The organism is Streptomyces sp. NPDC021100, assembly GCF_044333095.1.
GTDB lineage: Bacteria > Actinomycetota > Actinomycetes > Streptomycetales > Streptomycetaceae > Streptomyces.
On sequence record NZ_JBIRQH010000001.1, the window covers coordinates 322,833 to 379,591 of the forward strand.

Sequence of the window (56,759 nt, forward strand, 5' to 3'; positions counted from 1 at the left end):
CGTCCGAGTCGCGGCCCATCAGGGTCGGCATGTCGAACGCCACCGAGAGGCCGCCGCCGCCCGCGGCCAGGATCATCTTGTAGCGCTCGTTGGTCTGCTCGGCGTTGCCGAAGCCGGCGAACTGGCGGATGGTCCAGGTGCGGCCCCGGTAGCCGGTGGGGTGGAGGCCGCGGGTGAAGGGGTACTCGCCGGGCCAGCCGATGCGCTCGAAGCCCTCGTAGGTGTCGCCGGGCCGGGGGCCGTAGACCGGCTCCACCGAGTCGCCGGACAGGGTGGTGAAGTCGGCGTCCCGCTTGCGCGCCGCGTCGTAACGGGCCTGCCAGCGACCGCGTCCCGCTTCGATCGATGCTGCGTCCATGGTGGTGCTGTCCGCCTCTCCGCGCTCCCGCGCGACCCCGCGCGGGCCTACGACCGCCGGGCGGCCCCCGTCGTCGCGGGCCGTCCCGGGGACGCCGAACCACTACTAGAAGCCTTGAGAAACTACTAGGACGTCCTAATAAATCGTCGCGCAAGAAGACCCCGGACACAAGGGGCGTCCGGGGTCGTTCGTTCTCGGGGTGCCGCCCCGCCGGGCGGGGGTCGGGCGGCGGTGTCAGGCGACGGGCGACGCGGCGGGGGCGGGCTCGGCGAAGAGGGGCTCCAGCTCGCGGGTGACCTTGCGCTCGACGAAGAACGCGGCCGTGGGGATGGTGCCCGCCAGCAGGATCCAGGCCAGCCGGCCGAAGGGCCACTTGGCCTTGGAGCCCATGTCGAAGGCGAAGACCAGGTAGAGGACGTAGAGCCAGCCGTGGGCGATGGCGACGACCCGGAGGGGGCCGGCCACCCCGTCCATGTCCAGTCCGTACTTGGCGATCACGCCGATCGTCAGCAGGACCAGCAGCACGCCGGTGATGTAGGCCAGGGCACGGTAGCGGGTCAGGACGGAGCGCTTCATGGGGAGAGCGTAACGGCACCTTCCGGGGCGATCTTCGCCGCCCCTGGCGTGCGCGAAGGGTGCCTGGTGGGACGGGTGGTGGCGTGTCGCGCGGCGCCGCGGAGGCACCGCCGCGGCATCAGCCGGCCGCCGGCTCGTCCTCCGTGAAGTCCGACGCCGCCACCCGCAGCGGCCGCAGGATCCTGAAGATCTCCGCGCACTCCTCCGCGCCGTACACGCCCAGCCCGAAGTCCATCGCCATCAGGTCCCGCGTCGCCGCCTCGACGACCTCGCGCCCCTTGTCGGTGATCGACGCGAGGGTGCCGCGCCCGTCCCTCGGGTTGGGGCGCTTGTCCACGAAACCGGCCGTGACCAGGCGGTCCACCGTGTTGGTCACCGACGTGGGGTGCACCATCAGCCGCTCCCCGATCTTGGACATCGGGAGCTCGCCGGCCTTGGAGAAGGTGAGCAGCACCAGCGCCTCGTAGCGCGCGAACGTCAGCCCGTACGGCTTGACGACGGCGTCGACCTGGCCGAGCAGGATCTGGTGCGCCCGCATGATCGAGGTGATCGCGGCCATGGACGGCACCGCGCCCCAGCGCCGCTCCCAGAGTTCGTCGGCGCGGGCGATGGGGTCGAAGGGGAGGCTGAGCGGCTTGGACACGGCATGAGCCTATCGCCCGCCCTTATGGCGGGCGCCGGCGTTCCGCACTTCGGACGGCCCCCTCAGAGATGGGCCGCAGGCGACGGCGGCCTCCCCGGCGGTACGGGACGAGGCCGCCGCGCCGCCGCCGTCAGGACGCCAGGTGGCGTTCCACCGTCTCGACCTTGCTGGTGAGGCCGTCGGTGACGCCCTGCCGGATGTCCGCCTTCAGGACGAGGGAGACCCGGCCGCAGCGGGCCTCGACGGCCTGGACGGCGCGCTTGACGACGTCCATGACCTCGTCCCACTCGCCTTCCAGGGAGGTGAACATGGCGTCGGTGCGGTTCGGCAGGCCGGAGGAGCGGACGACGCGCACCGCTTCCGCGACGTACGCGCCGACGTCCTCGCCGGCCCCGATGGGGGTGACGGAAAATGCGACGATCACGCGCCGACCACGCCTTCCTTGCGGGCCCGGGCGGCCATGACGCTCGCCTCGGCCTCGCGGCGGAGCTTGCGGTCGGCGAAGAAGCCGCCGAGCGGGAGGACGGAGAGGACGAAGTAGAGGACGGCGGTCTTCGTCTCCCACTTGGCCCGTTTCCAGGCGTCGACCCAGAAGATCACGTAAGTGAGGAAGAGGAAGCCGTGCACCATGCCCATGGCCGGGACGGCGTTGAAGTCGGTGGTCCGCTTGAGGATCGAGCACGTGATCAGCAGCAGGAACGACGTGGCCTCGGGCGCGGAGATCAGCCGGAGCCGGCGCAGAGCGGAGGCGGTCTTGAGGTCCACGGGTGAGCACCCTTTCCGTCGGGAGTGGCGGGACGGTCACGCACTGCAGCGATCTTGTGAGTGCGTTCACAAGTTCCGACCATTGTTGCAGTTACCGCCGACACCCCCGGCTCCGGGTGGTGTTCGAGCCCATACCAGGGGTCTTATCAGGGACGATTCCGGGGTCTCTCCGGGGCCGGGGGCCTGTCGGAGCGGCGCCGCCGCCCGCTAGCGTCGAGGCGTGGCACAGTTTCGGCTCCAAGGGAGCAAAGTCCTCGCCGTCGACATGGCGGGCGACGCGGTCAAGGCCAAGAACGGGGCCATGGTCGCGTACGAGGGCGACATGACATTCAAGAAGATGACCGGTGGCGGTGACGGCCTGCGCGGCATGGTCACCCGCCGGCTCACGGGGGAACAGATGACGGTCATGGAGGTGAAGGGGCACGGCACCTGCTACTTCGCCGACCGGGCGAGCGAGATAAACCTGGTGAACCTCCAGGGCGAGACGCTGTACGTGGAGGCGAGCAACCTTCTCTGCACCGACTCGGCGCTGCGCACCGGCACGTCGTTCACCGGCCTGCGCGGGGCGTCCCAGGGCAACGGCCTGTTCACGACGACGGTGGAGGGCACCGGCCAGGCGGCGATCCTCTCGGACGGCACGGCGATCGTGCTGCGGGTGACGCCGCAGACGCCGCTGTCGGTCGACCCGGGTGCGTACATCGCGCACACCGGCGGGCTGCGGCAGCACTTCCAGTCCGGCGTCAACTTCCGGACGTTCCTGGGCGAGGGATCCGGCGAGGCGTTCCAGATCCGTTTCGAGGGCGACGGGCTGGTGTATGTGCAGCCGAGCGAGCGCACCACGTTCGGGGGTGACGTCTGATGCCGTTCCGTTCGTTGAACTCGCGGATGGTCGAGGCCCAGGTACTGCCGGGACAGCGGCTGTTCAGCCAGCGCGGGGCGATGCTCGCGTACAAGGGGGAGGTCTCCTTCACCCCCAGCATCACGGGTGGCCAGGGCGGCGTCATGGGGATGATCGGCCGCCGGATCGCCAACGAGGCCACGCCGCTGATGACGGTGGAGGGCAGCGGCACGGTGATGTTCGGGCACGGCGGGCACCACGTCCATGTGATCGAACTGACCGGTGACACCCTCTATGTGGAGGCGGACCGGCTGCTGGCGTTCGACGGTTCGCTCCAGCAGGGCACGATGTTCATGGGCTCGCAGGGCGGCGTGATGGGCATGGTGCGCGGGCAGGTGACGGGCCAGGGGCTCTTCACCACGACCCTCAAGGGCCATGGCTCGGTGGCGGTGATGGCGCACGGCGGCTTCATCGAGCTGCCGATCCAGCCGCAGCGGCCGGTGCACGTCGATCCCCAGGCGTATGTGGCGCACCGCGGCGATGTGCGCAACAAGCTGTCGACGGCGATCGGCTGGCGGGAGATGATCGGCCGCGGATCGGGCGAGGCGTTCCAGCTCGAACTGTCGGGCAACGGCACGGTGTTCGTGCAGGCGTCGGAGGAGAAGCTGTGAACGGCCCGGTCATCCATGACGCGCACTCGCTGCCGGTCAACGACAACGTCAACCCCTACGCGTTCAGCGTGGATCTCGACGGCCAGTGGTTCCTGCAGAAGGGGAAGATGATCGCCTACTTCGGGCAGATCAGCTTCCACGGCATCGGCCACGGCCCGCTGGACCGGCTGATCCGGAGCAGTTTCCACTCGCCGCTGCACGCCGCGGACTGGGTGGTGGCCGAGGGGCGGGGCAGGATGCTGCTCGCGGACCGGTCGTTCGACGTCAACTCGTACGACCTGGAGGAGGGCAACCTGACCGTGCGGTCGGGGAATCTGCTGGCCTACCAGCCGACCCTGGCCCTCAAGCAGTCGATCATCCCGGGGTTCGTGACGCTCATCGGCACGGGGAAGTTCGTGGCCGCGTCCAACGGGCCCGTGGTCTTCGTGGAGCCGCCGATCCGGGTGGATCCGCAGGCGCTGGTCGGCTGGGCGGACTGCCCGGCACCGTGCCACCACTACGACCACGGCTATATGCGCGGAGTGCTGGGCGGGGTGCGGATGTTCACCGGGTTCGGCGGGACGTCGGGCGAGGAGCACCAGTTCGAGTTCGTCGGCGCCGGCACGGTGCTGCTGCAGTCCAGCGAGCAGTTGATGGCCGAACAGCCCACGGGGGCGCCGCCGGACGAGGCGGGCGTGCCCTCGGGCGGGACACCCTCGACGCATGGGAATCAGCCATCCGTTCCCCGGCTGCCCGGCCAGTTGGGAGACCTCCAGCGCCGCTTCGGGCTGTGAGCGGTACCCTGCGGAGTGTGACGTCGAACGCCTGACCTCCCGTTCCGGCCCCACATTCCAATTGGTTCGCTTTTCAACTTTCTTAGGTAGAATCTCACCATGGATACCGAGAACGGCACACGTTGGCTCAGCGATGAGGAACAGCGCACCTGGCGTGCCCACCTGGACGTCAGCCGGCTGTTGATGCATCAGCTCGAACGGGACCTCCAGCCGTTCGGACTGACCAACAACGACTATGAGATCCTGGTCAACCTCTCCGAGTCGAAGGACCACCGGATGCGGATGAGCGATCTCGCCGCCGCGACCCTCCAGTCGAAGAGCCGCCTCTCGCACCAGATCACGCGGATGGAGAACGCGGGTCTCGTCCGCCGGGAGAACTGCGAGTCCGACCGGCGGGGGCTGTTCGCCGTCCTCACCGACCAGGGCTGGGAAACCATGCGGAAAGTGGCCCCGCACCATGTGGCGTCCGTCCGGCAGCACTTCATCGATCTGCTGTCGCCGGACGAGCTCAAGGCGCTGAGCTCCTCGCTGGCGCCGGTGGCGGAACATCTGCGCGCCGCGCGGGGCAAGGGCTGATCTTCGGGACGCCGAAGACGCCGAGGTCCGGCTGTCCGCTCCTCCGTTTTCAAGGAGCGGGCAGCCGGACCTCGCGTTCAAGGAGCGGACGGCCGGGCCTCACGCCCCCGCCGTCAGCCCCGCCACCAGTTCGTCGGCCGCCGTGTACGGGTCCAGCGACCCGTCCAGCACCCGTGCCGCCAGGACGCCCACGTCCCGGCCGCCGCGCAGGTCGCCGATGCGCGAGCGCAGCGCCGTGACCGCGATGCGCTCGATCTCGTGCGCCACCCGGGCCGCACGGCGCTCCGCGAGGACGCCGTTCTCCTCCATCCAGGCCCGGTGCTTCTCCAGTGCCTCGACCACCTCGTCGGTGCCCTCGCCGCGGGCCGCCACGGTCTTCACGATCGGCGGCCGCCAGTCGCCGGGCTTGCGGGCCTCGCCCAGCCCCAGCATGTGGTTGAGCTCCCGGGCCGTCGCGTCCGCGCCGTCCCGGTCGGCCTTGTTGACCACGTAGACGTCGCCGATCTCCAGGATCCCGGCCTTCGCCGCCTGGATCCCGTCGCCCATGCCCGGGGCCAGCAGCACCACCGTCGTGTCGGCCTCGGAGGCGATGTCCACCTCGGACTGGCCCACGCCCACGGTCTCCACCAGCACCACGTCGCAGCCGGCCGCGTCCAGGACGCGGATCGCCTGCGGCGCGGCCCAGGAGAGGCCGCCCAGGTGCCCGCGCGTGGCCATCGAGCGGATGTAGACCCCCGGGTCGGAGGCGTGCTCCGACATCCGCACCCGGTCGCCCAGCAGGGCGCCCCCGGAGAACGGCGAGGACGGGTCGACAGCCAGCACCCCCACCCGCTTGCCCCGCCGCCGGTAGGCGGAGACCAGGGCCGAGGTGGAGGTGGACTTGCCGACCCCGGGCGAACCGGTGAGCCCGACGACGTAGGCCCCGCCGGCGAGCGGCGCCAGCGCCGCCATCACCTCGCGGAGCTGCGGGGACGCCCCCTCCACCAGCGAGATCAGCCGGGCGACGGCGCGCGGACCGCCGGCCCGGGCCTGCTCGACCAGCCTGGTCACGTCCGCCATCGCCGCTCCTTCCGCCGGGGCCCGGTGGGTCCGGCCGTCACTCGTCAGTGATGCGGGTGCCGTCACTTGCCCGGCACGCGGATGATCAGGGCGTCGCCCTGGCCGCCGCCGCCGCACAGCGCCGCGGCGCCGACCCCGCCGCCCCGCCGGCGCAGCTCCAGGGCGAGGTGGAGGACCGTACGGGCGCCGGACATGCCGATGGGGTGGCCCAGCGCGATGGCGCCGCCGTTGACGTTCACCTTTTCCGGCGATACCCCCAGATCCTTGATTGACTGCACAAGAACCGCCGCGAAAGCCTCATTGATCTCGATCAGGTCCAGATCGTCGACCGTGAGCCCCTCCTTGGACAGGGCGTGCAGGATCGCGTTGGACGGCTGGGAGTGCAGCGAGTTGTCCGGGCCGGCCACATTGCCGTGGGCGCCGATCTCGGCGATCCACTCCAGGCCCAGCTCCTCGGCCTTGGCCTTGCTCATCACGACCACGGCCGCGGCGCCGTCGGAGATCTGCGAGGAGGTGCCGGCGGTGATGGTGCCGCCCTTGCTGAACGAGGGCTTCAGCTTGCCGAGCACCTCGACGGTGGTGTCCCCGCGGACGCCCTCGTCCTTGCTGAAGACCACCGGCTCGCCCTTGCGCTGCGGCACCGCGACCGGGGTGATCTCGGCGTCGAACAGGCCGTTCTTCTGGGCGGCGGCGGCCCGCTGGTGGGAGCGGGCGCCGATCTCGTCCTGCGCCGCGCGGCCGATGCCCAGCCGGGTGTTGTGCTTCTCGGTCGACTCGCCCATGGCGATGGCCTCGAACGGGTCGGTGAGCCCGTCGTGTGCCATGGAGTCGAGCATCTCGATCGCGCCGTACTTGTAGCCCTCGCGCGACTTGGGCAGCAGGTGCGGGGCGTTGGTCATCGACTCCTGGCCGCCCGCGACCACGATCTCGAACTCGCCCGCGCGGATGAGCTGGTCGGCCAGCGCGATGGCGTCGAGGCCGGACAGGCACACCTTGTTGACGGTCAGTGCCGGGACACTCATGGGGATGCCGCCGTGCACGGCCGCCTGACGCGCGGGGATCTGCCCGGCGCCGGCCTGCAGCACCTGACCCATGATCACGTACTGCACCTGGTCACCGCCGATGCCGGCCCGGTCGAGTGCGGCCTTGATGGCGAAACCGCCCAGCTCGGCCGCGGAGAAAGAGCGCAGGGAGCCGAGGAGGCGGCCCATGGGCGTCCGGGCGCCCGCGACGATCACTGAGGTGGGGGCGGTCGAACCGTTCGTACCAGACATGGACGGTGCTCCTTCGGCGGAGGCGGTTAACGGTGGTTCTCGTCAATGTACTGAGCGGTACACCGGTCGGTCATCGGGCGGCGGGTGTGATCGCGCGCACGTTGCGTAACCGCTCCGCGCGGCGGTGCACTGGACCCATGCTGACGCGCATCGACCACATCGGGATCGCCTGCTCCGACCTCGACACCACCGTCGAGTTCTACCGTGCCACGTACGGCTTCGAGGTGTTCCACACGGAGGTCAACGAGGAACAGGGCGTACGCGAGGCCATGCTGAAGATCAATGAGACGTCGGACGGCGGCGCCTCCTACCTCCAGCTCCTGCAGCCGATCCGGGAGGACTCCCCCGTCGGCAAGTGGCTGGCGAAGAACGGCGAGGGCGTGCACCACATCGCGTTCGGCACGGCCGACGTCGACGCCGACGCGGCGGCCGTGCGGGACAAGGGCGTCCGCGTCCTCTACGACACCCCGCGCACCGGTTCCATGGGCTCCCGCATCACCTTCCTGCACCCCAAGGACTGCCACGGCGTGCTGACGGAACTGGTCACCTCGGCGCCCCGCCCGGACGAGGAGCACTGACCCACACCTGCCCCGGCCGGTAGAGTGCAGGTTCGGCCGGGGTACGGGTGGGGCCCGGCCCAGGCTGTGCCGATGATCTGACACCATTTCTTCGGAAGGGCGGGCTCCGGGTTCCACCACCACGCACGGGGCCGGCCACCGACGCGACCAGGGGACGGATGGACCGCGCAGTGCGGGGCTACGAGCGCCAGGACAGCCAGCGGGCTGAAACCGACCACCTCTCGCAATTCGAGGCCGAGATGGAGCGGCTGAAGAAGGAGCGGGAGAAGGCGGTCCAGCACGCCGACGACCTCGGCTACCAGGTCGAGGTGTTGCGCGCCAAGCTGCACGAGGCGCGGCGCACCCTCGCGCACCGTCCCGCCTATGACGCGGCCGGACTCGACTACCAGGCCGAACAACTGCTGCGCAACGCGCAGATCCAGGCCGACCAGCTGCGCGCGGACGCCGAGCGCGAGCTGCGCGAGGCGCGCGCCCAGACGCAGCGGCTGCTCCAGGAGCAGGCCGAGCGGCAGGCCCGCATGGAGGCCGAGCTGCACGCCGAGGCGGTGGCCCGCCGGCAGCGGCTGGACGAGGAGCTCAACGAGCGCCGGTCGACCGTCGAGTCGCACGTCAACGAGAACGTCGCCTGGGCCGAGCAGCTCCGTGCCCGTACGGAGGCGCAGGCCCGCCGGCTGATGGACGAGTCGCGGGCCGAGGCCGAGCAGGCGCTGAGCGCCGCCCGCGCCGAGGCCGCGCGCCTCACCGAGCAGGCCCGCACCCGGCTCGGCGCCGCGGCCGAGGAGGCGCGCGCCGAAGCCGAAGCGATCCTGCGCCGGGCGCGCACGGACGCGGAGCGGCTGCTGACCGCCGCGTCCCAGCAGGCACAGGAGGCCACCGACCACGCCGAGCGGCTGCGTACCGAGGCCGGCGGCGAGGCCGAGCAGGCCAGGACGACCGCCGCCGAGCTGACCCGCGCCGCCGAGGCGCGGATGCGGGAGGCCGAGACGGCGCTGCGCGAGGCGCGGGCCGAGGCCGAGAAGGTCGTCGCCGAGGCCGCGCAGGCCGCGCAGGCGCGGCTGTCCGAGGCCGAGACCGACAACGAGCAGCGCACCCGGGCCGCCCGCGCCGAGATCACCCGGCTGGTCGGCGAGGCCACCAAGGAGGCCGAGGCGCTGCGGGCCGAGGCCCAGCAGCTGCGGGACGACGCGGCGGCGGAGGCCGAGCGGCTGCTGGCCGAGACGGCGGACAAGGCGCGCAGCGCCGCCGCCGAGGACTCGGCCGCCCAGCTGGCCAAGGCCGCGCGGACGGCCGAGGAGATGCTGTCCAAGGCGTCCGAGGACGCCCGGGCCGCCACCAAGGCGGCGGCGGCCGAGGCCGAGCGCATCCGCAAGGAGGCGGAGGCCGAGGCGGAGCGGCTGCGGGCGCAGGCCGAGGAGTCGGCGGAGCAGCTCAAGGGCGCCGCGAAGGACGACACCAAGGAGTACCGCGCCAAGACCGTCGAGCTCCAGGAGGAGGCGCGGCGGCTGCGCGGCGAGGCGGAGCAGCTGCGCGCGGACGCCGTCGCCGAGGCCGAGAAGGTACGGGCCGAGGCGCGCCGCGAGGCGCTCCAGCAGATCGAGGAGGCGGCGAAGACCGCCGAGGAGCTGCTGGCCAAGGCGAAGTCCGACGCGGCGGAGACGCGGTCGGCGGCGACGGCCGAGGGCGAGCGGGTGCGGGCCGAGGCGGCCGAGCGCGCCGCCGGGCTGCGCAAGCAGGCCGAGGAGGCGCTGGAGCGCGCCCGGGCCGAGGCCGAGGAGATGGCCGAGGAGGCCGAGGACCACGCCGAGCGCACCCGTACCGAGGCGGCCGAGGCGGCGGAGAAGCTGCGCGCGGAGGCCGAGAAGGCCGCCGAGGCGCTGCGCGAGGACGCCGCCGAGGAGCTGACCCGGCTGCGTACCGAGGCCGAGGAGCGGGTCGAGGCCGCCGAGGAGGCGCTGCGCGAGGCCCGTACGGAGGCCGAGCGGCTGCGCAAGGAGGCCGCGGAGGAGACCGAGCGGCAGCGGACCGAGGCCGCGGAGCGGGCCCGGGCGCTGCGCGCGCAGGCCGAGGAGGACGCCGAGCGGCAGCGGGCGGAGGCCGCCGAGGAGGCGGCCGCGGCCCGTGCCGAGGGCCAGGAGACGGCGTCGCGGCTGCGTGCCGAGGCGGCCGAGGAGGCGGAGCGGCTGCGGTCGGAGGCCCAGGAGGCCGCCGACCGGATCCGGACCGAGGCCAACGCGGCGGCGGAGCGGACGGCGGCGGAGGCCGCGGAGGAGCTGGCCGCCGCGCAGGAGGAGGCCGCGAGGCGCCGCCGCGAGGCGGAGGAGACGCTCGGCGACGCCCGTACGGAGGCGCAGGCCGAGCGCGAGGCGGCGCGCGAGCAGAGCGAGGAGCTGCTGGCCTCGGCGCGCACGCGGGTCGCGGAGGCGCAGGAGGAGGCCCGACGCCTGGTCGAGGAGGCCGAGCAGCGGGCGGACGGGCTGGTGGCCGCGGCGGAGCAGACGGCCCAGCAGGTCCGTGAGTCCGTCGCGGGGCTGCACGAGCAGGCCGAGGAGGAGATCGCCGGGCTGCGGTCGGCCGCCGAGCACAGTGCCGAGCGGACGGTCACCGAGGCGCAGGAGGAGGCGGACCGGGTCCGCTCCGAGGCGTACGCCGAGCGCGAGAGCGCCCGGGAGGACGCGGTGCGGATCCGCGCCGAGGCCCAGTCGGCCTCGGAGGCGGCCCGCGAGCTGGCCGAGCGCACGGTCGAGGAGGCGATCGCCGAGGGCGAGCGCGTCCGGGCGGAGGCCGCGCGGGTGCTGGAGGAGGCCCGCGAGACGGCGAACAAGCGCCGGTCGGACGCCGCCGAGCAGGCGGACGCGCTGATCGCGGAGGCGACGGGCGAGGCCGAGCGGCTGCGCGCGGACGCGGGCCGGGTGCTGGACGAGGCCGAGGAGGCCGCCGAGGCGGAGCGCGCCCAGGCGGCGTCCGACGCGGAGGCGCTGCGCGCCGAGGCCCAGCGGGTCATGGACGAGGCGCGGGACGCGGCCGACGCCCACCGGGTGGAGGCCGCGCGGCAGGCCGACGAGCTGGTCGCGAAGGCGACGGCGGAGGCCGAGCGGCTGGTCTCGGACGCGTCGGCGAAGGCGCAGCAGATGCGCACCGACGCGTCGGACGCGCTGGCGTCGGCCGAGCAGGACGCGGCGCGCGCCCGGGCCGAGGCCCGCGAGGACGCGAACAAGATGCGGGCGGACGGCCGTGCGGAGGCCGAACGGATCGTCAACGAGGCGGCGGAGCTGACCTCTTCCGCGCAGGAGGACGCCGACCGCATCCTCGACGAGGCGCGGGCGGCGGCCGACAAGCGCCGCGCGGAGGCCGCGCGGCAGGCCGACGAGCTGGTCGCCGAGGCGACGGGCGAGGCCGAGCGGATGGCCGCCGAGGCCGCGCGCACGGTCGAGGAGGCCCGCGAGGCGGCGGAGGCGCACCGCGCGGAGACCGCGGCGGAGGCCGAGCGGACGCTGGCGGACGCCCGGGCGGAGGCCGAGCGGGTGCGGGCCGACGCGGCGGCGGCGCTGGAGCAGGCGCGTCAGGAGGCCGCCGAGACGGCGGACGAGGCGCGCGAGGACGCGGCGCGGCGGCGTACCGAGGCCGCGCGGCAGGCGGACGAGCTGGTCGCCGAGGCGACGGCCGAGGCCGAGCGGATGGCCGCCGAGGCACGGGCGGCCCTGGCCGCGGCCCAGGAGAACGCCAACAGCACGCGCGCCGACTCGGCGAAGCTCAAGGCCGACGCGGTGCTGGAGGCCGAGCGGCTGCGCGCGGAGGCGCGCGAGGAGGCCGAGCGGACGGTCGACGAGGCGCGGGACGCGGCGGCCCAGCGGCGTACCGAGGCCGCCGAGCAGGCGGACGCGCTGATCGCCAAGGCCCAGGAGGAGGCGGTGAAGACCGCCGCCGCGGCCGAGGAGCAGGCGGACACCATGGTGGGCGTCGCCCGCCGGGAGGCCGAGCGGATCGTCGCGGAGGCCACCGGCGAGGGCAACGCGCTGGTGGAGCGGGCCCGTACGGACGCGGACACGCTGCTGTCCGAGGCCCGCGGGGACGCGACCGCCATAAGGGAGCGCGCCGAGGAGCTGCGGGCGCGGATCGAGGCCGAGGTCGAGGAGCTGCACGACCGGGCGCGGCGGGAGTCCGCGGAGGCCATGCAGTCGGCCGGCGAGCGCTGCGACAAGCTCGTCGCCGCCGCCACCGAGCAGTTGGCGGAGGCCGAGGCGAAGGCGAAGCAGCTGGTGTCCGACGCCGGCGGCGAGGCGAACAAGGTCCGCGTCGCCGCGGTGAAGAAGGCCGAGAGCCTGATCAAGGAGGCCGAGCAGAAGAAGAACGCCGCCGTGCGCGACGCGGAGCGGCTGCGTACCGAGGCCGTACGCGAGGCGGAGCGCCTGCGCACCGAGGCCGAGGAGGAGGCGCGGCGCCTGGTCGAGGGCGGCCGGACGGAGTTGGAGGCGCTGGTTCGGCGCCGCGAGGACATCAACGCGGAGATTTCCCGTGTCCAGGACGTGTTGGAGGCGTTGGAATCATTTGAGTCCCCCGGGGCAAGCGGCTCCAAGGAGGGCGGGGTGAAGGCGACGGCGGGAGCCGGCGCTACTCGTTCGGGTGGCAAGCAGAGTCAGAAGTAAGCCACTCATTCGAGGGGACAATTCCCCAATCCGCCAACCGAGTACGAGGATCTGCTCCATGCGACGCCGCTCACCGCCCTAGGATTCCCTTATCACCTCACCGGTCTCTTTCGACAGGAACCCCATGAGCGACACTTCCTCCCCCTTCGGCTTCGAGCTCGTGCGGCGTGGATACGACCGCGGCCAGGTGGACGACCGCATTACCAAGCTCGTCGCCGACCGTGACAGCGCACTGGCCCGGATCACCTCTCTGGAAAAGCGCATCGAGGAGCTGCACCTCGAAACGCAGAACGCTCAGGCCCAGATCAATGACGCGGAACCGTCGTACGCGGGGCTCGGGGCGCGGGTCGAGAAGATCCTCCGGCTGGCCGAGGAAGAGGCCAAGGACCTGCGCGAGGAGGCCCGCCGGGCGGCGGAGCAGCACCGGGAGCTGGCGGAGTCGGCGGCGCAGCAAGTCCGCAACGACGCCGAGGCGTTCGCCGCCGACCGCAAGGCGAAGGCGGAGGACGAGGGCGCCCGGATCGTCGAGAAGGCCAAGGGGGACGCGGCGACGCTGCGGGCCGAGGCGCAGAAGGACGCGCAGTCCAAGCGCGAGGAGGCGGACGCCCTCTTCGAGGAGACGCGTGCCAAGGCGGCCCAGGCGGCGGCCGATTTCGAGACCAACCTGGCCAAGCGCCGCGAGCAGTCCGAGCGGGACCTGGCCTCGCGGCAGGCGAAGGCGGAGAAGCGGCTCGCGGAGATCGAGCACCGCGCCGAGCAGCTGCGGCTGGAGGCCGAGAAGCTGCGGACGGACGCGGAGCGCCGGGCGCGCCAGACGGTGGAGACCGCGCAGCGCCAGGCCGAGGACATCGTGGCCGACGCCAACGCCAAGGCGGACCGCATCCGCAGCGAGTCCGAGCGCGAGCTGGCGGCGCTGACCAACCGCCGCGACAGCATCAACGCCCAGCTCACCAACGTCCGCGAGATGCTGGCCACGCTGACCGGCGCCGCGGTGGCCGCGGCGGGTGTGCCCGGTGACGACGAGCCGATCTCGCGCGGCGTCCCGGCCCAGCAGAGCCGCTGAACCGCGGCGGTTCACCGGCGGCGAGAGACGCCGCGGAGCCGCAGGGCACCCGCACGAGGGCAGTACGGCGGGTTCGCACACCAGCGGCGGCACGGACGGTACAGAGCGGCACCACAGCACCGAGCGCCACGGCGCGGCACAGCAACGCACAGCAACGCACAGCAGCAACAGGCAGTACCCAGCACCACATTCGTTCGGGGGATCCCGCGCTCAGCGCGTCGTGGCCGTCCGAGGATCCGGCGGCGGCATACGGCGCGCTGACGTGTCCCGCGCGCCCTTGCCTCTCCCCCGTCCCTCGCGAACGGCGTCCTTCCGGTGGCGGGGCCCCGGGCACGCCCGTACCGTGAATGGATGATCGAGCTGGAGGGTCTGACCAAGCGCTACGGCGACAAACTCGCCGTCGATCACCTCACCTGCACCGTGCGCCCCGGAACCGTCACCGGCTTCCTCGGCCCCAATGGCGCGGGCAAGTCGACGACGATGCGCATGATGCTCGACCTCGACAACCCCACCAGTGGCACGGTCCGCATCGACGGCCGGCACTACCGCGAACTGCACAACCCCCTGCGGACGGTGGGCGCCCTGCTGGACGCCAAGGCGATCCACGGTGGTCGCAGCGCCTACAACCACCTGCTGTGTCTGGCGCAGAGCAACGGCATCCCGCCCGCGCGGGTGCGCGAGGTGCTGGACACGGTGGGCCTGACGTCGGTGGCGCGGAAGCGGGCCAAGGGGTTCTCGCTCGGCATGGGCCAGCGGCTGGGCATCGCCGCGGCGCTCCTCGGCGACCCGCGCATCCTGATGTTCGACGAACCCGTCAACGGCCTGGACCCCGAGGGCATCCACTGGATCAGGACGCTGATGAAGGGCCTCGCGGCGCAGGGCCGCACGGTCTTCGTCTCCTCGCACCTGATGAGCGAGATGGCCCTCACCGCCGAGCACCTGATCGTCATCGGCCAGGGCCGGCTGCTCGCCGACACCTCGATGGCCGACTTCATCGCGCGGAACTCGCGTTCGTACGTACGGATGCGCTCGCCGGAGCAGGAGCGGCTGCGGGACGTGCTCTCGGGTGCCGGGATCACGGCCGCGCCGGGCCCGGAGGGCGGGCTGGACGTGACCGGGGAGGACGCCGCGCACCTGGGCGAACTGGCGGCACGGCACGGGATCACGCTGCACGAGCTCAGTCCGCAGCGGGCCTCGCTGGAGGAGGCGTTCATGCGGCTGACGGCCGGGTCCGTCGAGTACCACGCGCGCGCCGGGGACGGCGCGGAGCCGGAGGCCGGGCCACCGGACGGGCCGGCCGCGGGCGGACCTGCGGGCGGGACGTCCTGGGGCGCGGACTGGCGCGGGAAGGAATCCTGATCATGGCGGTGACGGCGCAGGTCCTGCGATCGGAATGGACGAAGATCAAATCCGTGCGCTCCACGGTGTGGACGCTGGGCACCGGCGTACTGGTCACCGTCGCGCTCGGCGCGCTGATCAGCGCACTCGCGAAGAACGACTACGAAAATCTCTCCCCGAGGGACCGGTTCACTTTCGACCCGACATTCATCAGTTTCGCGGGGATGGGACTCGGTCAGCTCGCATTGATCGTTTTCGGGGTATTGGTGGTCGCCAATGAATACAGCACCGGAATGATCCGCACATCACTGGCGGCGGTTCCGCAACGCGGCGTCTTCCTGTTCAGCAAGATCGCAATTGCGACGGCACTCGCGCTGGTCGTGGGCATGATCACCAGCTTTCTCACCTTTTTCGTCGGACAGGCGATGCTGGGCGACCGCGGTGCGCACCTGGGCGACCCGGGCGTCCTCCGCGCGGTCGTCGGCGGCGGGCTCTACATGGCGCTGATCACGATGTTCTCGATGGGGGTGGCGGCGATGCTGCGCAGCCCCATGCTCTCGCTCGGCGTCCTGATGCCGTTCTTCTTCCTGATCTCCAGCATCCTGGCGAACGTCTCGGCCACGAAGAAGGTCGGCGAGTACCTGCCCGACAAGGCGGGGCAGAAGGTCATGCAGGTCGTGCTCGTGGACGACGACGCCCCGTACGGGCCCTGGGGAGGCTTCGCGATCATGGTGCTGTGGGTGGTCGCGGCCCTGGTGGGCGGGTACGTCGTGCTGAAGAAGCGCGACGCGTAGCCCACCGATGCGCCGCCGGTCGCTGCGCGCCCTCGGCCTGGACGCCGTCCCCTTCCGGCACCCCCTGGAGTACCCGGGCCGCCCGGCCCCGGAGCCGTGCCTGCTGCTGGAGACGGAGCTGCTGCCGCTGCGCGCCGTCCCGGGGCGGCCGCTCGGGGCCTGGCCGGTCGTCGGAGGGGGCGCGGCGGCGGGTACGGACGGGAGCGGGGCGGGGTCGCGTACGGAGGACGGATCCGGGCCGCCCCCCGACGACGGCGGAGAGCCGCGTACGAAGCACGGATCCGGGCCGCCCGCCGACAGAGGACCGGGTACGGAGGACGGATCCGGCCCGCCCGTCGACGACGGCGGAGGGCTGCGCAAGGACAGGACGGGGATGGCCGTCGCCGGCCGATCGGGCGCGAACGCCGTCCCCGGCGGCGGAGGCCCCGCGGGCGACGCCGGCCCCACGCCGGACGCCGTTCCCGGCGGCGCGGAGGTCCGGGACGGCACCGAGCCCCCGCTGGACACCCTCCTCACCGCCCTCGGCCGGCTCGTCACCGGACGCCGCCACCCCGTCCTGGCCGTGGGCTCCAACGCCTCCCCCGCCCAGATGTGCCACAAGCTGGCCGCACACGGCCTGCCGGCCACCGTGCCGATGGTCCCGGTGACCGTCCGCGGCATCGGTGTCGGCTGCTCCGCGCACATCGGGCGGGCCGGGTACGTGGCCGCCGCGCCCTACGCCGACCCGGCCGCCGAGCGCCGGCTGGTGGTGAGCTGGCTGGACCCGGACCAGCTGGCCGCCGTGGACGCCTCCGAGCTGCACTACCGGCGCGTCCTGCTCCCCGGCGCCGCGTTCCCGATGACCCTGCCCTCGGGCGACCCGCTGGGCGGCGCCTACCTCTACGTCTCCCGGCACGGCGTCCTGCTGGACCCGGCCACCGGCCGGCCGCACCCCGGCGCGGAGGACCAGAGCGCGCTGCTCTCCGCGCTGCTGCGCTCCTCGAAGCGCCTGCGCACCCTGCTCGGCCCCGACCCGCACGCCTGGACCGAGCGGGCGCGTGCCGAGGAGGCGGTACGGGCGGAGGGCGCCCGGATCTTCCGCGAGGAGGGCTGGATCCACCCGGAAGGCGACCTTCCGTCGGGTTCCGGGACGACCGACCTCCGTCATGCCGACTTGGCCCCTTGACATCGCGGGCCCCTCTCCCCCCGGCATTCCGTGGAACCGTCAGCCTCTCGTTATCCTCCTAACCCGAACGGGGGCACATGCCCCGACCATCTCGCGAGGGGCGGAGAATGATCGAGGCAGTCGGTCTGACGAAGCGCTACGGCGCCAAGACGGCCGTGCACAACCTGAACTTCCGGGTGAGGCCGGGGGCCGTCACCGGCTTCCTGGGCCCCAACGGTTCCGGCAAGTCCACGACCATGCGCATGATCCTGGGCCTGGACAACCCGACCGCCGGCCGGGTCACCATCGGTGGCCGCCCCTTCCGGGAACTGCCCAACGCCGCTCGCCAGGTCGGCGCGCTGATCGACGCCAAGGCCGTGCACGGCGGGCGCAGCGCCTACAACCACCTGCTGTCCCTCGCCCAGCTCGCCGGCATCCCGCGCTCCCGGGTGGACGAGGTGCTGGGCGTGGTGGGCCTGCACGGCGTGGCCAAGCAGCGCTCCCGCGGCTTCTCGCTCGGCATGGGCCAGCGGCTCGGCATCGCGGCGGCGCTCCTCGGCGACCCGCAGGTGCTGCTGTTCGACGAGCCCGTCAACGGCCTCGACCCCGAGGGCATCCTCTGGGTCCGCAACCTGATGAAGCGGCTGGCCGCCGAGGGCCGGACGGTGTTCGTCTCCTCGCACCTGATGAGCGAGATGGCCCTCACCGCCGACCACCTGATCGTCATCGGCCGCGGGCAGCTGCTCGCGGACATGAGCGTCCAGGACTTCATCGCCGCCAACTCGGCCGGCTTCGCCCGTGTCCGCACCCCCGACACCGAGCCGGAGGGCCGCGAGAAGCTCACCGCCGCCCTGGTCGAGGCGGGCGGCCAGGTGCTGCCCGAGCCCGACGGCGCGCTGCGCGTCACCGGTCTGGAACTCCCCCGGATCAGCGACGTCGCCCATGACAACGACGTCCGCCTCTGGGAGCTCTCCCCGCACCAGGCGTCCCTGGAGGAGGCGTACATGCGGATGACGCAGGGCGCCGTCGACTACCGGTCGACCCACGACGCCCTTGCCGGCTTCCAGCCGCCGGCGGCCCCCGGCTACGCGATGCCCGGCGGGCCCGGCGCACCGGTGCCGCAGGGGTGGAACGGCCCGGCCGGCTACCCGGTGCTGCCGGGCGAGCAGCCCAACCCGTACGCCCAGCAGCAGCCCATGGCGGCCCCGCAGACTCCGCAGGCCCAGCAGGCGCCTCTGCCGCCGCAGCACCTCGCGGCCCCCGCCGCCCCGCCGCAGCCGCCGGCCGCCGCACCCGCGGCCCCCACAGCACCCTCAGCCCCGTCAGCACCCGCCGACCTGACCAAGCGCGACACCGAGGACGCCCGATGACCACCCCGACGACCCCTCAGCACCCCGTGCCCCCGCAGGGCGCGCCGCAGCAGCCCGGTCAGGCCCCGGCCCAGCCGTACTGGCCCGGTCAGGCGGGCCCCGGCGGCCCGGGCGGCTACGTCTCGCCGGTCCCGGTGCGCGCGGCGCACCTGGGGGACGCCGTCGTCGCCGAGTGGACGAAGATCCGGAGCCTGCGGTCCACGGTCTGGACGCTCAGCACGATGCTCGTCATCGTCATCGGCCTGGGCCTGACGGTGTCGCTGGTCATCTCCTCCCAGGAGGGGAGCCTCTCGGGCGAAGGCATGCTGGCCGCCGTCGGCGCCGTCGGCGTCCTCCTCGGCATGATCCCGGTGCTCACCCTGGGCGTGCTGACGATCACCTCCGAGTACGGCACCGGGCTGATCCGCACCACCTTCACCGCCTGCCCCAGCCGTTCCAGGGTGCTGACGGCGAAGGCGATCGTCTTCGGCTCGCTCGCCTTCGTGACCACGCTGATCGCGACGCTGGTCGTCGGCCTGATGGCCTCCGCCATCCTGAGCGACAAGATCGACGAGAGCCCCACCGCCGGCCAGTGGTTCAAGGCGACCGTCGGCGTCAGCCTCTACGTCGCGGCGGCCGGGCTGCTGGCCCTCGCGGTCGGCGCGCTGCTGCGGCACTCCGCCGGCGCGATCACCGGGATGCTCGGCCTCGTGCTGCTGCCGCCGCTGCTGTCGCTGTTCCTCCGGTCCGAGGCCGTCCACAAGATCGGTGAGGTGCTTCTCACCTACTCGATCCCGATGCAGCTCATCTCCCTCTACGGTGGGGAGGTCGAGTCGGGCCCGACCGGCTGGGGGTCGCTGGGGCTCATGGTGGGGCTCGCCGCCGCCGCCACGGCCGGCGCTCACCTGGTGCTGAACAAGCGTGACGCCTGAGCGTAGTTGAGACGAGCGGTACTCAGTACCGCGGCGCGTTACGGGACCGCTGGAGCCGCGCGCTCCGGCGGTCCCGCGCGTTCCAGCAGGACTTGTGCCAGTGCCGGCGGTCCTCGACCCCGGCGCCGTACTGCGGCCACACCACCAGGTGCGGCACCCCGGGCGGGATCTCCTGGTCGCAGCCGGGGCAGCGGTAGCGCTTGCCCGCCGAACTCCCGCCGACCATGCGGACCGACCAGTCCTCGCCCTGCCAGCTCTCCGTCTGCTCCAGGCCGTAGCGCGTCCCGCCGCCCTCGTACCGGTCGGACTCGGCGGCTTGGCTGGCGGCGCCACCTCGGGGGCGGTTTCGGCGCGGGGACACGGGTCACCTCGGAGGTCGTACGAGCTACGGGCTGTGACCAGGGTACGGGTCAGGGTCACCGCCCCCGGCCGGATGTACCCCGGCCCCACCCCCGCCACCCTCTCCGATCATCATGAAAACTTCCTGAACGCCCGTACCTCGTGGCACGTGTCGGGCGTTATTGCCACCGGGGGGTCGGGTCGGTCGCGCAGGAAGGTGCACGAGATGCGCGTTGGAGCGTTCGTCCTGGCCGCCCAGTTCCCGGGCCAGGGTCACGGAGAGGCGCTGTACCGGGCGGTGCGGACGGCCGAGGTCGCCGAGGAGGCCGGGCTCGACGCGGTCTGGCTGGCCGAGCACCACTTCGTCCCCTACGGCGTCTGCCCGTCGGCGGTGACGCTGGCCGGGCTGCTCCTGGGCCGCACCCGGCGGATCCGGGTGGGCACGGCGGTGAGCGTCCTGTCCACCACTCACCCGGTGGCCCTCGGCGAGCAGACGGCGGTGCTGCACATCGCCTCGGGCGGCCGGTTCACCCTCGGGGTGGGCCGCGGCGGGCCCTGGGTGGACCTGGAAGTGTTCAACGCGGGCGTCCAGGCTTACGAAGAAGCGTTTCCGGAATCCCTCGAACTGCTGATGCGCTGGCTGCGCGAACCCCGCGTCGGCGCTTCGGGCAAACGATTCTCCTTCCGCGAGGTGCCGGTGGTCCCGCGCCCGGACGAACTGCTCGACCGGCCCGGCCCGCCGGTCCTGGTCGCCTGCACCTCGCCGGCCGGCGTCCGGCTGGCCGCCCGGCACAGGCTGCCCATGCTGCTCGGCATGCACAGCAGCGACGAGGAGAAGGCCGAAATGGTGTCCCTGTGGCGCAAGTGCGCCCTGGAGGCCGGGAGTTCACCGGAGCACGTGGCGACCGCCGGGCATGTCGCGGCGGGCGTGGTGCAGGTGGCGGACCGCCGCCAGGAGGCGGCGGAGACCCTGCTGAAGGCGATGCCCGGCTGGCTGCGCCAGGGCCTCGGCGCGCACGTCACCGTCGACGGCCGGGAGCGCCGGATGCGGGACCCGCTCGCGTACACGGAGCTGCTGTGCTCCCTGCACCCGGTCGGCCCGCCCCGGCTGTGCGCCGACCGCCTCGCGGCCACGGCGGAACGGACCGGGGTGCGCGGCTTCGCGCTGCTGGCCGAGGGGTCGGGCGACCTGATGGCGACCGAGGAGAACCTGCGCCGGCTCGGCGCGGAGGTACTGCCGCTGATCCGCTGAGAAGGGTGCCGGTCTTTGGCCGTTTCCCACGGGGCGCTAGGACGCGGACCCGCGACGCGGCGGCCCGCCCCCGGCGTGCGGCACGTCGTCGGCGCCGGTGTGCCACCGCGACCGCCCCCGCTCCCCGGCCACAGGTCCCGGGGAGCCGCCGCCCCCGTACCGTCCCGCGCCCCCGCGCGCGGAGCGGCAGCGGCGCCGGTTCAGCAGTCGCGCAGCTCCGGGGACTGGTTGAGGAGCTGCCCCCGGACCGACGTGAAGCGGGCCAGCCGCTCGTCGGCCGCGGGGTCGAGCGGGAAGACGGCGACCCGGTGGCAGTTCTGGAACGCCAGCCGGACCCCGAAGTGCCGCTGGAGCGCTCCGCGGATCGCGTCGCTCGCCAGGGCGCGCAGCAGCTGGCCGCGCGCCTTCTCGTCCGGCGGCGGCGTCCGGTTGTCGGCGAACTCGCCGCCTTCGACCTCGAGCCGGGCCACCAGCGAGCTGATCATCTCCCAGGCGTAGGGCAGGGAGTTCCGGACGCAGTCGACGAATGCCTCTTCGTCGACCTCGCCTCGCTCGGCCTGTTCGAGGAGGGCCGGTGAGACGTCGAGCGACATGAGTTCTCCTCTCGCGGGCCCCGCCGGGCGGGGTCCTGGGGGTGGGCGAGCGGACGACGACGCCCTGTGCCCGTACGACGACCGCCCGCTTCAACGGTAATCCGGCCACTGCTGCCCCACCAGGAGAACGCACCTACAACTGGCCACCGGCGAAGGGGCTCATCCAGGGCGAATCGCGTCCGGTGCCGGGAGTCGAGTAGCGTGGCTCACCATGCGTCTCGTCATCGCCCGTTGCTCCGTGGACTACGCCGGCCGGCTCACCGCCCACCTGCCGTCCGCCCCCCGTCTCATCCTCGTCAAGGCCGACGGCAGTGTCTCGATCCACGCGGACGACCGGGCCTACAAGCCCCTCAACTGGATGTCCCCGCCGTGCACCCTCAAGGAGGGCGACGGCAGTGTCTGGACGGTGATCAACAAGGCGGGCGAGAAGCTCATCATCACCATGGAGGAGGTCCTCCACGACTCCTCGCACGAGCTCGGCGTCGACCCCGGCCTCATCAAGGACGGCGTGGAAGCGCACCTCCAGGAGCTCCTCGCGGACCGCATCGAGACCCTCGGCGAGGGCTACACCCTGATCCGCCGCGAATACCCGACGGCGATCGGCCCGGTCGACATCCTCTGCCGCGACGCCGACGGGCAGACGGTCGCCGTCGAGCTCAAGCGCCGCGGCGAGATCGACGGCGTCGAACAGCTCACCCGCTACCTCGAACTCCTCAACCGGGATCCGCACCTGGCGCCCGTGCGCGGCATCTTCGCGGCCCAGGAGATCAAGCCGCAGGCTCGGGTGCTCGCGACGGACCGGGGGATCGGGTGCGTCGTGCTCGACTACAACGCGCTGCGGGGGATCGAGGACGACAAGCTGCGGCTGTTCTGAGGGGGGTGCGCCCCGGTCCCGCCCCTTCGCCGATTCCTGGGGCTGCGCCCCAGACCCCCTTTTCGCGGCTTCGCCGCTCGTCCTCAATCGCCGGACGGGCTGATATATCAGCCCGTCCGGCGATTGAGGACAGCGCGCGCAGCGCGCTTCGGGGGTGCGGGGGCAGCGCCCCCGCAAGAAACGGTGAAAGGGCGGGACCGGGGCACCCCCACCCTGTCAGCCGCTCGGCTTGACCGTCCCCGACCCCGCCGAGTCGCCCCCGCCGGCAGGCGGGGTCGGCTGCTGGGTCACCGGCGGCGGCCCCGTCTTCGGAGGGGGATCCGTCGGCTCGCTCGGAGTGGTCGGAGGCTGAGTCTTGGTCGACTCACCGCCTCCCGGGGTACGCGTGGCCCCACTCGAATGCCCACCACCGGGCGTCCGCGTCGGCGACGGCGAATCATCGGGCGAGGCGGTGCCCGACGGCGACGGCGAGGTGCTGCCGGACGGCGTCCCCGACGGCGCGTCCGTCGTCCCCCGCGTACCGGGCCGCTCCGACGCACCGGCCCGCCCACGCATCGGGGCAGGCCCACCCCCACCCCCCGCCGGATGCTCGGCGGTCAGATCGGGCTCCCCGTCCTGCTGAGAAGCGGACCGGTCCGGCTTGACCGCGTCCTGATCGCCGCCGCCCTGCTCACCACCCCCGGCGGACGTCCCGAGCGACACGACAGTGCCGAGCACGGCGGCGAGCACCACACCGGCCCCGGCCGCGGCCAGGTTGCGGCGCCCGCCGCCGGCCATCAGCTTCTGCACCCACGCCTGCGGCCCGCCACCCCGCTTGCCGCCGGCCGGGGGCGCACCGGCGCCCGCTCCGGCGCGCGGCGCGGGAACGCGGTGGATGGCCGCGGTGGAGACGCGGTCCGGGTCGGTGGTGAAGGGAGCGGGCCCGGCGGGCGGCGCCGCGGACTGCTCGCTGCGGGCCGCCGGGACCTCCTCGCCCGCGGACCCGCGCGGGCCGCCGGCCGGCGCCGGAGGCCGTACGGCGGGGCCGCCGGGCCGCCCGACGGGCGTGGGGGCGGGCGCCGGCCGGGACCGGTCGGCGACCAGGGCGAGCGCCCGCCGGCTGGCGACGGCGCCGCGCTTGTCGGCGAGCACCCCGCGCAGCCCGGTGGACGCCTCCAGCTCGGCGCGGGCCCGGCCCAGGTTCCCGGTGCACAGGGCGAGAACGCCCAACTCATGGTGGAAATACGCTTCTTCGCCCACTTCACCGGCCAGCCGGGCGGCTTCCTGGCCGTGCCGGAGCCCGCGCTCCCAGGCGCTCCAGTGCAGCGCGCCCGCGAACGCCGGCGCGGCGGTGCGGGCCAGCAGCACGGCGGCGGCCGGGTGGCCGGGCGCACCGGAGGTCACCAGGGCGGCGAGCGCGGCGAGGACGACGTCCGCCTCGGCGGCGATGCGCTCGGGGGTGACGGAGGGGTGCCCGGCCCACCAGGCGTAGTGCCGGGCGGCGGCCAGGACGCGCTCGGCGGCGCCCTCGGACCGGTCACCGTCCGCCAGTTGCCCGGCGACGCCGGCGGCCACCCGGTAGTGGGCGCCGACCACGGTGATCAACCCTGCGTCGAACAGCTCGCCCACGGCGGCGTCGGCGTGCTCGTCCCCGACGAGCGCGGGCAGTTGGGCCTGGTGCGGGACCTCGCCGCCGAGGGCGAGGGCGAACCGCAGGGTCTCGCGGGCGGAGTCGCTCAGCCGAGCGGCGAGCGCCGCGGCGGGGGCGGTCCCCCGGGGCAGCGGCGCGCGCCGGGAGGCCGGGGTGCCCGCCCCGCCGTCCGCGGGAACGCCGCTCCCGGGTACACCAGACCCGGCAACGCCGTCCTCGGGGATGCTGAACGGCCGTTCGCCGTCGGACGCGTCCGCGTCGGACGCGGCGTCGTCGAGCCGCCGCAGCAGCGCGCCGGCCTGGACGAACCGCAGCGGCAGCCCGTCCGACTCGACCCACAGGTCGGCCGCCCAGTCGGCCTCCTCGTCGGTGAGCGGCCGGTCGACGGCCGTCTCCAGCAGCTCCAGGCACTCGGTGCGGTCGAGGCCGTCGAGGACGACCTCCTCGACGTGCGCGTCGGCGGAGGGTGCCGGGACGTCGGGCCGGGCGGCGAAGAGGAAGGCGCACTCCGGGGTGGCGTCCAGGAGTTCGTCGAGCGCGGCGCCTCCGAACTCCAGGTCGTCCAGGACGACGACCGCCCCGATCTCCCGTACGGCGGCGGGCAGTCCGGCCCGGTCGGGCCGGTGCAGCGGCGCGTGGTGGACGGCGGCGAAGAGCTCGTGGAGGAGGTCGTGGGTGGTGCGGTGACGGCCGTTCAGCCGGACGACGCCGTCGGGCGCCAGATGGGCGCAGTCGGCCGCGAGGACGTCGAGCAGGGCGGTACGCCCGGAACCGGCGGGGCCGGTGAGGCGGACGGAACGGCCGCGCGAGAGCAGCCGTCCCAGCCGCTCGCGGACCTCGCCCCGGCCGATGAGCGGCGCGCCGGACCGCGCGGCGCCGGCGGGCGGCGGCGGGACGGCGGCGCGGTCCCGCTCGGCGCGGGCCTCGGGGTCGTGCCGACGGGCGGGCGGGGGCATGCGGCCGGGCGGGCAGGGCTCTATCTCGCTGCCGTCCACGGGGTTGACGGTGAGCAGGTAGTCGCCGGCGACGAGCTGGACGACCCGGACCGGGGCCGGGCTCTGCCCCGTCTCCTCCCCTGAAGGGACCGTAGGGTCCGGGGAGACCGGAGGAACCGGGGAGCCGGGGGATTCAGCGCCCGTACGGCCCTCACCCGGCCGCGCCGCGTCCGGTGTCCGGTTGGTCGGGTCCATCGTTCAAAGCCCCCCAGTCGCGTGGCGTGCCGTCGTGTCCTCCCGGCCTGTCCGCGCTCTTCCGACCACCGGTCCGGCGCCCCGCGGGCTTCTGCAAGGCGAAAGCGACGGGAAACCGAACAGACCTTGGGACAGTATCGCCGACCGGGGATGCCGGCGGCGCCCCGGGCGTCACCCTCGTGCGGGCAATCCGGACACTCGGCTCACACCCGCCTCATCCGGCGCGTTCGCACGCCGGAAGCGGGGTGACGCGGCCCGGCTGTTCGGGGTCCTCGATGGCGAGGATCCGGTGCAGCCGGGTGGCCACCAGCACGCGCTGCATCCGGTCCGGCACCCCGCGCAGCACCAGCCGCCGGCCGGTGCGCCCGGCCCGGCGGTGGGCTCCCATGATGACGCCGAGTCCGGTGGCGTCCCAGGAGTCCAGCTCGGTGAGGTCGAGGACGAGGTCGCCCCGGCCGGCGTCGAGCGCGGAGTGCAGGACCGTTCGGGCGTCCGCCGCGTTGCGGACGTCGAGGCGGCCCCCGACGACCAGTTCGGCGTGGTCGCCCCTGATGTGCATATGCGCTCCCCTGAGTGCTGCGTGGTGTGGGTGTGGCTCTAAAGAACTGACTGCCTCTCACACGCCAAGGTTGCCGTCCGTTAGCGAACCATTACCCAATTCACACGGCAGGGTGAACCGGGCTTGTACGGACGGCTCAGTACTGGTAGAAGCCCTGCCCGCTCTTGCGGCCGAGGTCGCCCGCGTCCACCATGCGGCGCATGATCTCCGGCGGGGCGAACTTCTCGTCCTGACACTCGGTGTAGATGTTCCCCATCGCGTGCATCAGGATGTCGACGCCGGTGAGGTCCGTGGTGGCCAGCGGGCCCATCGCGTGGCCGAAACCGAGCTTGCACGCGGTGTCGATGTCCTCGGCGGTGGCCACCCCGGACTCGTACAGCTTGACGGCCTCGCCGACGAGCGCGGTGATCAGGCGGGTGGTGACGAAACCGGCCACGTCCCGGTTGACGACGATGCAGGTCTTGCCGACGCCCTCGGCGAACTCACGGGCCTTGGCAAGCGTCTCGTCGCTGGTCTTGTGCCCGCGCACCAGCTCGCACAGCTGCATCAGCGGCACCGGCGAGAAGAAGTGGACGCCCACGACGCGCTCGGGGCGGGAGGTGGCGGCCGCGATCTTGGTGATCGGGATGGCGGAGGTGTTGGACGCGAGCACGGCGTCCTCGCGCACCATTCCGTCCAGCGCGCGGAAGATGTCGCGCTTGGTGTCGACATCCTCGAAGACCGCCTCGACGACGACGTCCGCGTCGGCGGCCGCGTCCAGGTCGGTGGTGGCCGTGATCCGCCCGAACGCCGCGTCGGCCGCCTCGGCCGTCAGCTTCCCCTTGGAGACGAACTTGTCGTACGAGGCCCGGATCCCGTCGGTGCCCCGCTTCAGCGCCGCGTCGGTGACGTCCCGCAGGACGACCTCCCAGCCGGCCTGGGCGGAGACCTGGGCGATACCGGAACCCATCAGTCCGGCTCCGACGACGGCGAGCTTCTTGGCCACGGCTGTCCCCTTTAATTCCTGCCCGCTTACCGGCGGTTCACTTACGGCTCCGCTGCGGACCTTAGCGTCCGTCACCGCGCTGATGGGGGCAGAGAGATGCGCGTCACGTCCCAAATGACGGACATCACACCGGACGCCGCGGCCGTGCGGACGCACGCCTCAATCCAGCCACTTCCGTACCGCGGGTCACACCCGTCCGGCACCCTTCCGGCACCTGTCCGGCACCTGTCCGGCACCCGGACCATCGCCAGTGTCAGCCGTCCCGGCGAAGGCCGCGGCTAGGCTCGTGGCATGGTCAATCTGACGCGCATCTACACCCGCACCGGCGACAAGGGCACCACCGCGCTCGGCGACATGAGCCGCACCGCCAAGACCGATCCCCGCATCGCCGCCTACGCGGACGCGAACGAGGCGAACGCCGCGATCGGCGTGGCCCTGGCCCTCGGGGAGCTGCCCGAGGACGTCGCCCACGTGCTCGTCCGGGTGCAGAACGACCTCTTCGACGTGGGCGCCGACCTCTCCACGCCGGTCGTGGAGAACCCCAAGTACCCGCCGCTGCGCGTCGAGCAGTCGTATGTCGACCGGCTGGAGGCCGACTGCGACCGCTTCCTGGCCGAACTGGAGAAGCTGCGCAGCTTCATCCTGCCGGGCGGCACCCCGGGGGCGGCGCTGCTGCACCAGGCGTGCACGGTGGTCCGCCGGGCGGAGCGCTCGACCTGGGCGGCCATGGAGACGCACGGCGAGACGATGAACCCCCTGACGGCCACCTACCTCAACCGCCTCTCCGACCTCCTGTTCATCCTGGCCAGGACGGCGAACAAGGAGGTCGGGGACGTCCTGTGGATCCCCGGCGAGAACCGCTGAACCACACACCCACTCCGGCTGGAGGCCCGGTGCGCCCCCGAACAACGCAGCATCCTGGCCAGGACGGCGATCAAGGAGGCAGGCGACGTCCTCCGGGTACCGGGCGAGAACCGCCGAGCCCTGCCGCCGGGCCCGCCAAGCGGCGGCCCGGCCCGGCCCGGTCGGTGAACACGAAGGCCGGGCGGCCACCCGCGGGCCCCCGAGAGAACCCCCGCCCCGCGGCGTCAAGCGCCCGGGGCGCGCCGCGGCCACAGCGTGTAGCTCCCCGCGATGGCCACGTTGATGCCGATCACCCACACCATGCGCGTCCGCCACATCCGCAGCGAGGACGTGTCCCCGGCGTCCCCGACGTACCAGACGGCCGCCTGGAGAAGCGCCATGGCGACCAACGCGGAGAGGATCCAGCGGCCCGCCGTCCGCCACTCGTGCCGGGTCCGTTCCGCCCCGTACTTCGGCGGCTTCACCGGCGGCGGCCCGCCCGCGAACCGATGGGCGAAGCGCTGGTCGGCCCACTTCAGCGTCGAGTGGCCGAGGCCGACCGAGAACCCGATGTAGACGGCCGCCAGGCCGTGCTTCCAGTCGGCCGTCGCGCCGTTCCGGAGGTCCATCGCGGTCACGACCAGCAACACCAGCTCCAGCACCGGCTCCACCAGCAGCAGCGCCGCCCCGGCCCGCGGCATGCGCAGCAGGTAGCGCAGGCTCAGCCCGCCGGCCAGCAGGACCCAGAAGGCCACCTCGCAGGCGACGATCAGCGTGACGACCACCGTCTTCTCCCTTCCCTCCCTCCAGGCTCCCGGCGCCGGCGAGCCGCCTCGTCCTCACGGACGGCGATTCGCGACTGCATCCTTCGATGTACTCCGCGCTCCGCCCCGCGTGCCGCCGGCGGACGACGGCGCCCCCTCCCACGTGCTGTGATGTCCTCATGCCCCGTTCCCTCCCGCACCGCGACGACCTGCTGATCGCGGCATCGGGGCTGCTCGGCGGTCTCGTCCTGTACGCGCTGGGGCTGAGCAGCCGCCCGGTGGGCGGGCTGCCCCGCCGGATGGCGCTCGTGGCACTGGCCGTGATGGCCGCGGCCGAGCTGCTGCGCCGCCGCAAGCCCCTCGTGGGGCTCAGCGTGGGGACGTCAGCGCTGGCGGTCGACGTGTGCTCGGGCAACCTGGTCGCGACCACGGTGATGTTCACGGACCTGGTGTACGCGGCCGTGCTCTACGGGCCCCCGGCCGCGTACCGCCTCCTCCCTCGCGCCTGCGAGGCGGTCACCGTGATCGGGACGCTGCTGTCCCTCGCCCTGATCCGCCGGCCGGAGGCGGTGCTCATCGGGTGCGCGCTGGCCGTCGTCACCATCGCCCCGGCCTGGACGGGCGTCGGCGTCCGGCAGCACCGCGACGCGGCGGAGGCCGCCCGGCTCGCGGCCGAACGGACCGTGCTGCTGGCCGAGATGGACCGGCGCGAGGCGGTCGTCGCGGAGCGCGCGCGGATGGCCCGCGAGCTGCACGACGTGGTCGCGGGCCACCTGTCGGCGATCGCGATCCACTCCACGGCCGCCCTGTCGATCGACGAGCCGGAGACGTCCCGCGAGGCGCTGGGCGTCATCCGCGGCAACAGCGTCCAAGGTCTGGCCGAAATGCGCCGTCTCATCGGCCTGTTGCGCGGAGCGGAGGACGCCGACGGGCCGGCCGCGACCCCCACCCTCGACAGCCTCGACGCGCTCCTCGACCGGACCCGCGCCGCGCTGCCCGACGGGCGCCTCACCGTGGAGCTCCGCGACGCCCGCGGCCCCGGGCCACTGCCCGCCCCGGTCGAACTGGCGGCGTACCGCATCGTCGAGGAGTCGCTGACCAACGCCGTCAAGCACGCGGCGCCGGGCCCGGTCGCGGTGGAACTGACCGGGGCGGACGGCCGGGAGCGGACCCTGACCGTACGGGTGACCAGCGTGCTCGACGGCGGTGACGGCGGCGGTACGGAACCGCGCGCCCCGGGCGCCGGGGCGGGCCTGGTGGGGATGCGGGAGCGCGTCGCCCTGCTGGGCGGCCGGCTGACGGCCGGACCGGCCGCCGACGACGGCGGCCGCTGGGAAGTACGGGCCGAACTGCCCCTGGACGACGAGGAGAAGAACACATGAGCGAGCGGGAACGGCCGATCCGCGTGGTCGTGGCCGAGGACCAGGCGTCCGTGCGGTCCGGGCTGGTCCTGATCCTGCGGTCGGCCCCGGACGTGGCGGTGGCCGGGGAGGCCGCCGACGGCGAGGAGGCCGTCCGGCTCGCCCGCGAACTGCGCCCGGACCTCGTCCTGATGGACGTCCAGATGCCCCGCCTGGACGGCATCTCGGCCACCCGGCGGATCACCGGCGAGGGCCTCGCCGACGTGCTCGTCCTGACCACCTTCGACCTGGACGAGTACGTCTTCGGCGCGCTGCGCGCCGGCGCGGCCGGCTTCCTGCTCAAGGACAGCGAGGCCGCCGACCTGCTCACGGCGGTACGGACCGTCGCCCGCGGCGAGGGACTGATCTCGCCCGCCGTGACCCGCAGGCTGATCTCCGAGTTCGCCCGCCGCGCTCCCGACCCGGCGGCGCACCGGGACGCGGCGGTCGTGGACACCCTCACCCGCCGCGAACGGGAGGTGCTGGCCTGCCTGGGCGGCGGGCTGTCCAACGCGGAGGTCGCGGGACGCCTGGGGATGGCGGAGGCGACGGTGAAGACCCACGTCAGCCGGTTGCTGTCCAAGCTGGGGCTGCGCAGCCGACTACAAGCGGCCGTCCTGGCCCAGGAGTTGGGCATGGTCCAGACCTCTTGACCATTGGTACGGACCTTCTTACGCTCCCCTCACAGTCGTGGTGAGCGTCCTCGCGATACGCACCCCCCTGCGCCGGGCCCGTCTCTCCCCTCGCCCACGCGCGTGCTCACCTCGCTGCGCACAGGTCAAGGAAACCCCCCACACCCCCCACATCACCCCCCACACCTCCTGACCTCATCGAGGAGCACTCTCTTGTCATCAGAGACCTCTCGACATCACACGAACCCCTCCCTCAACACCCCACGCAGACGCCCTCTCACCCGCGCCGTCGCCACCCTCGGCGCACTCCTCCTCCCGGCCGCCGCCCTCATCGGCTTCGCCGCACCGGCGAGTTCGGCAGGCGCCCCGGCCCACCCGGCGACGGCCGCGGCCGGCAAGCCCGTCAAGGCCGCCTCCGCGACCGCGACGTTCGCCAAGACCGGCGACTGGGGCTCCGGCTACCAGGGCGAATGGACCGTCAAGAACACCGGGACGACCGCCATCGACGGCTGGACCGTCGAGTGGGACCTCCCCTCCGGCACCGCGGTCGGCGCCTACTGGGACGCCCTGATCACCGGCTCCGGCACGCACTACACGGCCAAGAACCGGGAGTACAACGGCTCCATACCGCCCGGCGGCAGCGTCTCCTTCGGCTTCGTCGCCACCGGCTCCGGAACCCCGGCCGGCTGCAAGCTCAACGGCGGGGCGTGCGACGGCTCGTCCACCGACACCCCGCCCAGCGCCCCCGGCAAGCCGGAGTCGACCGGCGTCACCGCCACCAGCATCGGCCTGAAGTGGGCGGCGGCCACCGACGCCAAGGGCATCAAGGAGTACGACGTCTACCGCGGCACGGCCAAGGTCGCCACCGTCGCCAAGCTCGCCTACACCGACACCGGCCTGACGGCGGACACCGAGTACACGTACACGGTGGTGGCCCGCAACCTGGACGGCAAGACGGGCCCCGCGAGCCCCGCCGCCACCTTCCGCACCACGAAGAGCGGTTCCGACCAGCCGCCGTCCGCCCCCGGCACCCCGCAGGCCACGGCGGTCACGGACACCTCCATCGCCCTGAAATGGGCGGCGGCGACGTCCGACAAGGGCGTCAAGGAGTACGACGTCTACCGGGGCGCGGCGAAGGTGGCGACCGTCGCCAAGCTGGCGTACACCGACACCGGCCTCCAGCCCGGCACCGACTACACGTACACCGTCGTCGCCCGGGACACCGCCGGCCAGACCGGCCCGGCCAGCCCGCCGCTGACCGTCCGCACCACCGGCGGCGGCACCCAGCCCTCCGGCGACATGATCAAGGCCGGCTACTTCGCCCAGTGGGGCATCTACGGCCGCGCCTACACGGTGAAGTCCCTGGACACCACCGGCGCCGCCGCGAAGCTCACCCACGTCAACTACGCCTTCAGCAACATCGACCCGAACAACCTCACCTGCCTCAACGGCGTCACCAAGGCCACCGGCTCCAACCCGCAGGACCCCAACCAGGGCGACGGCGCCGGTGACTCCTGGGCCGACTACGAGAAGGGCTTCAGCTCCGGCGAATCCGTCAACGGCACCCAGGACACCTGGGACCAGCCGCTGGCCGGCAACTTCAACCAGCTGAAGCAGCTCAAGGCCAAGTACCCCAAGCTCAAGGTGATGATGTCGATCGGCGGCTGGACGTACAGCAAGTACTTCTCCGACGTCGTCAAGACCGACGCCTCCCGGCAGAAGTTCGTCAAGTCCTGTATCGACATGTACATCAAGGGCAACCTGCCGGTCAGCAACGGACGCGGCGGCAACGGCACGGCGGCCGGCATCTTCGACGGCTTCGACATCGACTGGGAGTGGCCCGGCTCCGAAGGCCACGCCGGCAACCACATCTCCAAGGAGGACAAGGCCGGCAACACCCTCCTCTTCGCCGAGTTCCGCAAGCAGCTCGACGCCCAGGGCGCGGCCGACGGCAAGAAGTACCTGCTCTCCGCCTTCACCCCGGCCGACCCCGGCAAGATCGAGGCGGGCTGGGACATCACCACCAAGGACGGCACGCCCAGCGTGTTCGACTACATGGACTACGCCAACGTCCAGGGGTACGACTTCCACGGCTCCGGCAGTGACAACAGCTGGGAGCCCAACCTCACCGGTCATCAGGGCAACCTGTACCCGGACGCAAAAGACCCTTACACCACCAAGTTCAGCGTCGAGAAGACCGTCCAGACCTACCTCGACGCCGGAGTCGACCCCCGAAAGCTCGTCCTCGGCATGGCCTTCTACGGCCGCGGCTGGCAGCAGGTCACCGACGGCGGCGTCCACGGCGTCTGGCAGAAGGCGAACGGCGCCGCGCCCGGGCAGTTCCCGGAGGAGTCCGGTACGCGTGGCTACGACAACCTGCTCGCTTCCGTACCGAACTTGACCATCTACCACGACGAGACGTCGGTGGCGACGTACGGCTACACCGGCGACAACGGGCAGTGGTGGACGTTCGACGACGCTTGGTCGATCGGGAAGAAGACGGCTTGGCTGAAGTCGAAGAGGCTTGGCGGGGCCATGGTGTGGGAGATGAGCGGTGACAGCGGCACGCTCATGACCGCGCTGGACAACGGTCTCCGCTAGCGCGGTAGGGAGCCCCGGTCCCGCCCTTTCACCGTTTCTTGCGGGGCCGGGCCCCGCACCCCCGAAGCGCCCTGCGGGCGCTGTCCTCAAGCGCCGGACGGGCTGAAATCAGCCCGTCCGGCGCTTGAGGACAAGGGGGTCTGGGGCGCAGCCCCAGGAATCGGCGAAGGGGCGGGATCGGGGCACCACCCCCTACGCCACATTCACCCGCTGCCCAGGAGGCGCCGCCTCCAACCAAGCCAAGAAACCGGTGAGAGCATCCTCGCTCATCGCCAACTCAAGAAGCGTCCCGCGCAGCGAACACCGAAGCACGACCGCGTCCGACAACAGGGCGAGCTCCTCATCCCCGTAAGGGGACCGCCGCTCCAGAACCTCGATCGCATCCCGCTCCAGCGTCCGCCGAGGACGCACCGCATAGGAGAAGACCCGAAACCACTCGATCCGGTCACCGCTGTACCGCGAGACGCCGTACACCCACCCCTTCCCGGGAGGGTCGGCGGCCGGCTCGGTGACATCCCAGCGGAGGCTGCAGTCGAAGGTGCCCCCCGACCGCTGGATGAGCCGTCTGCGCAGTCCGAAGACGAAGAGTCCCAGCAGTACCAGCAGAACGACGATGCCGCTCACGAGCAGAGCGAGGACCATCACCACCGACCTCCTCGCTTCATCTAGAGCAACCGCACCTGTATTGCCTCAGCCGCGGACCGGCCCGGTTTGTTCCGGGCGGTCCGCGGCTGAGGGACGTACTTCAGTGTGGCCGTGGGCTAGTGAGGGCCCGCGACCGCACGCAGCCGGACATCCGCGCGGCGCTCGGCGGCGCCGTCGGCCTCCGCCTTCGCGCGCTCCAGAGCCCGCTCCGCACGGGTGACGTCGATCTCGTCCGCCAGCTCGGCGACCTCCGCCAGCAGCGACAGCTTGTCGTCCGCGAAGGAGAGGAAACCGCCGTGCACCGCGGCGACGACGGTGCCGCCGCCGGTGGTCCTGATGGTCACCGGGCCGGACTCCAGCACACCGAGCAGCGGCTGGTGGCCGGGCATGACGCCGATGTCACCCGATGTGGTACGCGCGATGACCAGAGTGGCCTCGCCGGACCAGACGCTTCGGTCCGCCGCGACCAGCTCGACGTGCAGCTCAGCAGCCAACGTGGCTCCTCGGGTCTCCACCCGCCGGGCGCGGCGGGTGTTGGGTCAAAGAATAGGGGACGTGCGGTCCGGGGGCGGGAGTGCCCCGCCCCCGGACCGCGAGCATCACGATGCTCAGGAGACGCCCAGCTCCTTGGCGTTCTTCTTGAGGTCCTCGAGACCACCGCACATGAAGAAGGCCTGCTCCGGGAAGTGGTCGAACTCACCGTCGCAGATCGCGTTGAACGCGGCGATGGACTCGTCCAGCGGAACGTCCGAACCGTCGACACCGGTGAACTGCTTCGCCGCGTGGGTGTTCTGCGACAGGAAGCGCTCGACGCGACGGGCGCGGTAGACGACCAGCTTGTCCTCTTCGCCCAGCTCGTCGATACCGAGGATGTTGATGATGTCCTGGAGGTCCTTGTACTTCTGCAGGATCCCCTTGACGCGGGAGGCGCAGTCGTAGTGGTCCTGCGAGATGTAGCGCGGGTCCAGGATCCGGGACGTGGAGTCCAGCGGGTCCACGGCCGGGTAGATGCCCTTCTCGGAGATCGGACGGGAGAGCACCGTCGTCGCGTCGAGGTGGGCGAAGGTGGTGGCCGGGGCCGGGTCGGTCAGGTCGTCCGCGGGGACGTAGATCGCCTGCATGGAGGTGATCGAGTGACCGCGGGTCGAGGTGATGCGCTCCTGGAGGAGGCCCATCTCGTCGGCCAGGTTCGGCTGGTAGCCCACCGCGGAGGGCATGCGGCCGAGCAGGGTCGAGACCTCGGAACCGGCCTGCGTGAAGCGGAAGATGTTGTCGATGAAGAACAACACGTCCTGCTTCTGGACGTCACGGAAGTACTCGGCCATGGTGAGGCCGGCCAGCGCGACGCGCAGACGGGTGCCCGGGGGCTCGTCCATCTGGCCGAAGACCAGCGCGGTCTTGTCCAGAACGCCCGACTCTTCCATTTCCGCGATGAGGTCGTTGCCCTCACGGGTGCGCTCACCGACACCGGCGAACACGGAAACACCATCGTGCAGCTTGGCCACACGCATGATCATTTCCTGGATCAGAACGGTCTTGCCGACACCGGCGCCACCGAACAGACCGATCTTGCCGCCCTTGACGTACGGGGTCAGCAGGTCGACGACCTTCAGACCGGTCTCGAACATCTCGGTCTTCGACTCGAGCTGGTCGAACGCGGGGGCCTTGCGGTGGATGGACCAGCGCTCGGTGACCTCGCTCTCGGCCTCGGGCTCGTTCAGGATCTTGCCCAGGGTGTTGAACACCCGGCCCTTGGTGACGTCGCCGACGGGGACGGTGATGCCGTCGCCGGTGTCGGTCACGGGCGACTGACGGACCAGGCCGTCGGTGGGCTCCATGGAGATGGCGCGCACCATGCCCTCGCCCAGGTGCTGCGCGACCTCGAGCGTCAGGATCTTCTTCTTGCCGGCCTCGGCCGGGTCGGAGACCTCGACGGTCAGGGCGTTGTAGATCTCCGGCATCGCGTCGACGGGGAACTCCACGTCGACGACCGGGCCGATGACCCGGGCGACGCGGCCCGTCGCGGCGGCCGTCTCAACAGTGGTGGTCATTTATCGGTCACTCCCCGCGGTCGCGTCGGCCAGGGCGCTCGCGCCACCGACGATCTCGCTGATTTCCTGGGTGATGTCGGCCTGTCGGGCCGCGTTGGCAAGCCGCGTGAACGACTTGATGAGCTCTTCGGCGTTGTCGGTCGCCGACTTCATCGCCCGGCGCCGGGCCGCGTGCTCGGAGGCCGCGGCCTGCAGCAGGGCGTTGTAGACCCGGGACTCGACGTACCGCGGCAGCAGCGCGTCGAGCACCGCCTCGTCCGACGGCTCGAACTCGAACAGCGGAAGGATCCGGTCCTTCGCCGTCTCGTCCTCGGCCGTCTTCTCGAGGGTCAGCGGCAGCAGCCGCTTGTCCACCGGCGTCTGCGTCATCATCGACACGAACTCCGTGGAGACGATGTACAGCTCGTCCACGCCGCCCTCGGCCGTGTCCTTGAGGACGGCCTCGATCAGCGGGTCGGCCACGTTCTTGGCGTCCGCGTACGTCGGGTTGTCCGTGAAGCCCGTCCACGACCCGGCGACCGGGCGCTCCCGGAAGGAGTAGTAACCCACGCCCTTGCGGCCGACGATGTAGTGGACGACCTCCCGGCCCTCGCCGCGCAGCCGCTCGGTGAGCCGCTCCGCCGCCTTGATGGCGTTGGACGAGTAGCCGCCGGCGAGACCGCGGTCGCTCGTGACGAGCAGGACCGCGGCCCGCACCGGCTGCTCGACCTCGGTCGTCAGCGGGTGCCGGGTGTTGGAACCGGTGGCGACGGCGGTCACGGCCCGGGTGAGCTCACTGGCGTACGGAGTCGACGCGGCCACCCGGCGCTGCGCCTTGACGACGCGCGAGGCGGCGATCATCTCCATCGCCTTGGTGATCTTCTTGGTCGCGGAGACGGCTTTGATCCGCCTCTTGTAGACCCGAAGCTGGGCACCCATGCTCAGCCCTCGCCCAGCAGCTTGCCGTCCGCGGTCTGGAACTGCTGCTTGAAGGACGCGATGGCGTCGCCGAGCGCCTGCAGCGTGTCGTCGGACATCTTGCCGCCCTCGACGATGCTGGTCATCAGGCCCTTGTGCGCCTGGTGCAGGTACTCGAGCAGCTCGCGCTCGAAGCGGCGGATGTCCTCGACCGGGACGTCGTCCATCTTGCCGGTGGTGCCGGCCCAGATCGCCACGACCTGGTCCTCGGTGGCGAACGGCGCGTACTGGGTCTGCTTCAGCAGCTCGACCATGCGCTTGCCGCGCTCCAGCGACGCCTTGGAGGCCGCGTCCAGGTCGGAACCGAAGGCGGCGAACGCCTCCAGCTCGCGGTACTGGGCGAGGTCCACACGGAGGCGGCCGGACACCTGGCGCATGGCCTTGTGCTGGGCGGAGCCACCGACGCGGGAGACCGAGATACCGACGTTCAGGGCCGGGCGCTGGCCGGCGTTGAACAGGTCGGACTCCAGGAAGCACTGGCCGTCGGTGATGGAGATGACGTTGGTCGGGATGAACGCCGAGACGTCGTTGGCCTTGGTCTCGACGATCGGCAGACCGGTCATGGAACCGGCACCCATGTCGTCGGAGAGCTTGGCGCAGCGCTCCAGCAGGCGGGAGTGCAGGTAGAAGACGTCACCCGGGTAGGCCTCACGGCCCGGCGGGCGGCGCAGCAGCAGGGAGACGGCACGGTAGGCGTCGGCCTGCTTCGACAGGTCGTCGAAGACGATCAGGACGTGCTTGCCCTGGTACATCCAGTGCTGGCCGATGGCGGAGCCGGTGTACGGCGCGAGGTACTTGAAGCCGGCCGGGTCGGACGCCGGGGCGGCGACGATCGTCGTGTACTCCAGGGCGCCGGCCTCCTCCAGCGCGCCGCGGACGGACGCGATGGTGGAGCCCTTCTGGCCGATGGCGACGTAGATGCAGCGGACCTGCTTCTTGGGGTCGCCGGTGCGCCAGTTGGCACGCTGGTTGATGATCGTGTCGATCGCCAGGGCGGTCTTGCCGGTCTGGCGGTCACCGATGATCAGCTGGCGCTGACCGCGGCCGATCGGGGTCATGGCGTCGACGGCCTTGTAGCCCGTCTCCATCGGCTCGTGGACCGACTTGCGCTGCATGACCGTGGGGGCCTGCAGTTCGAGGGCGCGGCGGCCCTCGGTCTTGATCTCGCCAAGGCCGTCGATCGGGTTGCCCAGCGGGTCGACGACGCGGCCGAGGTAACCCTCGCCCACACCCACGGAGAGCACCTCGCCGGTGCGCTGCACCGGCTGGCCCTCCTCGATGCCGCTGAACTCACCGAGGACGATCGCACCGATCTCGCGCTCCTCAAGGTTGAGGGCGAGGCCGAGGGTGCCGTCCTCGAACTTCAGCAGCTCGTTCGCCATGGCCGAGGGAAGACCCTCGACCTTCGCGATGCCGTCGCCGGCAAGGCTGACCGTACCGACCTCCTCGCGCGAGGCCGCGTCCGGCTTGTACGCCTGGACAAAGTTCTCCAGCGCGTCCCGGATCTCCTCCGGCCGGATCGTGAGCTCCGCCATCTGGGTTCCCTGCTCTCCTTGTTGGGCCCGAAGTATTTCTCTCCCGCGGGTGCTGCCCCGCGGGACACCGTCGGCCCAACTCGGGCCGTCAGTCATGCTCTTGAGTTGGTGGCTGGTCAGCCGCCAGCCCGGCCGGCGTCAGCCGGCCAGGTGCCGGCCCGCCTCCGCGAGGCGGTCCGCGATGGTCCCGCTGATGACCTCGTCGCCGATGCGCACCTGGATACCGCCGAGGACCTCCGGGTCGACGTCCAGGTTGAGGTGGACGTTCTTCCCGTAGAGCCGGGCGAGCGCGTCGCCCAGCCGCTGCTTCTGCCGGTCGTTCAGCGGTACCGCGGAGGTGACCTCCGCGACGACGCGGCCGCGGCGGTCGGCGGCCAGCTTGGAGAGGGCGGTGAGCCCCGCCTCCAGGCTACGGCCTCGCGGCGCGGTGACCAGGCGGACGACGAGCCGCTCGGTGACCGGGTTCGCCCGGCCCCCCAGCAGGCTGCGCAGCAGTTCGGCCTTGGCGGAACGCTCGGCGACCTTGTCGGTCAGCGCGGCGCGCAGACCGGGGTTGGAGTCGACGATCCGGCCGAAGCGGAACAGCTCGTCCTCGACGTCGTCCAGTCGGCCGGCGCGTTCGGCGGCGGCCAGGTCGGCCGTCGCCGCGAGCTCCTCCAGGGCGTCCACCAGGTCGCGCGAGGACGACCAGCGGGAGCGGACCATGCCGCTCACCAGGTCGGCGCAGTCGGCGCCGATCTGCCCGCCGAGCAGGCGTCCGGCCAGCTCGGCCTTGGCCTGGCCGGGCTGCGCCGGGTCGGTGAGGACCCGGCGCAGCGAGACCTCGCGGTCGAACAGCGCGGTGACGGAGGCAAGGTCCCCGGCCAGCTTCGCGGCGTCGACCGAGGCGCTGTCCGCCAGCGCGTTGAGGTTTTCGCGTGCCGAGGCAAGGGCCTCGCGGCTCGCTCCGTTCATCGCGTGACCTCAGCCTTCGTCGTGTCGGCCGGCTTGGCCTCGAGCGCGTCGAGGAACCGGTCGATGGTGCGCTCCTGTCGGGCGGCGTCCTTCATGGACTCGCCGACGATCCGGTCGGCCAGGTCGATGGCCAGCTTGCCGACGTCCTGGCGGAGCGAGGCCGCGGCGGCCTGACGGTCGGCCTCGACCTGGGCGTGACCGGCGGCGACGATCTCGTCGCGCTGGCGCTCGCCCTCGGTCCGCATCTCGACGACCATGGCGGCGCCGTGCTCCTGCGCGTCCTGGCGCAGCCGGGCGGCCTCGTTGCGGGCCTCCGCGAGCTGTGCCCGGTAGTCGTCGAGGACCTGCTGAGCCTCGTCCTGGGCGGCCTTGGCCTTCTCCATGCCGCCCTCGATGGCGGCACGGCGCTCGTCCAGGACCTTGTTGAGGTTCGGGAGGAGCTTCTTGCCGAGGTAGAGGACGACGATGAGGAAGGCCAGCGTGCCGATGACGAGCTCGGGCAGCGGGGGGAGGAACGCGGGTTCCGTCTCCTCCGATGCCAGCTGTACCAGGGCGATCACATCAGTGCCTTTCGTCGCGTAATGAGTGGCCGTCTACGGGTCAGCTGTAGACGAAGCCCATGACGAGGCCGATCAGGGCGAGCGCCTCACAGAGGACGAAGCCCAGGATCTGGTTGGCACGGATCAGGCCGGCCGCCTCGGGCTGACGGGCCAGCGCCTGGGTGCCGTTACCGAAGATGATGCCGACGCCGACACCGGGGCCGATGGCCGCGAGACCGTAACCGATCGCAGCGGCGTTGCCGTGGAACGTGTCCTTGGCGGCGGCGAGGTTGACCATTTCGAGAGCAGCGGACATGCCGTTACTTCCTTCTCTTTCACGGACCGGTGGGGGTTGGCCACCGGACGTCTGGGGGTCTGTGGGGAGGGTCTGCTCAGTGGTGCTCGGCGAGAGCGCCCTGGATGTACGAGCAGGCCAGAAGGACGAAGACGTACGCCTGAAGGGCCTGGATGAACATCTCGAAGACGGTCAGCAGGATGACCATCACGAAGGAGACACCGGCGTAGGCGATGCCGATCCCGTTCAGCAGGTACCAGCTGGCGATCGTGAAGATCAGCAGCAGCACGTGGCCCGCGAACATGTTGGCGAAGAGCCGCACGGCGTGGGTGAAGGGCCGGATCAGCAGGTTGGAGAAGAGCTCCAGGATCATGACCAGCGGAAGAACCCAGCCGAGTTCCTTGTTGTAACCGCTGATGTTCTTGATGCCGCCGATGAAGCCGTGCCGCTTGAACGTCAGGGGCACCCAGATCAGGTACACCAGCAGCGCGAGACCCGCCGGGTACGCGATGATCGACGTCACCGGGAACTGGGCGACCGGGATGATCGACCAGAGGTTCATCATCCAGATGAAGAAGAACAGCGAGACCATGAGGGGGACGTACTTCTCGCCCTCCTTCTTCCCCAGGGCCTCGTAGACGATCCCCTTGCGGATGAAGTCGTAGCCCGCCTCACCGACCATCTGGAGCTTGCCGGGGACCAGCTTGGCCCGGCCGAAAGCGGCCCAGAGGAACACGATCGTGATGACCGAGCCCAGGACGGCCAGGAGCATCGGCTTGTTGACCTCGATACCGCCGACGGTGAACAGCGGCTCGAACACAAAGGAGTGGAGCCCTGGGGTCGGGAAGCCGCACCCGTCGAAGATGTGGCAATCGGTCTCGAAGGCGAGCATCTGGTCAGCACTCACCGCGAGCTCCTTCAGCGTGGCGCATAGGTACGGCAACCTCGTTGTGTCGGCGCGGCAAGCAGCCACGGAACGGCACTGGACTGGTCTTACGGTTAGGGGTGCGGCAGGTCGGCCGGTGGCCGGGAGCCATCGCGGGCATCAGCTGCGCGGACCGCCGATTCACTCCCGCCGAAAGCGGGGACCCGGCCGTCTGCGTCCGCTGCACCTCAGATGGCACCGGACGATAGCAGGTGAGCACACGGAGGCTTATCCCGGCCCTACCTGTCATGACGGAGACTCCGCCGGCGCGGGCTTCCTCGCGTCGGCGGCGGCCTCCGGATCGACGTACAGGATCTTCATCTTCAGGTGGGCGCGCAGCTGGGCGGCGACCCACACCAGGGTCGCGGCGAGCACGGAGAAGGCGAAGCTCTTGAAGCTGAAGAGCGTCGTGCCCTTCAGGATGCCGAGGAGGATCACGATCACCAGGCACTGCACGGCGTACAGGGCGAGGCCCATCATCTGGAAGACCTGCGGCCACTGCCGCGCGGTCCGCTGGAGCATGTACAGCCCCACGGACATGCTGGCCAGCGCGAGCAGCATGCCCGCCGCGGCGCCGATGGCCCCCTTGCCGCCCGCGACGGCGAATCCGACGGCAACGGCGACGACCCCCGCGGCTGCGGTCGGGACGGCGCACTGAAGTAGCGTTCGGGCGTCGTTGGCCTGCATGAAGGGTCTCTCCGGCGGATTCGGAAGCAACGATTCGTCGGGGACGAGGGTATCCCGGGGTGTGGGCGCGACCTCGCGACGAAGGAACCGCCGGGGGGCGCTCCACTACGGTCCTTCGGCTCTGCCACGGGTTTCGTGAACGGTATCACAAACTATTTGATGAGGTCTTTACCTATATCGTGTGCTGCCTGTCACACACAAGAGTCAAGCCGCCCGTCCTCGTGCTGACGAGCGGCTTGTTCTCTGCTAACGCCGGGGGCTCTGCTGACGACGGGCCCGGCTGACGCCGGGCTCAGCGCCGGCCGCTGATGTCGCGCGCGTGACGGAAGCGCGAGCGGTCGCCCACCGCGGTCGCGCCGTGCAGCCCCGCGGGGACCGGCTCCCGCTCCTCGTCGAGCGCTTCCCCGGGCTTCTCCGCGTCCTCGGGCCGCTCCTCCGCCGTCGCCGGCGCGGCGGCCTTGCGGCGGCGGTAGCGGGGCGGCACCAGGTGCTCGGCCCACCGGGGCGCCCGCGGCCGGAAGCGCGGCATCAGCAGCAGCACCAGGCCCACGGCGCTCAGCGCGACGATCAACAGCAGTACGCCGCCCGCCGAGTTCACCGAGTACGCCACCGTGCCGAACGCGATCAGCGCCGACCAGAAGTACATGATCAGCACGGCCCGGCTGTGCGAGTGGCCGATCTCCAGCAGCCGGTGGTGCAGATGACCGCGGTCGGCCGCGAACGGCGACTGGCCGTTCCACGTCCGGCGGACGATCGCCAGCAGCAGATCGGCCACCGGCACCGCGATGATCGTCAGCGGCAGCAGCAGCGGGATGTAGATCGGCACCGTGGCCTGCACGGTCGCCTTCTCCGACCCGGTGAACGAGCCCAGCAGATCGGGGTCGACCTGGCCGGTGATGGAGATCGCGCCGGCGGCCAGCACCAGTCCGATGAGCATCGAGCCCGAGTCGCCCATGAAGATCCGCGCCGGGTGCATGTTGTGCGGCAGGAAACCCAGGCACATGCCCATCAGGATGGCCGCGAACAGCGTCGCCGGTGCCGCCGCCTCCACGTTGTGCCCGTACCAGAGCCGGTACGCGTAGAGGAAGAACGCCGCCGCCGCCAGGCACACCATGCCCGACGCGAGGCCGTCGAGGCCGTCGACGAAGTTCACGGCGTTGATGGTGATCACGACCAGCGCGACGGTCAGCAGGGTGCCCTGCATCGGCGTCAGCGCCACCGTGCCCACACCGGGCACCGGCAGCCAGAGGATCGTGAGCCCCTGGAGCACCATGACGCCCGCGGCGATCATCTGCCCGCCGAGCTTCACCAGGGCGTCCACGCCCCACTTGTCATCCAGCACCCCGAGCAGCCAGATCAGCCCGGCGCCCGAGAGCAGCGCGCGCGGCTCGTTGGAGGTCTCGAAGACGTGCTTGAGGCTCGACAGGTGCGAGGCGACCAGCAGGCCCGCGCAGAGCCCGCCGAACATGGCGATCCCGCCGAGCCGCGGCGTCGGTTCCCGGTGCACGTCACGCGCCCGGATCTCCGGCATCGCGCCCGCCGCGATGGCGAACTTCCGTACCGGTCCCGTGAGCAGATAGGTGACCGCCACGGTGACGCAGAGCGTCAGCAGGTATTCACGCACGGGCTGCCCCAGGGATTTCGCCGGCCATCACAGCCCCACACCATATTCGCGTCCGGACCGGATCCGTGAATGCAGATGAAGACGTTCACCACCCCCTGATGGTTGCGAGCGCTCGTGTAAACGATCACGCCAGCGCAGGATACGGCGGAAACGCCAGCGCCATTTCCGCGACCGCCTCCCGGAGCCGCGCGGCGTCGGCGTCGCCCCGCAGCGCCGCCCCGACGAGCGCCGCCACCCGGGCCATCTCCGGCTCGCGCATCCCCTGGGTGGTCACCGCCGCGGTGCCCAGCCGCAGGCCGCGCGCGGTGCCGTGGCCCAGCCCGCAGACGTCCAGGACGATGCCGGCCGCCGCCAGCCGGCCGCGCGCCCGGACGCCGTCCAGCCCGAGCCCGGTCACGTCCGCGACGATCAGGTGGGTGTCCGTGCCCCCGGTGGCGACGGCGAGCCCCTGCGCGGCCAGACCGGCCGCGAGCGCCCGGGCGTTGGCCACCACCTGCCGGACGTACGCGGCGAACGCCGGCGTCGCGGCCTCCCCGAAGGCGACGGCCTTCGCGGCCACGGTGTGCATCTGGGCGCCGCCCTGCGTGAACGGGAACACCGCACGGTCGATCCGCTCCCCGAGCCGCCCGCCGCACAGCAGCATCCCGCCGCGCGGCCCGCGCAGCACCTTGTGCGTCGTGGCGCACACCACGTCCGCGTACGGCACCGGGCTCGGCGCCGCTCCCCCGGCGACCAGGCCGATGGGGTGCGCCGCGTCCACGATCAGCAGCGCGTCCACCTCGTCGGCGATCTCCCGGAACAGGGCGTAGTCCGGGTGGCGCGGGTAGGCGATGGACCCGCAGACGACCGCCCGCGGGCGGCGGGCCCGGGCGAGGTCCCGCACCTGGTCGTAGTCGATCCGCCCGGTGTCCGCTCGGACCCCGTACCCGGTGAAGTCGAACCACCGCCCCGAGAAGTTCGCCGGCGAGCCGTGGGTGAGGTGCCCGCCCTCCCGCAGCCCCATCGCCAGCACCCGGTCCCCCGGGGCCAGCAGCGCGGCGTACGCGGCCAGCACGGCCGCCGAACCGGAGTGCGGCTGCACGTTGGCGTGCTCGGCCCCGAACAGCGCGGCGGCCCGGTCCCGCGCGACCCGCTCGGCCATGTCCACGACCTCGCAGCCACCGTGGTGCCGGGCTCCCGGGTAGCCCTCGGCGTACTTGTTCACCAGCGGTGAGCCGAGCGCTTGCCGGACGGCGGGCGAGACGAAGTTCTCCGCCGCGATGAGCTGGAGTCCTGCGGACTGCCGTCTCGCCTCGGCGAGGATGATGCCGGCGATTTCGGGATCCTGACGCGTGAGCGCGTCGGCCGCTGCTTCGGTGACGGGCATCGGGGGCTCCGTGCGGTGGGCGTGAGCAGTGTGCTCACCCCCAATGTAGGCCCGGTACGGGCCGGGTGCAGGGTGCCCCGGTCCCGCCCTTTCACCGTTTCTTGCGGGGGCAAGCCCCCGCACCCCCGAAACCGCGCTCCGCGCGGTTGTCCTCAAACTCCCCCAGAGGGGGCACCCCCAACGGGCTGAAGTGTGCGCCCGGTCGCGACGTTCAGCCCGTCCGGCGTTTGAGGACGAGCGGCGGAGCCGCGAAAAGGGGGTCTGGGGCGCGGCCCCAGGAAACGGTGAAAGGGCGGGACCGGGGCACCCCTAAACCGCCGGCACCCCCGTGAGCGCCGTCACCACAGGATCCAGCGCCAGCTGAATCTCATCGCCGATCGAACGGAAGAACGTGATGGGCGCACCGTACGGATCGTGCACCTCATCCGCCTCGGCGTCGGGCGCCAACAACCACCCCCGCAACGCGGCAGCGGCCTGCACCAGAGCGCGGGCGCGCTCGACGACACCCCCCGCGCCGTCCGGCGCGGGCAGCGTCGCCGGGTCAATGGCCCGCACCAGCCGCGTGAACTCCTTCAACGTGAAGGTCCGCAGCCCCGCCGAGTGCCCCATCGAGATGACCTGAGCCCGGTGATCACGCGTAGCGGTGAGCACCAGATCGGCCCGGATGACGTGCTCGTCCAGCAGTTCCCGCCCGGTGAAGCCGTGCGGATCCGCGCCGAAGTCGGTCAGCACGGTGGCGGCGTGGGCCTCCATGGGGGCGCCCTCGTGCCCCCAGGTGCCGGCGCTCTCCACCACCAGCCCGCCCGCGTCCGGGTCGCCGAGGCGCTCGGAGAGGGCATGGCGGGTCAGCCGCTCGGTGATGGGCGAGCGGCAGACGTTGCCGGTGCTGACGTGGAGGATGCGGAAGGTGTCGGTGCTCGTCTCCGGTCCCGCTATGCCACGCCCCTGCGGGGCGATCAATTCGCCACCTCGAGGTCGGGTACCACCTCGCGGAGCTGCTCGACGCTGATGGCGCCGGCCCGCAGCAGCACCGGCACCTTGCCGGTGACGTCCACGATCGAGGACGGCACGTCCGCGGGGGTGGGGCCGCCGTCGAGGTAGACGGAGACGGAGTCGCCGAGCATCTCCTGGGCGGCGTCGCAGGTCTGCGGCGCCGGGTGCCCGGTGAGGTTGGCGCTGGAGACGGCCATCGGGCCGAACTCGGTGAGCAGTTCGATGGCGACGGGGTGCAGCGGCATCCGCACCGCGACCGTGCCGCGGGTCTCGCCCAGGTCCCAGGTCAGCGACGGCTGGTGGTTGGCGACCAGGGTGAGCGCGCCGGGCCAGAAGGCGTCGACGAGTTCCCACGCCTGCTCGGAGAAGTCGGTGACGAGCCCGTGCAGGGTGTTCGGGGAGCCGACGAGGACCGGCGAGGGCATGCCCCGGCCGCGGCCCTTGGCCTGGAGGAGGTCGCCGACGGCGTCGCGGCTGAAGGCGTCCGCACCGATCCCGTACACGGTGTCGGTGGGCAGCACGACCAACTCGCCGCGGCGGACCGCGGCGGTCGCTTCACGCAGACCGGTCCTGCGGTCGGTCGCGTCGCCGCAGTCGTATCGCCGAGCCATTGAGCCAACCTCCTCGTACGGGGCAGATGTCTGGGGTGCCGTGGCGGTCACGGCAGGGCCTTCCGGGCCGTAGCGAACCGGGGCCTGTTGTTGAGGTCGGGATGGTCGGCCGCGTCGGCCCAGCCCCGTTCCTCGGTGAAGATCCACGGCACCTGGCCGCCCTGGGTGTCGGCGTGCTCGATGACGACGACGCCGCCGGGGCGCAGCAGCCGGTGCGCGGTGCGCTCCAGGCCGCGGATGGTGTCGAGGCCGTCCTCGCCCGAGAACAGCGCGAGCTGCGGGTCGTGGTCGCGGGCCTCGGGGGCGACGTACTCCCACTCGGTCAGCGGGATGTACGGCGGGTTGCTGATGACCAGGTCGACCTGGCCGTCGAGCTCGGGGAGCGCGTCGAGCGCGTTCCCGTGGTGCAGCTGGACGCGCGAGCCCTCGACGTTCTTCCGCGCCCAGGACAGGGCGCCCTCGTCCAGCTCCACGGCGTGCACGCGCGACCGCGGCACCTCCTGGGCCAGGGCCAGCGCGATGGCGCCGGAGCCGGTGCACAGGTCGACGATCAGGGGTTCGACGACGTCCATGGCGCGGACCGCGTCTATGGCCCAGCCGACGACCGACTCGGTCTCCGGCCGGGGGACGAAGACGCCGGGTCCGACCTGGAGCTCCAGGTAGCGGAAGAAGGCGCGCCCGGTGATGTGCTGGAGGGGTTCGCGGGCCTCGCGGCGGGCGACGGCCTCCCAGTAGCGGGCGTCGAAGTCCCCGTCGGCGACCAGGTGCAGTTCACCCCGTTTGACGCCGTGCACGAAGGCCGCGAGCTCCTCCGCGTCGAAGCGCGGGGAGGGCACGCCGGCGTCGGCCAGCCGCTGGGTGGCCTGTGCCACCTCGGCGAGCAGCAGGTTCACTGGACCTTCCTCCTGTTGCGCTCCATGACCAACTCCGTACGCGATCTCTACTGTGCGGCAGCCAGCTTGGCCGCCGAGTCGGCGTCGACGCACGCCTGGATGACCGCGTCCAGCTCGCCGTCGAGCACCTGGTCCAAGTTGTACGCCTTGAAGCCGACCCGGTGGTCCGAGATCCGGTTTTCCGGGTAGTTGTAGGTCCGGATCTTCTCGGATCGGTCGACGGTGCGGACCTGGCTGCGGCGCGCGTCCGCGGCCTCGGCCTCGGCCTTCTCCTGCGCCGCGGCGAGCAGCCGGGAGCGGAGGATGCGCAGGGCCTGCTCCTTGTTCTGGAGCTGGCTCTTCTCGTTCTGGCAGGAGGCCACGACGCCGGTCGGCAGGTGGGTGATGCGGACGGCCGAGTCGGTGGTGTTGACGGACTGGCCGCCGGGGCCGGACGAGCGGTAGACGTCGATCCGCAGGTCGTTGGGGTTGATCTCGACGTCGATCTCCTCGGCCTCGGGCGTGACGAGCACGCCGGCGGCGGAGGTGTGGATGCGGCCCTGGGACTCGGTGGCCGGCACGCGCTGGACGCGGTGCACGCCGCCCTCGTACTTCAGCCGGGCCCAGACGCCCTGGCCGGGCTCGGTGGCGCCGTTGCCGCCCTTGGTCTTGACGGCGACCTGGACGTCCTTGTAGCCGCCGAGCTCGGACTCGGTGGAGTCGATGATCTCGGTCTTCCAGCCGACGCGCTCCGCGTAGCGCAGGTACATGCGCAGCAGGTCCCCGGCGAACAGCGCGGACTCGTCGCCGCCGGCGCCCGCCTTGATCTCCAGGATGACGTCCTTGTCGTCGCTGGGGTCGCGCGGGACGAGCAGCAGGCGGAGCTTCTCGGTGAGCTCCTCGCGCTGCTTCTCCAGCACCTTGACCTCGGCGGCGAAGTCGGGGTCGTCGGCCGCGAACTCGCGGGCCGTGTCGATGTCGTCGGCGGTCTGCTTCCAGGAGCGGTACGTACCGACGATCGGGGTCAGCTCTGCGTAGCGCTTGTTGAGCTTGCGGGCGTTGGCCTGGTCCGCGTGGACGGCGGGGTCGGCGAGCCGCTTCTCGAGGTCGGCGTGCTCGCCGATCAGTTCCTCGACTGCCTCGAACATCAAGATTCCCTAAGCGAAGGTGACGGAGCTGCTGGAAGTGACGGACCGGACGGACGACAAAGCGCCGGTCCGGCCGTCCCCCGCCGAGGAGGGACGGCCGACCGGCGCCTGCGGGTCGCTACTTCTTGGCGGTCCCGGCGTTCTTGCCGAAGCGGGCCTCGAACCGCGCCACACGGCCACCGGTGTCGAGGATCTTCTGCTTGCCCGTGTAGAACGGGTGGCACTCGGAGCACACGTCGGCACGGATGGTGCCGTCGGCGACGGTGCTACGGGTGGTGAACGAGGCGCCACAGGTGCAGCTGACCTGGGTCTCGACGTACTCCGGGTGAATGTCGCGCTTCAAGGGTTCTCCTAGGTTCGGGAGGGCACCGGGTCGTGCGGCGGGATTGCCGTACGTGAACCGGGGCCGACGTACCAGTCTGCCAGTACCGGCCGCATCCCCCAAAACGGGGTCCGGGAGCCCGTTATTCCCGGGCTCTTTCCGGGGGACGCGGCCGGCCGCGGACTACTTCACGACGCCGTCGGCGTCCGTCTTCGTCCCCTCGCCGCCCTTGAGGGCCGACGCGGGGATCGGCTTGTCCTCGTGCAGCGCCCGCCACATCTCCTTGGCGGACGCGAGGGGCACCACGCGGTTCTTGTCCAGCGGGTCGGTGGTGACGGGCAGGGTCACCATGTGCATGTCCCCGGAGCCGATGCCCTTGAGGCCGTTGGCGAAGGAGAGCAGCTTGTTGACCGAGGCCAGGTCGGAGTCGGTGGTGAGCGCCTTGGTGGCGGTGTCCGCGATCCCGTAGAGCTTGGTCGGGCTGGTGAACAGGCCGACGGACTTGACCTGGTCGATCAGCGCCTTGATGAACGCCTGCTGGAGCTTGATCCGGCCGAGGTCGCTGCCGTCGCCGACGCCGTGCCGGGTGCGGACGAGGCCGAGCGACTGCTCGCCGTTGAGGGTGTGCTTGCCTGCCGGGAGGTCGAGATGGCTCCACTTGTCGTGGATCGGCTTGGTGGTGGTCACCTCGACGCCGCCGAGCCGGTCGATGAGCTTCTGGAAGCCGGCGAAGTCGACCTCCAGGTAGTGGTCCATCCGGATCCCGGTCATGGCCTCGACGGTCTTCACGGCGCAGACCGCGCCGCCCACCGAGTAGGCGTCGTTGAACTGCGCCCGCCGGACCGCCGGGCTGGTCTTCCCGTCGAGGGTCTTGCACTCGGGCCGGGGGACCATGGTGTCGCGCGGGATGCTGACCACGCTGGCCTGCTTGTGACCCGCGTAGACGTGGACGATCATCGCGGTGTCGGAGCGGGAGCTGCCCTCGTCGCGGCCGTACTTGTTGTTGTCGCCGGCCCGCGAGTCGGAGCCCAGCACGAGGATGTCCTGCGAGCCGTTGTCCACGTTCTCGGGGCGGTCGGTGCCGAGCGCGGAGTTGATGTCCACGCCGTGCAGGTTGCCGTTGAGCTTGAAGTAGACGTATCCGATCCCGGACCCGCCCAGGACGACCAGCGCCGCAGCCGTCCAGAGGACTATTCGCCAGCCCGTACGGCGCGCACGGGGCTTGCGCCTGCGGCCATGGGCTCCGCCGGGGCGCCGACGGCGCGCTCCCGCCTGCCTGCCCCTGGTCTCGTCCGCCATACGCTCCTCAGTCCTCCGCTGGTTCGGCTTCCCCCCTGCCGCCCGATCAGGCGCGGTGCCTCGCCACTTTCAGACGGCGAGGTCTGCGACAGGGTTGCACGGAGCCGTGAGAGCGCCTTCTTAGGAACCGACCGGACGGAACGCCGCGACAAACCCACCCACACCCCCTGTCACCTGCGTTTTCGCCCGTCACGTCGACGCCGGTGCGCCGCGCTTCGGCGGGTGTCCCTGTGGCGGAAGTCTCAGAAGGTCACGGTGAGGACTCGGCAAGATCACGAAGCCGACACCGGGTGCGGCGGGCTCCGGACAACGCCTCCGGACAACGCGGAACCTCCCCGCCACCGAGGTGACGGGGAGGTTCCGGGGGACTGCCGGCGGCCGCCGGGTCAGTCGTTGCCGTTGCCCGGCGCGGGCGCCGTCTTGGCGATCTGCATCAGGAACTCGGCGTTCGACTTCGTCTGCTTCATCTTGTCGAGGAGCAGCTCGATGGCCTGCTGCGAGTCCAGCGCGTGCAGCACCCGGCGGAGCTTCCAGACGATGGAGAGCTCCTCGCCGCCGAGCAGGATCTCCTCCTTGCGGGTGCTGGACGGGTCGACGTCCACCGCGGGGAAGATGCGCTTGTCGGCGAGCTTCCGGTCGAGCTTGAGCTCCATGTTGCCGGTGCCCTTGAACTCCTCGAAGATCACCTCGTCCATCCGCGAGCCGGTCTCGACCAGCGCGGTGGCCAGGATGGTCAGCGAGCCGCCGTCCTCGATGTTCCGCGCGGCACCGAAGAACTTCTTCGGCGGGTAGAGCGCGGTCGAGTCGACACCACCGGACAGGATGCGGCCGGAGGCCGGCGCCGCCAGGTTGTAGGCGCGGCCCAGGCGGGTGATGGAGTCGAGCAGCACGACCACGTCGTGACCCAGCTCCACGAGGCGCTTGGCGCGCTCGATGGCCAGCTCGGCGACGGTGGTGTGATCCTCGGCCGGGCGGTCGAAGGTCGAGGAGATGACCTCGCCCTTGACCGACCGCTGCATGTCGGTGACCTCTTCCGGACGCTCGTCGACCAGGACGACCATCAGGTGGCACTCGGGGTTGTTGGTGGTGATCGCGTTGGCGATCGCCTGCATGATCATGGTCTTGCCGGTCTTCGGCGGGGCCACGATCAGACCGCGCTGGCCCTTGCCGATGGGGGCGACCAGATCGATGATACGGGTCGTCAGAACGCCCGGGTCGGTCTCCAACCGCAGCCGGTCCTGCGGGTAGAGCGGGGTCAGCTTGTGGAACTCGGGGCGGCCGCGGCCGGTTTCGGGCGCCATGCCGTTCACCGAGTCGAGGCGCACGAGGGCGTTGAACTTCTCGCGCCGCTCGCCGTCCTTCGGCTGCCGCACCGCGCCGGTGACGTGGTCACCCTTGCGCAGGCCGTTCTTGCGGACCTGGGCGAGGGAGACGTAGACGTCGTTCGGGCCCGGCAGGTAGCCGGAGGTGCGGATGAACGCGTAGTTGTCGAGGATGTCCAGGATGCCCGCGACGGGGATCAGGACGTCGTCGTCGGACAGCTGCGGCTCGTTCGCGAACTCCTCGCGGCCACGACGGCCCCGGCGGTCGCGGTAGCGGCCACGACGGCCGCGACGGCCGCCCGCCTCGTCGTCGAAGTCGTCCTGCGGGGCCTCGGCGCGCCCGGCGCGCTGCTGGCGGTTGCCGCCCTGCTGGCCGGCGCCGGCCTCGTCGCCGCGGCGGTCACGGCGGTCGCGCTGGCCGCGCTCGCCACGGTCGCCGCGCTCGCCCCGCTCACCGCGGTCGCCCCGCTCACCGCGGTCGCCCCGCTCGCGGCGGTCGCCCTTCTGGCCGCGCTCGGCGCGGTCGCCGCGCTCCTGGCGGTCGCCCTTGGCGCCGCGGCCCTCGGCGGTGTCCACCGCGGCCTCGGGCTTCTCCGAGGTCAGCACCTCGGCACGGGCCTCGGTACGCGCCTCGGCGGTGGGCTCCGGGGAGCCCGCGGGGGCGGTGGCACGGCGACGGCGGCGCTCACCGGCCGGCGCCTCCTCGCTGCCCGGCTGGCCCGGGATCTCGATCTGCTGCTGGGCGGCGGGTGCCTGCTCGGCGGTCTTCTCGGCGGCCTCGCCGGTACGGGTCCGGGAGGTGGCGCGGCGCTTCGGCTTCTCCGCCGGCTGCTCCGCGGCCGGCTCGGCGGCGGGCTTGGCGGAGGCGCCGGAACCGGCCTGCCTCTCCTTGATGACCTCGATCAGCTGGCCTTTGCGCATCCGCGCGGTGCCCTTGATGCCGAGGCTGGAGGCGAGCTGCTGGAGCTCGGCCAGGACCATGGCGTCGAGGCCCGTGCCCGAGCGTCGCCGCTTGGGGGCGGCGGAAGCACCGGTGGCAGGCGCGGCGGGAGCGTCCGTGGCGGGCGCGGAGGCATTGCCTGCGGCACCCTTGGTGCCCGCGGCGTTCACGCCCATCAGATCGGTGGTGTCGCTCACGAAGGGGTCCTTCCCTGGAGCGGGCGTCGGCCTGTCTGGCTCGGCGACCGGTTGTGCTGTCCGGCTGCGGTCCTGATTGCGGACCGGGCCGGGGCGGTGGTCCGCCGCGGTACGGCGGAAGAATCAGTGCGTTGATGCCGACGTGGGGAAATCAGTGAGGACAAGACGCATCGCATCACTCATGTCGCCCACGCCGATTTCCGGAGCGTGCTCGAATCTGCTCAGGCAGTCTGGGAGGCTCCCGGAAGAAAAGCGGTCCCTGATCGGGACACAGAGCACCGAGCCGACGTGGCTTCGGGTGCAGACTTGAGGTTAACACTACCGGATCCCACAAACATTCCCCCTCTCAAAGTCCGGCAACCGCGTTTTCCGCGGGGCCTTCCTCGGCTGCGTACCACCGCGTTCGCCCCTTGTCAGGCGAGCGGCAGCACACTCGTCCCCCCGGCGTCGAGGGACAGCCGGTTGGCCGCCCATCCCTCGCCCGCCAGCCGTGCGACCTTGTCCGCCGCACTGTCCTCGACCAGCGCGAGCACCGTGGGGCCCGCGCCGGAGACGACCGCGGGGACGCCGTCCGCCCGCAGTCGGTTGACCAGGGCCACGCTCTCCGGCATCGCCGGGGCGCGGTACTCCTGGTGGAGCCGGTCCTCGGTGGCCGGCAGCAGCAGGTCGGGGCGCCTGGTCAGGGCCTCGACGAGCAGCGCGGCCCGGCCGGCGTTGGCCGCCGCGTCCACATGGGGGACCTGGCGCGGCAGCAGGCCGCGCGCGGTCTCCGTCGCCACGGGACGGCCGGGCACGAAGACCACCGGAACGATGGAATCGGCGGGGTCCATCCGCACCGCGCGGGCCGCTCCCCCGTCCATCCAGGCCAGGGTGAAACCGCCGAGCAGGCAGGCCGCGACGTTGTCCGGGTGACCCTCGATCTCGGTGGCCAGCTCCAGCATCGCCGTGGTGTCGAGCCGCTCGGCCCCGCCTATGGTCACCGCCCTGGCGGCGACGATGCCGGCGCAGATCGCGGCAGCCGAGGAGCCCAGGCCGCGGCCGTGCGGGATGCGGTTGGCGCAGACGACCTCCAGGCCGCGCGGCTGGCCGCCCAGCAGGTCGAACGTGGTGCGCAGCGACCGTACGAGCAGGTGACCCTCGTCGCGCGGGAGCGAATCGGCGCCCTCGCCGGCGATGTCGATGTGCAGCCCGGATTCGGCCACCCGGACCACGACGTCGTCGTAGAGCCCCAGGGACAGACCGAGGGCGTCGAAGCCGGGACCGAGATTGGCGCTGGTGGCGGGGGTGCGCACTCGGACGGCGGCGGCGCGGAAGGCGGGACCGGCCATCGCTCGATGACTCTCCTTGATGTGGCCTTGGTAGGGCGTGCGACATCCGCAAAGGCCGCGACGGCGGTACCGCATGGAGGGCGGCTTGGGTCAGCGACGGGGCGGAGTGAGGACAGCCTATCGAAGGAAGGTTCTGTGGCGACATAGGGCGCACAGGAGGCGCGCGATGCGTGTCGCACGCCAAGCCGTGCCCCGTGTCGATTTTGGCGGGCTTTCGTCGGGGTTGTGACCTGGGAATTCGCGGGTCCGAAGGGGAGCGGACGAAATTTTTCGCCCTTCCCTCTCTTTGGAGTCTCCTCGGTATTCCCTCGCGTTCCGTCGTGTCGCGCCCCGCGCCGGGAAGTGCCGGCGCCTTTCCGGAAGCCGGGCGGCCGTCCCGTCGTGGGACGGCCGCCCGGGGCGGGCCGGTACGCGGGCGGACCCGCGCGCCGCGGAACGGCCGTTACGCGAGACCGAGCCGCTCGGCCGCCGCGGCCGCGTCCACCGGGACGGTCACCGGCTGCGGGGCGCCCGCCACCGCCCAGTCGGGGTCCTTGAGGCCGTTGCCCGTGACCGTACAGACGATGCGCTGGCCCGGATCGACCTTGCCCTGCTCGGCCGCCTTCAGCAGACCGGCGACGCTCGCCGCCGAGGCGGGCTCGACGAAGACGCCCTCCTGAGCGGCCAACAGCCGGTAGGCGGCGAGGATCTGGCGGTCGGTCACCTCGTCGATGTGCCCGCCGGACTCGTCGCGCGCCTGCTCGGCGAACCGCCAGGAGGCGGGGTTGCCGATGCGGATGGCGGTGGCGATGGTGTGCGGCTCCTTCACCGGCTCGCCGCGCACGATCGGCGCCGAGCCGGACGCCTGGTAGCCCCACATGCGCGGGGTGCGGGAGGCGATGCCGTCGGCGGCGTACTCCCGGTACCCCTTCCAGTACGCGGTGATGTTGCCCGCGTTGCCCACCGGCAGGACGTGGATGTCCGGGGCGTCGCCGAGCGCGTCCACGATCTCGAAGGCGGCGGTCTTCTGGCCCTCGATGCGCACCGGATTGACCGAATTGACCAGCGCCACCGGGTAGTTGTCGGCGAGGGCGCGGGCCAGATCGAGGCAGTCGTCGAAGTTGCCGTCGACCTGGAGGATGCGGGCGCCGTGCACGAGAGCCTGGCCCATCTTGCCGAGCGCGACCTTGCCCTCGGGCACCAGGACGGCGCAGACCATCCCGGCGCGCACGGCGTAGGCCGCGGCGGAGGCGGAGGTGTTGCCCGTCGAGGCGCAGATGACGGCCTTGGCGCCCTCCTCCTTCGCCCGGGTGATCGCCATCGTCATCCCGCGGTCCTTGAAGGAGCCGGTGGGGTTGGCGCCCTCCACCTTGAGGTGGACCTCGCAGCCGGTGCGCTCGGAGAGCACCTGGGCCGGCACCAGGGGCGTGCCGCCCTCGCGCAGGGTGACCACCGGCGTGTCCGCGGAGACCGGGAGGCGGTCGCGGTACTCCTCGATGATGCCGCGCCACTGACGGGTGGCGGCGTTGCCGTTGTTCGCAGACATGGTCTTCCTTGCTCCCCTACTCACCTTCGACGCGCATGATGCTGGCGACTCCGCGCACCGTGTCCAGCCTGCGCAGCGCCTCGACCGTCGCCGACAGGGCGGCGTCGGGGGCCCGGTGCGTGACGACGACCAGCGCCGCCTCGCCGTCCTTGCCCTGCTGGCGGACGGTGTCGATGGACACCCCGTGCTCGGCGAAGACCGTGGCCACCTGGGCGAGGACGCCCGGCTTGTCGGCGACGTCGAGGCTGATGTGGTAGCGCGTGACGACCTCGCCCATGGGGCTGACGGTCAGCCGCGCGTACGCCGACTCACCCGGTCCGGTGGTCCCGGCCAGCTTGTTGCGGCAGACGGCGACCAGGTCGCCGAGGACCGCGGAGGCGGTCGGCGCGCCACCGGCGCCGGGTCCGTAGAACATCAGCTGCCCGGCGGCCTCGGCCTCGACGAACACCGCGTTGTACGCCTCGCGGACCGAGGCGAGCGGGTGGCTCAGCGGGATCATCGCGGGGTGGACGCGGGCGGTGACCGACCGGCCGTCGGCGGCGCGTTCGCAGATGGCCAGCAGCTTGATGGTGCAGCCCATCTGTTTCGCGGAGGCGAAGTCGGCGGCCGTGACCTCCGTCATGCCCTCGCGGTGGACGTCGTCGAGGCGCACCCGGGTGTGGAAGGCGATGCCGGCCAGGATCGCGGCCTTCGCGGCGGCGTCGAAGCCCTCGACATCGGCGGTGGGGTCCGCCTCGGCGTAACCGAGGGCGGTGGCCTCGTCCAGGGCCTCCTGGTAGCCGGCGCCCGTGGAGTCCATCTTGTCGAGGATGAAGTTGGTGGTGCCGTTGACGATGCCGAGGACCCGGTTGACCTTGTCACCGGCGAGGGACTCGCGCAGCGGGCGGATCAGCGGGATGGCGCCGGCGACGGCGGCCTCGTAGTAGAGGTCCGTGCCGTGCTGCCCGGCGGCGGCGTGCAGGGCGGCGCCGTCCTCGGCGAGCAGCGCCTTGTTGGCCGAGACGACGCTCGCGCCGTGCTCGAAGGCGGTGGTGATCAGAGTGCGGGCGGGCTCGATGCCGCCGATGACCTCGACGACGACGTCGATGTCGCCCCGTTTGACCAGGGCGGTCGCGTCGGTGGTGATCAGCTCGGCGGGCACCCCGGCCCGGACCCGGTCGGGCCGGCGCACCGCGATGCCGGCCAGTTCGACCGGGGCGCCGATCCGGGCCGCGAGGTCGTCGGCGTGCGTCGTCATGATGCGCGTCACCTCGGAGCCGACCACTCCACAGCCCAGCAGCGCCACTTTCAGCGGACGCGTACGCATCATCCGACCTCGTTTCTCGTACATCTTGGGTGGTACACCAGTCTCACTCACCGGTCGGAGGCTTTCCCTCCCCCGTCCAGTATCCGAGATTCCGTCACCCGCCAGCCGGTTTCCGGGCGGCTTGCGGGCGGCCGCGACCGTGGGGCCGGTCGTCGTCAGCCGACGTCGAGCCGGAGCAGGTCCTCTTCCGTCTCCCGCCGGACGATCACCCGGGCCGCGCCGTCCTTCACCACCACGACCGGGGGCCGCAGCGCGTGGTTGTAGTTGCTGGCCATGGAGCGG

At 72.0% G+C, this 56,759-nt stretch carries 54 protein-coding genes (2 of these 54 cut by a window edge); 18 read left to right on the forward strand and 36 right to left on the reverse strand.

The window, feature by feature from the left end:
• The 5 genes from ACH4PU_RS01470 to ACH4PU_RS01490 all read right to left on the reverse strand — a co-directional run.
• Positions 1-358, reverse strand: partial view of a methylmalonyl-CoA mutase gene (locus ACH4PU_RS01470; protein WP_398264404.1) — the 5' portion only. Its footprint begins 1,343 nt before the window's first position; 358 of the gene's 1,701 nt are visible here — the first part of the coding sequence; its start codon is at positions 356-358; its stop codon lies beyond the left edge, outside the window.
• A gap of 234 nt (positions 359-592) precedes the next feature.
• Positions 593-934, reverse strand: coding sequence for a DUF3817 domain-containing protein (locus ACH4PU_RS01475; RefSeq protein WP_398264406.1), 342 nt, complete (start codon positions 932-934; stop codon positions 593-595).
• 118 nt (positions 935-1,052) lie between these two features.
• A complete protein-coding gene (locus ACH4PU_RS01480; RefSeq protein ID WP_398264408.1) occupies positions 1,053-1,577 on the reverse strand; it encodes a MarR family winged helix-turn-helix transcriptional regulator in 525 nt (174 codons plus the stop codon).
• A 130-nt stretch (positions 1,578-1,707) separates the two neighbouring features.
• Positions 1,708-2,001, reverse strand: coding sequence for an MTH1187 family thiamine-binding protein (locus ACH4PU_RS01485; RefSeq protein ID WP_185941113.1), 294 nt, complete (start codon positions 1,999-2,001; stop codon positions 1,708-1,710).
• Positions 1,998-2,342 carry a DUF3817 domain-containing protein gene (locus ACH4PU_RS01490; RefSeq protein WP_398264411.1) on the reverse strand — a complete coding sequence of 115 codons (345 nt, stop codon included), beginning with the start codon at positions 2,340-2,342 and terminating at the stop codon, positions 1,998-2,000. The genes ACH4PU_RS01485 and ACH4PU_RS01490 overlap by 4 nt, the downstream gene beginning before the upstream one ends.
• 220 nt (positions 2,343-2,562) lie before the next feature.
• Here ACH4PU_RS01490 and ACH4PU_RS01495 point away from each other — a divergent pair, with 220 nt between their 5' ends.
• The 4 genes from ACH4PU_RS01495 to ACH4PU_RS01510 all read left to right on the forward strand — a co-directional run bounded on the left by ACH4PU_RS01495 (position 2,563) and on the right by ACH4PU_RS01510 (position 5,200).
• Positions 2,563-3,201: an AIM24 family protein gene (locus ACH4PU_RS01495; RefSeq protein WP_185941111.1), complete on the forward strand. Its 639-nt coding sequence runs from the start codon at positions 2,563-2,565 to the stop codon at positions 3,199-3,201.
• Complete coding sequence (locus ACH4PU_RS01500) at positions 3,201-3,851, forward strand: AIM24 family protein (RefSeq protein ID WP_398264414.1); 651 nt, start codon at positions 3,201-3,203, stop codon at positions 3,849-3,851. The genes ACH4PU_RS01495 and ACH4PU_RS01500 overlap by 1 nt, the downstream gene beginning before the upstream one ends.
• Positions 3,848-4,624, forward strand: coding sequence for an AIM24 family protein (locus ACH4PU_RS01505; protein ID WP_398264416.1), 777 nt, complete (start codon positions 3,848-3,850; stop codon positions 4,622-4,624). The genes ACH4PU_RS01500 and ACH4PU_RS01505 overlap by 4 nt, the downstream gene beginning before the upstream one ends.
• A gap of 99 nt (positions 4,625-4,723) precedes the next feature.
• Complete coding sequence (locus ACH4PU_RS01510) at positions 4,724-5,200, forward strand: MarR family winged helix-turn-helix transcriptional regulator (RefSeq protein ID WP_185941108.1); 477 nt, start codon at positions 4,724-4,726, stop codon at positions 5,198-5,200.
• 99 nt (positions 5,201-5,299) lie between these two features.
• Here ACH4PU_RS01510 and meaB read toward each other — a convergent pair whose 3' ends face one another.
• On the reverse strand, positions 5,300-6,259 hold the full coding sequence (meaB, locus tag ACH4PU_RS01515) for a methylmalonyl Co-A mutase-associated GTPase MeaB (protein ID WP_185941107.1): 960 nt from the start codon (positions 6,257-6,259) through the stop codon (positions 5,300-5,302).
• A gap of 62 nt (positions 6,260-6,321) precedes the next feature.
• The gene (locus ACH4PU_RS01520) at positions 6,322-7,497 is read right to left on the reverse strand and encodes an acetyl-CoA C-acetyltransferase (protein ID WP_398265316.1); all 1,176 of its coding nucleotides are present in this window, start codon (positions 7,495-7,497) and stop codon (positions 6,322-6,324) included.
• Positions 7,498-7,670: 173 nt separating this feature from the next.
• Here ACH4PU_RS01520 and mce point away from each other — a divergent pair, with 173 nt between their 5' ends.
• The 8 genes from mce (at position 7,671) to ACH4PU_RS01560 (ending at position 19,374) form a co-directional block, all read left to right on the forward strand.
• Positions 7,671-8,111 carry a methylmalonyl-CoA epimerase gene (gene mce / locus ACH4PU_RS01525; protein WP_398264419.1) on the forward strand — a complete coding sequence of 147 codons (441 nt, stop codon included), beginning with the start codon at positions 7,671-7,673 and terminating at the stop codon, positions 8,109-8,111.
• A 170-nt stretch (positions 8,112-8,281) separates the two neighbouring features.
• Entirely contained in the window at positions 8,282-12,754 is a 4,473-nt protein-coding gene (gene scy, locus ACH4PU_RS01530) for a polarized growth protein Scy (protein ID WP_398265319.1), read from the forward strand.
• A 124-nt stretch (positions 12,755-12,878) separates the two neighbouring features.
• Positions 12,879-13,817, forward strand: a complete 939-nt coding sequence (locus ACH4PU_RS01535; protein ID WP_004952125.1) for a cellulose-binding protein — start codon at positions 12,879-12,881, stop codon at positions 13,815-13,817.
• Positions 13,818-14,168: 351 nt separating this feature from the next.
• Positions 14,169-15,176, forward strand: coding sequence for an ABC transporter ATP-binding protein (locus ACH4PU_RS01540; protein ID WP_398264421.1), 1,008 nt, complete (start codon positions 14,169-14,171; stop codon positions 15,174-15,176).
• A 2-nt stretch (positions 15,177-15,178) separates the two neighbouring features.
• Positions 15,179-15,949 carry an ABC transporter permease gene (locus tag ACH4PU_RS01545; protein WP_398264423.1) on the forward strand — a complete coding sequence of 257 codons (771 nt, stop codon included), beginning with the start codon at positions 15,179-15,181 and terminating at the stop codon, positions 15,947-15,949.
• Positions 15,950-15,956: 7 nt separating this feature from the next.
• Positions 15,957-17,114: a hypothetical protein gene (locus ACH4PU_RS01550; protein ID WP_398264425.1), complete on the forward strand. Its 1,158-nt coding sequence runs from the start codon at positions 15,957-15,959 to the stop codon at positions 17,112-17,114.
• A 107-nt stretch (positions 17,115-17,221) separates the two neighbouring features.
• A complete protein-coding gene (locus ACH4PU_RS01555; protein WP_398264427.1) occupies positions 17,222-18,463 on the forward strand; it encodes an ATP-binding cassette domain-containing protein in 1,242 nt (413 codons plus the stop codon).
• A complete protein-coding gene (locus ACH4PU_RS01560) occupies positions 18,460-19,374 on the forward strand; it encodes an ABC transporter permease (RefSeq protein ID WP_398264429.1) in 915 nt (304 codons plus the stop codon). Before ACH4PU_RS01555 ends, ACH4PU_RS01560 begins: the two co-directional genes overlap by 4 nt.
• 22 nt (positions 19,375-19,396) lie before the next feature.
• Here the strand turns inward: ACH4PU_RS01560 and ACH4PU_RS01565 are convergent, their stop codons facing one another.
• Positions 19,397-19,735, reverse strand: coding sequence for a hypothetical protein (locus ACH4PU_RS01565; protein ID WP_004952112.1), 339 nt, complete (start codon positions 19,733-19,735; stop codon positions 19,397-19,399).
• Positions 19,736-19,939: 204 nt separating this feature from the next.
• Here ACH4PU_RS01565 and ACH4PU_RS01570 point away from each other — a divergent pair, with 204 nt between their 5' ends.
• Positions 19,940-20,965 (forward strand): LLM class flavin-dependent oxidoreductase, encoded by a 1,026-nt coding sequence (locus tag ACH4PU_RS01570; protein ID WP_398264432.1) that lies wholly within the window; start codon positions 19,940-19,942, stop codon positions 20,963-20,965.
• A gap of 200 nt (positions 20,966-21,165) precedes the next feature.
• Here ACH4PU_RS01570 and ACH4PU_RS01575 read toward each other — a convergent pair whose 3' ends face one another.
• The gene (locus tag ACH4PU_RS01575; RefSeq protein ID WP_185941100.1) at positions 21,166-21,558 is read right to left on the reverse strand and encodes an SCO5389 family protein; all 393 of its coding nucleotides are present in this window, start codon (positions 21,556-21,558) and stop codon (positions 21,166-21,168) included.
• Between the two features lie 211 nt (positions 21,559-21,769).
• Between ACH4PU_RS01575 and nucS the strand changes: the two genes are divergently transcribed.
• Positions 21,770-22,432: an endonuclease NucS gene (gene nucS / locus ACH4PU_RS01580; protein ID WP_398264434.1), complete on the forward strand. Its 663-nt coding sequence runs from the start codon at positions 21,770-21,772 to the stop codon at positions 22,430-22,432.
• 216 nt (positions 22,433-22,648) lie between these two features.
• On the opposite strand, the gene ACH4PU_RS01585 is transcribed toward nucS, so the two are convergent.
• The 3 genes from ACH4PU_RS01585 to ACH4PU_RS01595 form a co-directional block, all read right to left on the reverse strand.
• On the reverse strand, positions 22,649-25,252 hold the full coding sequence (locus ACH4PU_RS01585) for an ATP-binding protein (protein WP_398264436.1): 2,604 nt from the start codon (positions 25,250-25,252) through the stop codon (positions 22,649-22,651).
• A gap of 214 nt (positions 25,253-25,466) precedes the next feature.
• Positions 25,467-25,811: an STAS domain-containing protein gene (locus tag ACH4PU_RS01590; RefSeq protein ID WP_004952101.1), complete on the reverse strand. Its 345-nt coding sequence runs from the start codon at positions 25,809-25,811 to the stop codon at positions 25,467-25,469.
• Positions 25,812-25,947: 136 nt separating this feature from the next.
• The gene (locus ACH4PU_RS01595) at positions 25,948-26,796 is read right to left on the reverse strand and encodes a 3-hydroxyacyl-CoA dehydrogenase family protein (RefSeq protein ID WP_152262402.1); all 849 of its coding nucleotides are present in this window, start codon (positions 26,794-26,796) and stop codon (positions 25,948-25,950) included.
• 291 nt (positions 26,797-27,087) lie between these two features.
• On the opposite strand from ACH4PU_RS01595, the gene ACH4PU_RS01600 reads away from it, so the two are divergent.
• Positions 27,088-27,660, forward strand: a complete 573-nt coding sequence (locus ACH4PU_RS01600) for a cob(I)yrinic acid a,c-diamide adenosyltransferase (RefSeq protein WP_398264439.1) — start codon at positions 27,088-27,090, stop codon at positions 27,658-27,660.
• Positions 27,661-27,884: 224 nt separating this feature from the next.
• Here the strand turns inward: ACH4PU_RS01600 and ACH4PU_RS01605 are convergent, their stop codons facing one another.
• Positions 27,885-28,424: a hypothetical protein gene (locus ACH4PU_RS01605; RefSeq protein WP_398264441.1), complete on the reverse strand. Its 540-nt coding sequence runs from the start codon at positions 28,422-28,424 to the stop codon at positions 27,885-27,887.
• A gap of 158 nt (positions 28,425-28,582) precedes the next feature.
• Between ACH4PU_RS01605 and ACH4PU_RS01610 the strand changes: the two genes are divergently transcribed.
• From ACH4PU_RS01610 to ACH4PU_RS01620, 3 genes are all read left to right on the forward strand, one after another.
• Positions 28,583-29,785, forward strand: coding sequence for a sensor histidine kinase (locus ACH4PU_RS01610; RefSeq protein ID WP_398264443.1), 1,203 nt, complete (start codon positions 28,583-28,585; stop codon positions 29,783-29,785).
• On the forward strand, positions 29,782-30,456 hold the full coding sequence (locus ACH4PU_RS01615) for a response regulator (RefSeq protein ID WP_398264445.1): 675 nt from the start codon (positions 29,782-29,784) through the stop codon (positions 30,454-30,456). Before ACH4PU_RS01610 ends, ACH4PU_RS01615 begins: the two co-directional genes overlap by 4 nt.
• Before the next feature lie 192 nt (positions 30,457-30,648).
• Entirely contained in the window at positions 30,649-33,036 is a 2,388-nt protein-coding gene (locus tag ACH4PU_RS01620) for a glycosyl hydrolase family 18 protein (protein WP_398264447.1), read from the forward strand.
• Positions 33,037-33,228: 192 nt separating this feature from the next.
• Here ACH4PU_RS01620 and ACH4PU_RS01625 read toward each other — a convergent pair whose 3' ends face one another.
• From ACH4PU_RS01625 to lysA, 23 genes are all read right to left on the reverse strand, one after another.
• A complete protein-coding gene (locus ACH4PU_RS01625) occupies positions 33,229-33,678 on the reverse strand; it encodes a DUF2550 domain-containing protein (RefSeq protein ID WP_398264449.1) in 450 nt (149 codons plus the stop codon).
• A 119-nt stretch (positions 33,679-33,797) separates the two neighbouring features.
• Positions 33,798-34,175, reverse strand: coding sequence for a F0F1 ATP synthase subunit epsilon (locus ACH4PU_RS01630; RefSeq protein ID WP_185940159.1), 378 nt, complete (start codon positions 34,173-34,175; stop codon positions 33,798-33,800).
• A gap of 114 nt (positions 34,176-34,289) precedes the next feature.
• Entirely contained in the window at positions 34,290-35,732 is a 1,443-nt protein-coding gene (gene atpD, locus ACH4PU_RS01635) for a F0F1 ATP synthase subunit beta (RefSeq protein ID WP_398264452.1), read from the reverse strand.
• The gene (locus ACH4PU_RS01640) at positions 35,733-36,650 is read right to left on the reverse strand and encodes a F0F1 ATP synthase subunit gamma (protein ID WP_398264454.1); all 918 of its coding nucleotides are present in this window, start codon (positions 36,648-36,650) and stop codon (positions 35,733-35,735) included.
• Between the two features lie 2 nt (positions 36,651-36,652).
• On the reverse strand, positions 36,653-38,224 hold the full coding sequence (gene atpA, locus ACH4PU_RS01645) for a F0F1 ATP synthase subunit alpha (RefSeq protein ID WP_398264456.1): 1,572 nt from the start codon (positions 38,222-38,224) through the stop codon (positions 36,653-36,655).
• Positions 38,225-38,362: 138 nt separating this feature from the next.
• Positions 38,363-39,178 (reverse strand): F0F1 ATP synthase subunit delta, encoded by an 816-nt coding sequence (locus ACH4PU_RS01650; RefSeq protein WP_398264458.1) that lies wholly within the window; start codon positions 39,176-39,178, stop codon positions 38,363-38,365.
• On the reverse strand, positions 39,175-39,738 hold the full coding sequence (locus ACH4PU_RS01655; RefSeq protein WP_185940164.1) for a F0F1 ATP synthase subunit B: 564 nt from the start codon (positions 39,736-39,738) through the stop codon (positions 39,175-39,177). Before ACH4PU_RS01655 ends, ACH4PU_RS01650 begins: the two co-directional genes overlap by 4 nt.
• A 40-nt stretch (positions 39,739-39,778) precedes the next feature.
• Positions 39,779-40,033, reverse strand: a complete 255-nt coding sequence (locus ACH4PU_RS01660; protein ID WP_004953266.1) for an F-type proton-transporting ATPase c chain — start codon at positions 40,031-40,033, stop codon at positions 39,779-39,781.
• Positions 40,034-40,109: 76 nt separating this feature from the next.
• The gene (gene atpB, locus ACH4PU_RS01665; protein WP_004953269.1) at positions 40,110-40,904 is read right to left on the reverse strand and encodes a F0F1 ATP synthase subunit A; all 795 of its coding nucleotides are present in this window, start codon (positions 40,902-40,904) and stop codon (positions 40,110-40,112) included.
• A gap of 279 nt (positions 40,905-41,183) precedes the next feature.
• A complete protein-coding gene (locus ACH4PU_RS01670; RefSeq protein ID WP_398264461.1) occupies positions 41,184-41,624 on the reverse strand; it encodes a hypothetical protein in 441 nt (146 codons plus the stop codon).
• Between the two features lie 292 nt (positions 41,625-41,916).
• On the reverse strand, positions 41,917-43,248 hold the full coding sequence (locus ACH4PU_RS01675) for an MraY family glycosyltransferase (protein WP_398264463.1): 1,332 nt from the start codon (positions 43,246-43,248) through the stop codon (positions 41,917-41,919).
• A gap of 124 nt (positions 43,249-43,372) precedes the next feature.
• Positions 43,373-44,614, reverse strand: coding sequence for a serine hydroxymethyltransferase (glyA, locus tag ACH4PU_RS01680; RefSeq protein WP_398264465.1), 1,242 nt, complete (start codon positions 44,612-44,614; stop codon positions 43,373-43,375).
• A gap of 309 nt (positions 44,615-44,923) precedes the next feature.
• The gene (locus ACH4PU_RS01685; RefSeq protein WP_398264467.1) at positions 44,924-45,574 is read right to left on the reverse strand and encodes a protein-tyrosine-phosphatase; all 651 of its coding nucleotides are present in this window, start codon (positions 45,572-45,574) and stop codon (positions 44,924-44,926) included.
• Positions 45,571-46,218, reverse strand: coding sequence for an L-threonylcarbamoyladenylate synthase (locus ACH4PU_RS01690; RefSeq protein WP_398264469.1), 648 nt, complete (start codon positions 46,216-46,218; stop codon positions 45,571-45,573). Before ACH4PU_RS01690 ends, ACH4PU_RS01685 begins: the two co-directional genes overlap by 4 nt.
• 47 nt (positions 46,219-46,265) lie before the next feature.
• Positions 46,266-47,111 carry a peptide chain release factor N(5)-glutamine methyltransferase gene (prmC, locus tag ACH4PU_RS01695; RefSeq protein WP_185940168.1) on the reverse strand — a complete coding sequence of 282 codons (846 nt, stop codon included), beginning with the start codon at positions 47,109-47,111 and terminating at the stop codon, positions 46,266-46,268.
• A 47-nt stretch (positions 47,112-47,158) separates the two neighbouring features.
• Positions 47,159-48,238, reverse strand: coding sequence for a peptide chain release factor 1 (gene prfA / locus ACH4PU_RS01700; RefSeq protein WP_398264471.1), 1,080 nt, complete (start codon positions 48,236-48,238; stop codon positions 47,159-47,161).
• Between the two features lie 118 nt (positions 48,239-48,356).
• A complete protein-coding gene (gene rpmE, locus ACH4PU_RS01705) occupies positions 48,357-48,581 on the reverse strand; it encodes a 50S ribosomal protein L31 (RefSeq protein WP_223768356.1) in 225 nt (74 codons plus the stop codon).
• Positions 48,582-48,743: 162 nt separating this feature from the next.
• Complete coding sequence (locus ACH4PU_RS01710) at positions 48,744-49,859, reverse strand: LCP family protein (protein ID WP_398264474.1); 1,116 nt, start codon at positions 49,857-49,859, stop codon at positions 48,744-48,746.
• A 386-nt stretch (positions 49,860-50,245) separates the two neighbouring features.
• Entirely contained in the window at positions 50,246-52,318 is a 2,073-nt protein-coding gene (gene rho / locus ACH4PU_RS01715) for a transcription termination factor Rho (RefSeq protein ID WP_398264476.1), read from the reverse strand.
• 413 nt (positions 52,319-52,731) lie between these two features.
• Positions 52,732-53,646: a homoserine kinase gene (gene thrB / locus ACH4PU_RS01720; RefSeq protein ID WP_185940173.1), complete on the reverse strand. Its 915-nt coding sequence runs from the start codon at positions 53,644-53,646 to the stop codon at positions 52,732-52,734.
• A gap of 442 nt (positions 53,647-54,088) precedes the next feature.
• Positions 54,089-55,171, reverse strand: a complete 1,083-nt coding sequence (gene thrC, locus ACH4PU_RS01725; protein ID WP_398264479.1) for a threonine synthase — start codon at positions 55,169-55,171, stop codon at positions 54,089-54,091.
• A 16-nt stretch (positions 55,172-55,187) separates the two neighbouring features.
• Complete coding sequence (locus ACH4PU_RS01730; RefSeq protein ID WP_040892085.1) at positions 55,188-56,480, reverse strand: homoserine dehydrogenase; 1,293 nt, start codon at positions 56,478-56,480, stop codon at positions 55,188-55,190.
• A gap of 152 nt (positions 56,481-56,632) precedes the next feature.
• Positions 56,633-56,759 carry the 3' end of a diaminopimelate decarboxylase gene (lysA, locus tag ACH4PU_RS01735; RefSeq protein ID WP_398264481.1) on the reverse strand. The gene runs 1,265 nt beyond the window's last position, so the window shows 127 of its 1,392 coding nt (coding positions 1,266-1,392); the start codon falls outside the window, past its right edge — the gene reads right to left on this strand; the stop codon is at positions 56,633-56,635.

Excerpts from the sequence above, each read along its gene's own strand:
- ACH4PU_RS01625 (WP_398264449.1), bottom strand. The coding sequence starts at position 33,678 with ATGGTCCTCGCTCTGCTCGTGAGCGGCATCGTCGTTCTGCTGGTACTG.
- ACH4PU_RS01730 (WP_040892085.1), bottom strand. The coding sequence starts at position 56,480 with ATGATGCGTACGCGTCCGCTGAAAGTGGCGCTGCTGGGCTGTGGAGTG.
- glyA (WP_398264465.1), bottom strand. The coding sequence starts at position 44,614 with ATGCCCGTCACCGAAGCAGCGGCCGACGCGCTCACGCGTCAGGATCCC.
- ACH4PU_RS01590 (WP_004952101.1), bottom strand. The coding sequence starts at position 25,811 with ATGCACATCAGGGGCGACCACGCCGAACTGGTCGTCGGGGGCCGCCTC.
- ACH4PU_RS01690 (WP_398264469.1), bottom strand. The coding sequence starts at position 46,218 with ATGGCTCGGCGATACGACTGCGGCGACGCGACCGACCGCAGGACCGGT.
- ACH4PU_RS01600 (WP_398264439.1), top strand. The coding sequence starts at position 27,088 with ATGGTCAATCTGACGCGCATCTACACCCGCACCGGCGACAAGGGCACC.
- thrB (WP_185940173.1), bottom strand. The coding sequence starts at position 53,646 with ATGGCCGGTCCCGCCTTCCGCGCCGCCGCCGTCCGAGTGCGCACCCCC.
- thrC (WP_398264479.1), bottom strand. The coding sequence starts at position 55,171 with ATGTCTGCGAACAACGGCAACGCCGCCACCCGTCAGTGGCGCGGCATC.
- ACH4PU_RS01545 (WP_398264423.1), top strand. The coding sequence starts at position 15,179 with ATGGCGGTGACGGCGCAGGTCCTGCGATCGGAATGGACGAAGATCAAA.
- mce (WP_398264419.1), top strand. The coding sequence starts at position 7,671 with ATGCTGACGCGCATCGACCACATCGGGATCGCCTGCTCCGACCTCGAC.
- atpB (WP_004953269.1), bottom strand. The coding sequence starts at position 40,904 with ATGCTCGCCTTCGAGACCGATTGCCACATCTTCGACGGGTGCGGCTTC.
- ACH4PU_RS01710 (WP_398264474.1), bottom strand. The coding sequence starts at position 49,859 with ATGGCGGACGAGACCAGGGGCAGGCAGGCGGGAGCGCGCCGTCGGCGC.
- ACH4PU_RS01540 (WP_398264421.1), top strand. The coding sequence starts at position 14,169 with ATGATCGAGCTGGAGGGTCTGACCAAGCGCTACGGCGACAAACTCGCC.
- ACH4PU_RS01650 (WP_398264458.1), bottom strand. The coding sequence starts at position 39,178 with ATGAACGGAGCGAGCCGCGAGGCCCTTGCCTCGGCACGCGAAAACCTC.
- nucS (WP_398264434.1), top strand. The coding sequence starts at position 21,770 with ATGCGTCTCGTCATCGCCCGTTGCTCCGTGGACTACGCCGGCCGGCTC.
- ACH4PU_RS01660 (WP_004953266.1), bottom strand. The coding sequence starts at position 40,033 with ATGTCCGCTGCTCTCGAAATGGTCAACCTCGCCGCCGCCAAGGACACG.
- atpD (WP_398264452.1), bottom strand. The coding sequence starts at position 35,732 with ATGACCACCACTGTTGAGACGGCCGCCGCGACGGGCCGCGTCGCCCGG.
- ACH4PU_RS01475 (WP_398264406.1), bottom strand. The coding sequence starts at position 934 with ATGAAGCGCTCCGTCCTGACCCGCTACCGTGCCCTGGCCTACATCACC.
- ACH4PU_RS01585 (WP_398264436.1), bottom strand. The coding sequence starts at position 25,252 with ATGGACCCGACCAACCGGACACCGGACGCGGCGCGGCCGGGTGAGGGC.
- atpA (WP_398264456.1), bottom strand. The coding sequence starts at position 38,224 with ATGGCGGAGCTCACGATCCGGCCGGAGGAGATCCGGGACGCGCTGGAG.
- meaB (WP_185941107.1), bottom strand. The coding sequence starts at position 6,259 with ATGGCGGACGTGACCAGGCTGGTCGAGCAGGCCCGGGCCGGCGGTCCG.
- ACH4PU_RS01555 (WP_398264427.1), top strand. The coding sequence starts at position 17,222 with ATGATCGAGGCAGTCGGTCTGACGAAGCGCTACGGCGCCAAGACGGCC.
- ACH4PU_RS01575 (WP_185941100.1), bottom strand. The coding sequence starts at position 21,558 with ATGTCGCTCGACGTCTCACCGGCCCTCCTCGAACAGGCCGAGCGAGGC.
- ACH4PU_RS01615 (WP_398264445.1), top strand. The coding sequence starts at position 29,782 with ATGAGCGAGCGGGAACGGCCGATCCGCGTGGTCGTGGCCGAGGACCAG.
- ACH4PU_RS01640 (WP_398264454.1), bottom strand. The coding sequence starts at position 36,650 with ATGGGTGCCCAGCTTCGGGTCTACAAGAGGCGGATCAAAGCCGTCTCC.
- prfA (WP_398264471.1), bottom strand. The coding sequence starts at position 48,238 with ATGTTCGAGGCAGTCGAGGAACTGATCGGCGAGCACGCCGACCTCGAG.
- ACH4PU_RS01550 (WP_398264425.1), top strand. The coding sequence starts at position 15,957 with ATGCGCCGCCGGTCGCTGCGCGCCCTCGGCCTGGACGCCGTCCCCTTC.
- ACH4PU_RS01510 (WP_185941108.1), top strand. The coding sequence starts at position 4,724 with ATGGATACCGAGAACGGCACACGTTGGCTCAGCGATGAGGAACAGCGC.
- ACH4PU_RS01535 (WP_004952125.1), top strand. The coding sequence starts at position 12,879 with ATGAGCGACACTTCCTCCCCCTTCGGCTTCGAGCTCGTGCGGCGTGGA.
- ACH4PU_RS01610 (WP_398264443.1), top strand. The coding sequence starts at position 28,583 with ATGCCCCGTTCCCTCCCGCACCGCGACGACCTGCTGATCGCGGCATCG.
- ACH4PU_RS01500 (WP_398264414.1), top strand. The coding sequence starts at position 3,201 with ATGCCGTTCCGTTCGTTGAACTCGCGGATGGTCGAGGCCCAGGTACTG.
- ACH4PU_RS01570 (WP_398264432.1), top strand. The coding sequence starts at position 19,940 with ATGCGCGTTGGAGCGTTCGTCCTGGCCGCCCAGTTCCCGGGCCAGGGT.
- ACH4PU_RS01560 (WP_398264429.1), top strand. The coding sequence starts at position 18,460 with ATGACCACCCCGACGACCCCTCAGCACCCCGTGCCCCCGCAGGGCGCG.
- ACH4PU_RS01670 (WP_398264461.1), bottom strand. The coding sequence starts at position 41,624 with ATGCAGGCCAACGACGCCCGAACGCTACTTCAGTGCGCCGTCCCGACC.